The following is a 54074-nucleotide window of genomic DNA, read 5'->3' on the forward strand; positions in this document are numbered from 1 at the left end:
TCTTCGCAGTCAAATGTTGATGGAATCAATGAGCTGACACCTGACTTCGAAGTACGCGCGATATTTCTCGTCAGGGATTTTCGTTCCTGGGTCTTCTCAAGAATTAGCAAGACTGGAGACGGTGTTCTTCGTTGTATGTGGAATTGGTATCGCGGCAATAAGAAGATTGAGAAGAAATTGGTTGATAGCGGTGTAAGCTTTATGTTGGTTGGGTACGAAGAGTTTGCGCTGTACCCAGAGAAAGTCCTTAAGAAGGTATGTGATCATTTGGGTGTTGGCTTTGATGAGAAAATGCTATGCCCCGCAAAGCATAATGAAAGCCATGCTTTGGTTGGTAATCGTGTGAGGCTGAGGGCGGGGGAGTTGGAAAGGGTTAAGTATGATGGTAGTTGGCTTGCCAGTTCCTCCGTCTTTGATTCGGTTCCTTTTATTAATTTCTTCCTAAAAAAACTGAACACCCGTTGGGTGTATTCTAACGATGTTCTGGTGCGGCGATAGGTATGTTTTGAGAGAGTTCAGGCTTGCTTCTCGCATACCTTTCCAGTTTTTGTATTCCCTCGCGCACGGCCAACAGCATCCATGTGATGAAGATGTTCCAGGCCCTGGTGCTTTCCGGGCATGAGGTGTTGCTGTTTGCGCCGGACAAGACGTACGGGCGTGAGACCGGCAGTACCGTTAAAGGGCAGAAGCTGGTGAAGCGTTTACTGAATGGAGTGTCGAGGCGCAACCGGGAGCGCCTAAGCGAGAGTATAGTACGCGCGTTTTTCCATGTCTCCTAAGTGGCTTTACATCGCCAGTGGGCCCATCGCTTCGGAGGCGGCCAACGCGGTGCACGTCGCTCATATGTGCGACGCGCTGAAGGGCCGTGGTCTAGCGGTGACCATTGGCCCGCCCGCTTCGTCGTTGCGATGTGCGTCGGATTCGGCCCTGAGTCTCTATGGGGTGGGGCGCGCGATCCCGATATACTCCCTGTGGAGGCCGAAGATCCGAGGCGGCGGTCTGGTCTACCGTCTGGTGCTGCGCTGGCTTTTGCATATCGTTGCAGCGGACATCGTATATGGGCGTTCGCTGCAGGGGTGTTGCATTGCTGCGGAAACCGGAAGGCCGACGGTCTTTGAGATCCACAAGCCGGAGTGGGAAATCAACGAGCGCAATTACCGGGAGTTCCAGCGGCTTGTCGCGGGCGAGGGGTTTCGCGCCATCGTCTGTATTTCCGCTGCCCTGGAGGCCCACCTCCTGGCGGTCTTCCCGGAGCTGAAGGGGTGGACCATCGTGGCCCATGACGCGGCGCCGACCTTGGAGCGGCCGGAGGCCCCCGGCCAGGTGGAAGCGTTCGTTGTCGGCTACTTCGGCAGCCTCCACCCGGGGAAGGGGATCGAGACCCTGCTGGACGTCGCGCCTCGGTGCCCCTGGGCGAGCTTCCGCATCGTGGGTGGTGACGCCACCTCTATTCAGCGCTGGCGGGAAAGCCGCGACGTTCCGGCCAATGTCCACTTCCTCGGACATCGAGCCCACCACGACCTGCCGGCAATGATGGCCGAATGCCATGTACTGGTGGCCCCCTATCTGGAGAAGGTTTCGGTGCAAGGCGGCGGCGGGGATGTGGCGCGCTGGATGTCGCCGCTCAAGCTGTTCGAATACATGGCCATGGCGCGGCCTATCGTCTCGGCGGATCTGCCGGTGCTGCGCGAGGTGCTGCGCGAGGACGAGAACGCGCTGCTTGCCGCGCCGGGGGATGCGGCGGATTGGGCCCGGGCGCTGGAACGGCTTCGGGATGATCCGGAGCTGGCGCGGCATCTGGGAGAGCAGGCCCGCGCGGACTATGAGCGGCACCACACCTGGGATGCCCGCGCCGGCCACATCCTCGCCGAGCTGCGGCGCCTTGAGGTGATCGACCCGTGAAGATCTTTTTCTACATCCACTCCCTCACCGGCGGCGGCGCCGAGCGCGTCACCGCCTCCCTGGTGCGCCACCTGGCCGATCAGGGCCACGAGGTCGGCGTGATCACCATGACCTCGGAGGAGCGCGACTTCTACCCGCTCGATCCCCGGGTGCGTCGCGTTACCCTTGATCTCGCGGGGGTCAATCGGGGGCTCGGCAAGCTTACCGCCAACTACCGCCGCTGGCGGGCGCTGCGCCGCGCTCTGAAGGCGGAGCAGCCCGATGTGGTGGTGGCGATGATGAACACCTCCATTGTACTCGCCATTCTCGCGGCGATCGGTCTGCCTGTACGGGTCTACGGGTCTGAGCGCAACTACCCTGGTCGCCAACGCATTGGCAGCGCTTGGGCGCTGCTGCGTCGGCTCGTCTATCGGTTTGCCGCCGGCCATGTCGCCCAGACCCGCGAGGCGGCCGCTTGGTTGGTGCGTCATGCCGGGGCCCGTAATGTACACGTGATCCCAAATCCGGTGGTCTGGCCAATCGCCAGCTTCCCCCCCGAGGTGGCTCCGGAGAGCGTGATTTCGCCGGAACGCAAGGTCATCCTGGCCGTGGGCAGCAAGCCGGTGCAAAAGGGCTTCGATCTGCTTGTGCGCGCCCTCGCCGGTCTTGCAGCGGATCGACCAGAGTGGGATCTGGTGATCCTCGGCGTCGACCCGGAATCGGATGCAGTCTGCGGTGGCGATGCATCGATCCAGCGGTTGGCCGAAGGGGAGGGAGTTGCGGGGCGGTTCCACCTTCCGGGCCGGGTCGGTAACGTCGCCGATTGGTATAAGCGGGCGAATATCTTCGTGCTCAGTTCACGCTATGAGGGCTTCCCCAATGTGTTGCTGGAGGCGATGGCGTCAGGCTGCCCGAGTATCGCATTTGATTGTGATACTGGGCCGCGGGATGTGATCGAGGATGGCGCGAACGGCCTTTTGGTCCCAGCAGAGGATTTTGAGGGGCTGCGGGCTGCGATGGCGTGCTTGACGGCGGACGAAGGTTTGCGCCAGAGGTTTGGTGAACAGGCTGTCGCGGTACGGGAAAAGTTTGCAGAGAAGAAAGTGATGGCACTATGGCAAGATCTTTTTTGAAAAAATAGAGAAACAAACAACATCCAGAAAAGCAAGGGACTATTGGAGTGCGGTCATCCAGGTGCATTTCGGTTGCGCTCGGCACTCGTGTTTTGTGGAAACATTAGTGTTCCTCGTGACTTTGTTATAAAACAAATTTAATTATCATTTAATTGTTTTCGAAGCGATGTGTTTGGGGTGAGGGGAGAGCCTATGAATTCCGGTGAAACGTTGTTTGAAGTCGCAGCCTGTCTTGGTCAAGTAGTTGAGCGATCTAGCAAGATACTTGACTTCGGGTGTGGTAACGGGAGCCGTGTAAAGGCATTGCGAACACGTGGGTATGATGCCCTTGGCGTTGACATCAAGTTCAAAGACGGGCCGCACACCAATGAACTCCAAAAGCAAGGCTATATAAAGTGTATCGAGGAAGACCCCTATCGATTGCCATTTCCTGACGCCTATTTTGACTTCGTTTTTAGTGAGCAGGTGTTCGAGCACCTCAAAAATCCTGATGAAGTAGTGGCGGAATTGGCTAGAGTGATGAAACCAGGTGGGCTGGGTCTACACCGGTTCCCAGCTCGCTTGCGACCGTTGGAAAGTCACGTGCAGGTGCCTTTGTCATCTGTCTTCCGTCCCTCATGGTGGATGCTTTTTTGGACTTGGGCGGGGTTCCGTAAATCGTCACAAAAGTTCCAGCCTGTTCATGAAGTGGCGTTAAAGAATCGGGGGTATTTAGACGGGAACACTAACTACCTCTCAGGGCGAGAAATTTCTTCTCTTTTCGTTCGTCGATTCAGTGCATTCGGTTATGCAGGGAAGTGCTGGTTGAACAGTTCTCCGAACAAAAGGGGCAGGAGCTTGGGGCGGGTTTCCAATAAGCTTCCTTTCCTGGCTTGGGTCTACCAGACTTTCTGGACAAGGGTTGTATACCATTTCAAGTAACTGTAGTGCCTTGAATGGCTATTGCTCGTCTAGTTTCAGAGCCAGCAGTAAGCGATGGCAATAGAGAATTCAGGAGGATGTGTTGGCTTTCTTGGTTTATCGGTGTTCCTAGGGCGAGTCGTAGCGCGGATCAGTTGTGGGGGAGGGGGGTAGTGAGAAAAAGAAATAGTCGTTCGGCCTGTTCGGGGAAAGAGGATAAACTAGCATTATATCTCCCCTCCTTGCGTGGTGGCGGGGCAGAACGCGTGATGGTGACCTTGGCCAACTCCTTCGCGGAGCGTGGCTACGAGGTGGATCTAGTGCTTGCTAGTGCCGAGGGCCCTTACCTCGATGAGGTGGAGGACGGTGTTCGCGTCGTGGACCTCGGTTGTCCGCGGGTGCGCAGGAGCCTCCCCGGTCTGGTTCGTTACCTTAAGCGCGAGCGGCCTCGTGCCATGTTGTCGGCCATGGGGCACGCGAATGCCATTGCTCTGGTCGCCCGAATGATTGCAAGAGTTCCTACTAGGTTGATCGTTAGTGAACGCACTCATTTCTCGGTTTCACTAGAACAGGCGGGCGGATTCTGGGCGCGGTTGACTGGTCACCTTGGACGCCGGATTTACCGGAGAGCCGATGGCATTATTGCAGTCTCGGAAGGGGTGTCGGACGACTTGGCAGTTCGCGCCGGGCTACCGCGGGAAAGGATCGAGGTTGTGTTCAATCCCGCTGTTGGTCGGTGGCTTGAGGCATTGGCAGCCGAGCCGGCTAATGAATTTTGGTCCTCGACTAACGGAGGGCCTTTAGTCGTGGCTATGGGTCGGTTGACCGAGGCAAAGGATTTTACGACATTAATTCGTGCCTTCGCTTTGTTGCGCGAGCAACTGAGTGCGAGGTTGGTCATATTGGGTGAGGGGCCGTTGCGGGGTGAACTGGAGAAGGAGGCGGAAAACCTTGGAGTATCTTCGAATGTCTATCTCCCGGGGTTTGTCGATAATCCCTTCCCGGTTATCACTCGCGCAGACCTGTTCGTGCTCTCGTCGGCTTGGGAAGGTCTGCCCAATGGATTAATCCAGGCAATGGCATGTGGTACGCCGGTGGTGTCGACGGATTGCCCCTCTGGTCCCGACGAGATCCTCGAAGGCGGGCGCTGGGGTCATCTGGTTCCTGTGGGTGATGAGACAGCGCTTGCCGAGGCGATGGTGGCGACGCTCGATGAATGTACCCCGCCGGATGTTGTGGCGAGGGCCGCCGAGTTCAGTGTGGATAGGGCGGCCGATGGGTACCTCGCGGTCATGCTCAGCAATAAGGAGTGATGGGTGAGCGTCAGTCAATTGACCCTGAAAGGCGTAAGGGAGTGCCCGCGAGTTACCGTGATTGGTAGTCCGAGAACTCCGGTCATCTGGGGGCCGTGTATCCATTCCAGGACACTCGGGTGCCAGCAGCCGGTTTTCTCGATATAGGCCCGATCGTAGAGGTGCGATTGGCGAGGGGTGAGTCGGTGAGGCTCGACCCAGTGGGGCTGGTTGAAAAGGGGACGCGGCCGCATTTGCTTATTAATAGAAGGCTCTTGAAGGATGTTCAGCGCGCACCCTGGATGGCCCTTCCGGATAAGAAAGGCGATTGCCAGTCGCGACATTATCTATGCGCGCCATACCGCCGAGTGGTTTGGCCGGATGTGGCGCTTGAAGTGAAAGCCCGAAATGATGCTTGGTACGCACGCGTGTTGCGTTGCCTGCCGGGGAAGCTTCTAGATATTCCATGGGTCCGTGCAGCGCGCCGTTATTATTCTTCGGATGAAGCGCCGGACGAGTACGATTGCCAGCGCCATACGTACAGGATACAGGATGCGTGGCGAATTGCGGAAAGATGTGTTGTCACATTCTAACAACTGGCTTATCCGTGAACCGTAGGTTTCAACGAGTCGACGTCTGAGCGGGCCCTTAAGAACTGGAAACGGGCGGAAACTGCGGGTACTAATAGCCTGAACGAGATTATGGCCTTGCTCGATAGCGTTCACGATTTTAAGGAGACATATGAGTTCCAGCCGGGCACAAAGATGGGCGGGCCCTTATGGGTGGATGTGGTGAACGGGATACACGGGTCGATATACGGGAAATCGTATGTCGGGGATCGGGAGCTCCTTCGTGGCTGAAAAAGTGCTTCACGTCATTACCGGCTTGAATATCGGTGGTGCAGAGCGGGCTCTTTATAATATTCTTGCGGGTGGGTTGGTGGAAAGATTTGACTCCGCCGTTCTAGCGCTTGGTGATACAGGAGCTTTTGAGGAACGTCTCCGGGGGCTTGGGATCCCCGTTCATGCGCTTGGGATGCGGCCGGGAATGCCGAACCCTTTAAGCCTGCTTCATTTGCGAAGGGTTGTGCGAAAGATCCAGCCGGACCTGATTCAGGGTTGGATGTATCACGGTAACCTCGCCGCTAGCGCAGCAACGGCCGTGACATCAGGCAGTTCGCCCGTGGTCTGGAATGTTCGCCATAGCCTCTACGACCTAGATGACGAAAAGCGTTCCACGCAATGGGTGATAAGGGCCGGGAGGTGCTTATCATCCAGGCCGGAGGCCGTCATCTATAATAGCCGCTTGGCTAGGGAGCAGCATGAGGCGTTCGGTTTTGCTTCTGCGCGTGGGCGTGTGATTCCCAACGGGTTTGAGGTATCGGCCCTAGGGCCGGATGCCGATCTACGTGCGCGGATGCGTCAGGCCATCGGTATTTCGTACGGGGCTATTGTGGTCGGCCACGTGGCACGTTTCCATCCCATGAAGGACCATGTGGGGTTCCTTCGCGCTAGTGTGGCTGTGGCTCGTGCGGTACCAAGGGTCCACTTTCTCCTCGCGGGGCGGGAGGTTTACGCGGACAATCCGGAGTTAACCGGGATCGTGCCTGCAGAGCTTATGGGTCGGTTCCATTTTCTGGGGGGGCGCGATGACGTTCCGGATCTGATGCGGGTGATGGACGTTTTTTGTACCAGCAGTGCATGGGGCGAGGCCTTCCCGAATGTAATCGGAGAGGCAATGGCCAGTGAGGTGCCCTGTGTGGTGACCGACGTGGGGGACAGTGCGGAGATCGTTGGGGACACGGGAATGGTTGTTCAGCCGCGGAACGAAAAAAGTCTCGAAAAAGCTCTGCGTGCCATGCTTGAAAAGCCGGATGAGGAACGGCGGGCGATGGGAAAAGCGGCTCGCAGCCGTGTAGTTGATCAGTATGCGTTATCCGCGATAGTAGATGCCTATAGCGGTGTTTATGAGGGACTGCTTGGTGGTTGTAAGTGATAGCCCCTGAAGTTCTTGGGTGGTTGAGCCTGGCTTCGGCAGGTTTTGGCAGCTTTTTTCTGGCTCTTAAAAATAGTTGGGTTTGGGATGTCGTATTGGTTGCATTCGGGGTCCGCGCCTTGGCGGCGTTGTTCCATTTTTATGTGGCACCACTCCCGGATGGTACAGCAGACGCGATTTCCTTTGAGGCACAAGCGTGGGAGTGGGCACGGGCTGGCTTATGGTCAGCTCTCTCTGCATTTCCCGGTATCGATTCCTACTTCTATGCATGGTGCGCTGCTCTCATCTATGCGCTTACGGATCGAAGCCTGCTGCTTCTCCAGTCCATCAATGTGTTCGCCGGTGTCCTCGGGGTTCTCGTGACCTGGATGGTTGCCAGGGAACTCTGGGGAGAGCGAGCTGCAAGGAAGGTCGCCTGGGTCATGGCTCTGTTCCCCATGGTCGTCCAGTACGGGGCGCTGCCCATGCGGGAGGTCTGGTTCGTCCTCTTCTTCATGGTTGGGGCACTGGGGGCGATCCGGTGGGCGCGCGGTGGCGGAGCTACAGCCATGGGTCTGACGGTTGGCGGGTTCGTCGCAGCGACCTTCTTCCATGGGGGCGCCATTGTCGGGCTTCTTGGGTTCTTCGGTGTCCTGGGGGCAGGAGCCTTTCGCCGTTGGTGGGCGGGGGTTGCTCGAGGTCGGCTTCGGGTGGTCGCCAGCCTGGCGATTCTAGGGGTTCTCGGCTTGGCAGTTGCCTACGTCGTGACCGGGGTATCCATTCACAAGCTGGGGACCGCGGAGCAGATGGTCAGCACTGAGCGCTGGATGTTCTACTTCGAGAGTCGTGTGGTAGGAGGGGCGCGTTACCCGGAGTGGACGCAACCACAAGGTGCAACCGACTTTATCTGGGCCGTGCCATTGCGTGCGGCCTACCTGCTTTTTGCGCCCTTCCCCTGGGACTTGCGGGAACCGGCCCTTGTTATCGGTCTGATCGATGCGCTGTTCTATCTGGCGCTCGTCGTTCTTGTGTGGCGAGGGAGGCGAGCAATCTGGAATGATCCCGGGGGGCGGATGCTGTTCCTGATTCTGGTCCCGCTTATCTTTGCCTATGGGGTCGGTACTGGGAACTTCGGAACCGGCCTGCGCCATCGGGCGAAGTTCGCCGGCGCCCTCATTGCGCTTGCCGCGCCCCACCTTCCCCGACTTATCTGGTGGCGGCGTAGCGTTCCTTCCAGCCGCTCGGCCGCCGTTCCCCGGGAGCTGGCTGCTCGATGAGCGCACGCCTGCTCTTTGTTGTTAATGCCCATGAGTTTACCGCAGCACATCGCCTGCCATTGTTGCGCGGGGCGCAGGCGGCCGGCTTCAAGGTGGAGGTGGTGGCGCCAGGCGGTTCCCCGGCAGCGGAACGACTGGAGGGGGAGGGCTTCGTCACTCATCCTGTGCGGCTGAGTCGGCAAGGGCTGCGGGTCTGGGAGGAGTGGGGCGCTCTGCGAGAATTGACCCGGCTCTATCGCCGGCTGGCGCCGGATCTGGTCCACCACGCAACCATCAAACCGGTCCTTTACGGCACTCTGGCCGCCCGCCGTGCTGGGCGGCCAGCGGTGGTGAATGCCATTACCGGTCTGGGCTACGTCTATACCGGCACGGACTGGCGGTCCCGCCTTCTGCGCCACGGTGTGGATGCGCTCTACCGCCGCGCCCTGCACTATTCCCCCCAACGGATCATCTTCCAGAACCGCGATGATTGGGCAGTCCTCCAGGATATTGGGGCCGTGGACCCGGAACAGGCGGTCCTCATCCCCGGCTCTGGAGTGGACGTCGCTACGTTTACTCCCGCACCCGAGGCCGAGGGGCCGCCGGTGGTGGTGCTGCCGGCTCGACTCATTCGGGACAAGGGTGTGGACGAGTTCGTGGCTGCCGCACGGGCCCTCCATGCCCATGGTGTGGAGGCCCGCTTTGCCCTGGTGGGTGGGCTGGATACCGGCAACCCCGCCGGCATTACCGAGGCGGAGGTCCGCGGCTGGGTGGAGGAGGGCATCGTGGAGTGGTGGGGCCAGGTGGATGACATGCGCACCGTCTATGAGGCTGCGCATGTGGTCGTTCTACCCTCTTATCGGGAGGGGCTACCCAAGGTCGCCCTGGAGGCCGGTGCCACCGGCCGTCCGGTGATCACCACCGATGCTCCCGGCTGCCGGGATGCGGTGGTCGACGGCGAGACCGGCTACCTGGTGCCGGTGCGCGACAGCGTGGCTCTCGCCGAGCGTATCGGTGATTTGCTGGCCGACCCGGCCCTGCGCCAGCGCATGGGCAGCGCCGGACGCGAGCGAGTGGTTCACGAGTTCTCCACCGAGAAGGTCGTCGCGGATACCTTGGCGGTGTATCGGCAGCTTCTTAGTTCGTGAGGAGCTTGGCAGACGGTTTTTGCCAGGGACGGTAGAATGGCGCCATGTGGTTGCCGCCGATCAAGGGGGCCATTCGGGGTACGTGGCAGCATAGCCCAACTAGGGTTTACGGGCAGGAAGACATGAGCCGGACAATCTTTTTGGAACTCAACGAGATCAACTTCGACTACGTTGAGCACTACATCCAGCAGGGGCGGCTGCCCGGCTTCAAGGCGCTCATGGAGGAGCACGGCGTCATCGAGACGGAGGCGGAGCAGCGCTACGAGGAGCTGGAGCCCTGGATCCAGTGGGTGACGGTCCACAGCGGTCGCGCCTACCGCGACCATGAGATCTTCCGGCTGGGGGATATCGTCGGCCGGCCGGTGCCGCAGTTCTTCGAGGAGCTGGAGTCCAAGGGCCATACCGTCGGCGCCATCTCCCCCATGAATGCGGAGAACCGGCTCCAGAACGCCCCGTACTTCGTGCCGGACCCCTGGACGCCCACCGAGGCCTCCGGCTCGCCCTTCGTCCGGCGGCTGGCGCGGGCCGTCTCCGAGGCGGTGAACGCCAATGCCCACGGCAGGGTGGGGGCGGGGACGCTGGCCACCGTCCTGGCCGGGCTGGCCCGCTTCGCCAGCCCTCGCCACTATGGGCGCTACGCCTCCCTCATCGCCCGCGGCCTGCGCCACCACTGGCCGCGCGCCATGCTGCTGGACCTGCTGCTCTTTGACGTCCACAACGCGCTCTTCCGCAAGCACCGGCCGGATCTCTCCGTGCTCTTCCTCAATGCCGGGGCGCACATCCAGCACCACTACTTCTTCAATTCCCCGGCCTGCGAGGCCGACCGGCGCAACCCGGACTGGTACGTGGAGCCGGAGGCCGACCCGGTCTACGAGATCTACGAGCTCTACGACATGATGCTCCGGGATGTGCGCCAGCGCTTCCCCGAGAGCCGGCTCATCGTGGCCACCGGGCTGCGGCAGGTGCCATATCCGGAGGTTACCTACTACTACCGCTTCACCGACCACGCGGACTTCCTCCAGCGCGCCGGGATCCCCGGCGTGACCGGGGTGGAGCCGCGCATGTCCCGGGACTTCCTGGTCCACTTCGACAGCGCCGAGTCCGCCGCCGAGGCGGAGCGACTGCTGCGCGCGGCCACCGACGACGAGGAGCGCCCGCTCTTCGAGGAGGCCGACAACCGCGGCACGGACATGTTCGTGACCCTGACCTACCCCCACGAGATCACCCCCGGCACCACCGCCCACATCAATGGCCGCACCATCGAGGACCTGGCCGCCCACACCGCCCTGGTCGCCATCAAGAACGGCCACCACCACACCACCGGCTACGTCATCGACACCGCCGAGACCGCCGCCTCCACCCGCGACCGCACCATCCCGCTGCCGGAGCTGCACGACCGGATCGTCGGGGCTGTGTAAGTAGGGGGCTCCCCGTCGTTCCGGATGGCGCGAAAGCGCCAGTCCGGAACCTCGAGAACAGGCCGCGAAGGGGTTTCAGTCCTGGAGGCAGGGTTTGCGAGGTTCCCGCGTTCGCGGGAACGACGGTGGGTGGTTCTTGGACGGTAGCTCCGTAATAAGGGGTCAAGTCTTTCGTGATAGTTCAGTGGCGGTAATCGTTTGGAGTAGGGTGGTGCGTCCGTCTCTCTGGGAGGTCGAATGACGCAATCGCCCCATCTGCTGGCCGCCGTATCCGCCCACGGCCTGGGCCATCTCGCCCAGATCGCCTCGGTCATCAATGCGCTGCGCAGGCACCGGCCGGAGGTCGCCGTGACGGTGCGCAGTGGCCATCCCCGGGAGGTGGTGGCCGACTGGCTGGAGGGGCCCTTTGCCCATCAGCCGGTGAGCGATGATTTTGGGCTGGTGATGCACGATGCCGTGACCGTGGATGCCGAGGCGAGTCTGGCGCGGTATCGCGCCCTCCATGCGGACTGGGAGGCGCAGGTGGAGGCGGTGGCCGCGGACCTGGCGGCAGCCGCGCCGGATCTCGTGCTCGCCGATATCCCCTATCTCACGCTAGCCGCCGCGCACCGGCTTGGCCTCCCCTCCGTGGCAATGTGCTCGCTGAACTGGCGGGACATCCTGGCGCCCCTGGCGCCGGAAGATTCGGACATGCGCGCCATCCTGGCGACCATGGAGGCGGCCTATAACGGTGCCCGCGCCTTCCTGCAGCCGGCGCCGGCCATGCCCATGCCGAGTATCACCAACGGGCTGGCCATCGGTCCGGTGGGGCGGGTGGGCCGGGGGCGCTCGGCGGAGCTGCGCCAGTGGCTGGGCGCCGAGGATGGGGAGCCGGTGGTGCTGGTGGCCATGGGCGGGATCCAGCCGTCGCCCCTGCCGGTAGCGCCGGACTGCGGTCGGCCCATCCACTGGCTGCGGCCGCCGCGAGCAGGGGAGGCGCCCGCCCCGCGCCAACACGATCCGGCCACGCTGGGCTGGCCCTTTCCCGACTTGCTGGCCTCGGTGGATGCGGTGGTCACCAAGCCGGGGTACGGCACCTTCGTGGAGGCGGCGGCCGCCGGCTGCCCGGTGGTCACGTTGGACCGCGCGGGCTGGGCGGAGGCGCCGGCGCTGCTCGCCTTCCTGCGCGAGCGTGGGGGCGGGGAGGTGGTCCCGGCCGATGCGGGGCCGGCGGCCATCTGCCGGGCCCTGGACGCCGTCCTGGAGCGCGACCGCCCTGAGCCCCAGGCGCTCACCGGCAATGAGGAGGCGGCGGAGCAGTTGTGGATGGAGCTTAGGAGGGGGTCGAGAGAGGGGGAGGGCGGCCAGGTTTCGTCCGTGGGGGAGCCGGAGCGGATGGACCAGGAGCATTATTCAAACTAGAGTAGTTAGAGGTATTACCTCTGACTACGGAGTCCGCTATGGCTACCCCCACCTCCATCAAGCTCGATGAGGAACTCAAGGGTCGAGTACAGGAGCTGGCAGACGCCCGCCGGCGCTCGGCGCACTGGCTGATGCGCGAGGCCATCGAGCAGTACGTCGAGCGCGAGGAAAGGCGCGAGGCCTTCAAACAGGATGCAGTGAGAGCCTGGGAGGAATATCAGGCGACCGGCCAGTATGTTCACACTGACGCGGTGGAACACTGGCTGACCGGTTGGGGCACGGAACACGAGACGCCGCCCCCGAAATGCGACAAGTGATCTTCTCCCCGGGAGCGCTCCGGGACCTGGAACGATTGCGCGAGTTCCTCCACTCCAGGGATCCGGAAGCCGCGGCGCGGGCAGCGGGGGCGATCCTCCGGGGTATCGGGGCACTCAAGGAGCAGCCTGCTATCGGACGCCCTGTTGATGACCTGCCCGAGGAGTACCGGGACTGGTTCATCGAATTCGGTACTAGTGGCTACGTCGCTCGATATCGCCTCGACGGGGAGTTCGTCGTGATCCTGGCCATTCGCCATCAGAAAGAGGCCGGGTTCTGAAAAGGGTCGGGTCTCAGGCTCGCCAGATCGCGGCTGCCGCCGTCGTCGTGGATGCCAAGGATGAGCAGGCTCGAAGCTTCTACGAGGTCTACGAGTTCCGGCGCTTTCCCCAACAGCCTGGCCGGCTCTTTCTGCCCATGAAGCGGGTGGCCCGTCTCTTCGAGTAGGGGGCGAGGAGGGTCGGGTAATCCTCCATCAGTCCCACTCTTCTCGCAGGACCGCAAGTGTCTCAGTGGGCGTGTCACCCCAGAGCCCCGCCCCCGAGCCGCGTAAACCGAGCAGGCCGCCCCGGGTGGACGGGATCCGGCACTGCTCTGGGGAGGCGAGGACGGCGTAGGGCTTGCCCCGTTTCATGATGACCAAGGGCTCACCGCCGTGGGCGCGGTCCAGTAGCTCCGGCAAGTGTCGGCGGGCGGCTTCGGAACCGATGTTTTTCATGGCGTTCCTCCCTTGAATGTACTTACTGTACAGGGGGATTGGTTGGGACAATAAGGGAATGGGGCCCGAGGAGGAAGAAGGCAATACCTCGTTCTCAACCGCCCCGAGCCCCTGGCGCTCACCGGCAACAAGGAGGTGGCGAAGTGGTTTCAGACGGAGCTCAGGAGCGGGCCGAGAGAGGGCGAGCACGACCGGGGTTTCGGACCCATTGATTTCCTCTGGTTTGTATTCATTCTGGCACTGTCTGAACCCACAGACTGAGAACACGTATGCCGGGTCAACAATGAGAGGCCGCAATGACAGGAGCAACGGATGAAGATGCGGCCCCGGAGGGGGTCAGCGAGGTAACCGAGCGGGCCACGCGGATCAATACCAGCCGCGAGGCGTTCGAGAGCATGCTGGAGGCACTGGACCGGCCCCCACGCCCGTTGTCCCGTCTACGGCAGGCAGCGCGGCGGTACAAGGAAGCGGATGAGGTCGTGATCGAGAAGCGGGGGGATGCCCTGATCCTCCGGCCGAAGCCGCGTTCCTGGGGCGACTATTTCAAGGGCTCGGCGCAGACGCTCCCGGAGGATTTCCCGGACTCCCTCGAGGATGAGGTGCCGCAGGACCGCTAGGCGCTGTAGTGCGGTACATGCTCGATACGAACATCCGAGTTCCCGTATTGCAGGTCGAGAACTGGATGCCGGCGCATTAGGAGATGGGGGCAAGGTTTTAGGCGTCCTGGCTCGGATCAGGGGCGGCAGGCGGGAGCAGGTCTTCGATCCGCTGAAGGGCGGGCAGGGGGCCGTAGGCGGTTTCGAACTCCGCCCGGGTAGCGGCGCAGGCCGTCGGCAGTTGCGCTGTCATCTCGGCCCGGAGTTCGTCCACTAGCCGCGGGCGCAGGCCGCTGGCCCGGGCGAGGGCGTGCCAGTGTTCCGCCGTGACCTGCTCCGGCTCCCACTCCCCGCCGATGCTCATGGCCAGGCGGGTATCGATGCCGTCAATGGCACGGGTGCAGACGAGGTCGTAGAAGGGGGCCAGGCGCCACCGATTGCTCCCGGGCACCACCTGCATCAGGGCCAGGTTCTTGGCGTGGCCATCGGCATTACCGGCCAGGGTATTGAAGATCTGCCATCGCAGCAGGTTCCGGAGATCGGTAATCGGATCCTCGCTCACTTCGCGGACGAGGCCGGCGCATTCCGGGAAACCGGGGCCACCCTCGGCCTCGTACTTGCCACGAAAGCGTTCCGGCCCGAGTGCCTGCAGGAGGTCCTCCTGGTGGAGGCGCCGGAGGGTGCCGTCTTGCCAGGTTCGGTCGAACCGCTGGATGACCAGGAAGGCCTCCTCTTCGCTCTGCTCCAGATGGGTTTCCGGGGTGGGCACGCCCACCCGCTGCGCCAGCCGGTTCATGAAGGCCTCGTAGAGGGGGACATTGGCGAATTCGTCCACCCGGAATTTGAGGATGTGGCTGGAGGCGGCGGTGCCCGTGGGCAGGGCGTAGTGGCCGTCGGCGCCGCGAAAGATGGGGCATTTGTCCTGTGCGCCGGCCAGGGACAGTCGGGGTTGTGGGCCGCCGTGACGGGGAGCGTAGGCCGCGCGGCCGTGCTGGAGGACCAGTTGGTGCAGCTCCGTGCTCGACAAGGGGGCGTATGCTCCCGCTGTCGCGGGATCGGCCTCCACCGGCAGGAGAGAGAGGGCGCCCGCGCAATCCCCGCCGAATTCCCGAAGGAGCAGGAAGTCGTTGTCGGAGAGTCGGCGACTGCGGACCAGCCGCTCTCGCGCGCCGCCCTCCGGTAGCAGATTGGCGAAGAAGGCGTGGGCGGAGCGGCCCTCGGGCGGGAAGGGTTCGGCTTGCAGGGGCAGGCGGACCGACAACCGGAAGCCGTCCTCGAGCCATGCCGCGTCGTACTGGAATCCCATCCGGCCGTCGGCATTGCACCAGAGGTAGCCTAGTAGTCGCTCGCCGTACCAGACATTGAGTGCGTCGGGGTCAATCACGCTCGTCCTCCGCCGCCTGATCGAGGAGCTGCTGCACCCGATCCGCCATGCCGCGGGGGACGACGACGACCTCAAGGCCCAGCAGGCGGAGGGTCTCCAGGGTCTTGCCCAGCTGGGCGGTGGCCTTGCCGCGCTCCAGCTCCGAGAGAAATCGGATCCCGGTGCCCCCGACGTCGGCCGTTTCCTCCAGTGTCAGGCGGCGTCCCTTGCGGTGGGCGCGCATGACGCGACCCAGCTCTTCGGGGCTGCGGACGATACCGTAGTGGCGGGGAGCTTTTTTACCTATCGGGATCATTTCGGAGCCCATCTACTCTACGCGGACAATTTTTCCTTATCGGGATAATTATAGCCGGAAGGGCCATCAAGACAACTCAATTATCCCGAAAGGGAAAATTCGAGAGATAAAATGGGGCGCAAGTATTGGGAGAAAGGCCTTTACGCTTTACGTATCCTGTACGATAGTGGATTCATGATAAGGACGTTTGCCGACAAGACGACAGCGGCGCTGTTCGACGATCGGCCTGTGCGATCCGTTGCGCCTCCGCTGCGGCGGAAGGCTCGCCGGAAGCTCCTGCAACTGGACGCTGTGGACCGTGTTGAGGAGTTGCGTGTACCGCCGGGTAATCATCTCGAGAAACTGAGCGGGCAAAGGTCGGGTCAGTGGAGCATTCGAGTGGATGCCCAGTGGCGTTTGTGCTTCCGCTTCTGCGATTATCACTAGGGGGTGGCCATGACTATCGAACGGGACGAATTGTCCAGCCTGGTGCTCGAGGAGGATGCCGGTGCGGAACGCGAGGATCCGATCACGCCGGGGGAGATCCTGCGGGAGGACTTCATGGACCCGCTGGGCCTGTCGGCGGCCGCGCTGGCTCGGGCCCTCGGTGTTCCGGCCAATCGGATCACGGCCCTGCTCAAGGGGGAGCGTGGTGTTACCGCGGATACCGCGCTGCGGCTGTCCCGCTATTTTGGCACCACGCCGGAATTCTGGATGCGGCTGCAGTCCGAGTACGAGTTGCGGCGGGCGCGGCAGACCATCGCAGGGGAGATCGAGCGGACCGTCTCGCCAAGGGTCGCGTAGGGCTTTGGCGGGACGGTGGCAGGGTCAGCGAGGTTCCCGCATGCGCGGGAACGACGGTGTCTCGCTAAAGGGGTCGGGTCTTAAAAGAGCATTGAATCGGGGCCGTAGCAAAGCTCGAGACCCTCAATCAGTGAGCCTGCTCGAGACGATTCGGGCGAAGAGGCGGAAGTCATCCAGGTGGCGGGCGCAGATGGAGTGGACGATATTCCAGTCGATGCGTTCGTAGTTGTGGACAGCAATGTTACGAAAGCCGACGGCCTTCTTGAGCCCGAGTGCCAGGGGTTCCTCGATGATCCCGGCCTCGGCCAGTCGGTCGAAGGTCTCACCCATGGTATTGGGGGGTGGTAACTCCAGGGAGGCCAGCAAATGAGCGCCGATGTCGACGCACTGCTGCACGGCGCGCGAGAGGTTCAGGGCAAGGATGTCCTGAGTGTCGGCATCCTGTTGTAGCTCGCCCGGCGTCTCCGGGCAACGCTGCGCCACGCGTTGAACGCAGTAGCGCAGGCTCTCCAGCTTCTGCTCGACTACCCGTCGATCCAAGCCTGCCTCCGTTCCGCCAGGATCCGGTCGCGGTAGGGGAGAAAGTCGGCCTTATCAAAGAGGTGCCTCGTCACCAGGCTAGCGTAGGCCTCATCGCTCCCCGTCAGGCGCCGACCATTGCTCACGATCTCGCCGAGGAGCGGCTCACCCGCCAGGGTGAGGTCCACCAGATCCACCGGGCGACCCGTGGCCGCGGCCAGCTCTTCGATGAGCGCGATCCGTGCCTCGGTGGAGAGGGGGCTACCGGCGCTGACGGCCAGGTCGAGGTCGCTGTCGGCCCGTGCGGATCCGCTCGCCACCGAGCCGAATACGATGGCGAGTTCCAGTTCCGGATGGCGTTCCAGAACGCCTCGTACGGCCTCAATGTCGGTTCCGGGCATCATGGGCCGATTCTAGCAGAGTGCGCGCGGCTCAGTGCTGCCCGCCCTTCCAGCGCTGCAGGTAGCTCTTGAGCAGGTCCAGGACCTCGGTGGGGGTGTTCTCCGGGTCCATCTGCTGCAGGCCCTCGGCGAAGAATTCCGGGGCGTCGTCGGGGAGCCACTGGCCCAGGTCGTGGAAGGCGGACTCCATGGCGGCGGGGTCGTGGGAGCGGGTGGCGCAGATGCTGCGGTTGAGCAGGAGCACGCGCCAGGGCCGGGCGGGGTTGGCGCGGTCCAGGTCCTGCTTGATGGCCGGCGAGGCGGCGTGGGCGATCTCGCCCATGGCGTTGGCCAGCTCGCGCAGGCGGTCCGGGTCGGCGGTGCGGTTGGCCACCGAGGCGAGGACGTTGACGATGCCGTCGATCTGGTTGAGCTCGCCGCCGTGGCGGGCCACCCACAGGGCGATGGCGACGTTGAGGCCGTTGAGCCGCTCGGCGGCGGCCTCCAGCCCCAGGCGCCGGGCCCACTCGGACTGGTCGTGGAGCAGGGAGAGGCCGTAGTCCCCGAGCTGGGTGATGTCGTCGGGATCGGCGCCGGTAGTGTTGCTGCTCATGCCGCCGGTGGTCACCGGCTCGCCGGCCTTGCGGCCGCCGCCGGCGGTGGCGATGGTGTCGAAGATGGAGTCGGACTCCGGCGGCTCGCCGCCCACGCCCTCCACCTTGCGCAGGATCTCCACGTACTGGCCCAGCGCCTCGGAGAGCAGCTCCGGGCTGACCTCGTCCGGGCCCACGCCGGGGCCGCGCTCGGTCCACGCCTCGATGATGATGTGGTTGGCGTCCTCGATGGCGCCGGCCAGGGTCTCGACGTCCGATGAACCGAGCTGCATGGGGCCTCCGTATTCCTGGGTGATTAAGTAGGGTAATCCGGAAGACGCGGTTGACGCCAGAGTCATCAAGGATCGAGTGCCGTCGTGGGCGGACAGTGTCGGCCCTTGTGCGCTATTCTCGGCTAGTATCGACAAAGACCAGCGATCGGGCGAGGAATATCCGGTGCATCCGCTCATTCGGGAAAAGCGTGGGGCCATTGAGGCGGTGTGCCGCCAGTTTGGCGTGCGAAGGCTCGAGGTCTTCGGCTCGGCGGCGCGGGGCAGTGATTTCGATGCCGAGCGTTCGGATGTCGACTTCCTCGTGGAGTTCGCCCCCGATAGCGAAGCAGAGACCTCGTTGAGCGCCTACCTGGCCCTTCGCGAGCAGTTGAGTGACATCCTGCAGCGGCCCGTGGATCTCGTGACCAGCGAGAGCGTTGAAAATCCCTTCGTCCGGGCGGAGATCGAACGAAGCCGCGAGCCGGTCCATGCACCGTGATCCACGCGCCTATCTCTGGGATGCCCGTGAGGCCGCATTGCGAGTTGCGGAATTTACCGAGGGGGCAAGTGAGGAGCGCTATCTCGGTGATGCGCTGTTGCGCTCGGCCGTTGAACGGCAGTTGGAGATCGTTGGAGAGGCGCTGGGCCAGCTGGAAAAGCACTTCCCCGGAGTGGCTGAATCCATTCCTGACCTGCGGGCGGCTGTAAACCTCCGCAACATCCTGATTCATGGTTACGCTAAGCTGAACCACCGGATCGTGTGGCGGACTGTCCACGAGGATCTCCCGCGCATGGCAGGCGAGTTGTCGCGTCTCCTGGAGAACTGGGAAGGGTAGGGACGCAGGCTTGTCTCCTGTCCAAGCTGTACCCGGGCAATAAGCAGTTGGCATTCGCTGGAGCAGTCGCACGGGAGCGTCCACCATTATTGGGGACAACTCCGCCCGATATGCGATATTCTGGGAGGTATGAGCCTGAACTACGACCTCCACTGCCATTCCACCGCCTCGGACGGGACGCTGCGCCCGGCGGAGCTCGCCACGCTGGCCGCCGAGCGGGGGGTGGATGTGCTCGCGCTCACCGACCACGACGCCACCGAGGGGCTGGAAGAGGCGGCGGCGACGGCCGAGGAGTACGGCATCGGCTTCGTGCCCGGGGTGGAGATCTCGGTGACCTGGGAGCGCCAGACGGTGCACATCGTCGGCCTCGGCATCGATCCGGACAATGCCGTCCTCCAGGCCGGGCTGGCCCGGCTGCGGGAGTTCCGGGTCTGGCGCGGGGCGGAGATCGGCCGCCGGCTGGAGGCCGCCGGGGTGGAGGGCGCCTACGAGGGGGCGGTGGCGCGCAGCGGCGGGGATACCCTGAGCCGCACCCACTTCGCCCACTTCCTCATCGATAACGGCTACGCCAAGGACGTGAAGGACGTCTTCAAGCGCTACATGAAGTCGGGCAAACCCGGCCATGTAGCCGGCCAGTGGGCGGAGCTCGGCGAGGCCGTGGCCTGGATCCATGCCGCCGGGGGCGAGGCGGTCATCGCCCACCCGGCGCGCTACGATCTCACCGCCCGGCGCATGCGCCGGCTCTTCGGCCAGTTCCAGGAGGCCGGCGGCGAGGCCATCGAGGTGGTCTCGGGCAGCCACGGTCGCGGCGAGGCGGTGGCCATGGCGGCGTGGGCGCGGGAGTTCGGCTTCCGCGCCTCCCGCGGGTCGGATTATCACGGCCCGGAGCGCACCTGGGCGGAGCTGGGCCGGGTGGCCGAGCTGCCCGAGGGCTGCGAGCCGGTCTGGTCCACCTGGGGCGAGCGCTACCTTCCCCGCACCTGCGAGGAGGTAACATGAGCCAGTACTTCCAGATCCATCCGGAGACGCCGCAGCAGCGGCTCATCCACCAGTCGGTGGAGATCCTGAAGAAGGGCGGGGTCATCGCCTATCCCACCGATTCCGCCTACGCCCTGGGCTGCCGGCTGGACGACAAGCAGGCCATGGACCGGATCCGCCAGATCCGGAATCTGGACGAGCGCCACCACTTCACCCTGGTCTGCCGCGATCTCTCCGAGATCGGCGTCTACGCCCGGGTGAACAATACCGCCTTCCGCCTGCTCAAGGCCCACACGCCGGGACCGTACACCTTCATCCTGGCCGCCACGCGGGAGGTGCCGCGTCGGCTGCTGCATCCCAAGCGCAAGACCATCGGTCTGCGCGTGCCGGACAACAACATCGCCCAGGCGCTGGTGGCCGGCATGGGCGAGCCCCTGGTCAGCACCACCCTGCAGCTCCCCGGTGACGACCTGCCCCTGGCCGATCCGGAGGAGATCCGGGAGCGGCTGGAACGGCAGGTGGATCTCGTCATCGACGGGGGCCACGGGCTGGTGGAGCCCACCACGGTGGTGGACTTCGTCGAGGAGGTGCCGGAGGTGGTCCGGCGCGGGGCGGGAGATCCGAGCGCCTTCGAGGGACAGGGGTAGCCGGTGCTCGACCAGCTCAGCGTTGTCCAGACCATTGCGGTGGTCGCCCTGCCGCTCCTGTTTGCCATCGTGGTCCACGAGGTCGCCCACGGCTGGGCGGCCCTGGCTCTCGGTGACCGCACCGCCGAGATGCTCGGCCGCCTCTCCCTGAACCCCGTCCGCCATATCGACCCCTTCGGCACCGTGATCCTGCCCCTGGGGCTGGTGATCACGGCCAGCCTCGCCGGGGCGCCGCCCTTCGTCTTCGGCTGGGCCAAGCCGGTGCCGGTCACCTGGGAGAACCTGGCCCGGCCGCGCCGGGACATGGCGCTGGTGGCCCTGGCCGGGCCGAGTTCCAATCTGATCATGGCCCTGCTCTGGGGCCTGGTGGCCAAGGCCGGCTACGCCCTGGGCCCCGGCATCGGCGATTTCCTGGTGCTGATGGGGATGAGCGGGGTGGTGGTGAACCTGGTCATCGGCCTGCTGAATCTCGTCCCCATCCCGCCGCTGGACGGCAGCCGGCTGGTGAGCGCGGTGCTGCCGGCCTCGGCGGTCGCCACCTACAACCGGGCGGAATCCTGGGGGGTGGTGGTATTGTTGCTGCTGCTCATCTTCGGTTTCCTGGACCCCATCCTCGGGCCGGCCGTCACCGGCCTGCGCCACGGTATTCATCAGTTCATCGGACTCTAGTCTTCGGATCCCAAGCCAAGGTAACGACGTGAGCCCCAATTCCACTCAGAATCCCCGCGTCCTTTCGGGCATGCGGCCTACCGGCCGTCTGCACCTGGGCCACTACCACGGCGTGCTCAAGAACTGGGTGCGGCTGCAGCACGAGTATGACTGCTACTTCTTCGTGGCCGACTGGCACGCGCTGACCACGGAGTACGAGAATCCCCGCGGCATCGCGGAGGCGAGCTGGGAGATGACCATCGACTGGCTGGCCGCCGGCGTGAATCCCAATGCCGCCACGCTCTTCGTGCAGTCCCGGGTCATCGAGCATGCCGAGCTGCATCTGCTGCTCTCCATGATCACGCCGCTGGGCTGGCTGGAGCGGGTGCCGAGCTTCAAGGATCAGCAGGAGCAGCTGCGGGAGAAGGACCTGGCCACCTACGGCTTCCTGGGCTATCCGCTGCTGCAGAGCGCGGACATCCTCATCTATCGCGCCGGCCTGGTGCCGGTGGGCGAGGACCAGGTGGCCCACGTGGAGCTCACCCGCGAGGTGGCGCGGCGCTTCAACCACCTCTATGGCCGCGAGCCCGACTTCGAGGAGCGCGCCGAGGCGGCGGTGAAGAAGATGGGCAAGAAAAACGCCAAGCTCTACCACCAGCTGCGCAAGCGCCACCAGGAGGAGGGCGATACCGAGGCGGTTGAGACCGCCCGCGCCCTGCTGGAGACGCAGCAGAACATCACCCTGGCCGACCGCGAGCGGCTCTTCGGCTACCTGGAGGGCGGGACCAAGATCATCCTGCCGGAGCCGGAGCCGCTGCTCACCGAGGCGCCGCGCATGCCGGGGCTGGACGGGCGCAAGATGTCCAAGTCCTACGGCAACTTCATAGGCCTGCGCGAGGAGCCGGCAGAGGTGGAGAAGAAGCTGCGCACCATGCCCACCGACCCGGCCCGGGTGCGGCGCAACGACCCCGGCGATCCGGAGAACTGCCCGGTCTGGCCGCTGCACCAGATCTACTCCGAGGAGTCCACCCGGGAGTGGGTGCAGGAGGGCTGTCGCTCCGCCGGCATCGGCTGCGTGGAGTGCAAGCAGCCGGTTATCGACGGCGTCCTGGCCGAGCTGGCCCCCCTGCGTGAGCGGGCCCAGGGCTTCGAGGAGGACCCCGAGCTGGTGCGCAAGATCATCCACGACGGCTGCGAGGCCGCCCGGGATACCGCGCGGGACACCATGGAGGAGGTCCGCCACGCCATGGGGCTGACCTGGCGCCAGTGATGGGTCCGGAGGAGGCAGCGGAGGCCGCGCCGGAGACTGCACCGGATACGGAGGCCGGCGCCCAGCAGGAACTCCCCCTGGCGATGGTGGAGGGGGAGCCGGTTACCGAGCTGCCCCAGGACCTCTACATCCCGCCGGATGCCCTGGAGGTCTTCCTGGATACCTTCGAGGGGCCGCTGGACCTGCTCCTCTACCTCATCCGGCGCCAGAACCTGGATATCCTGAACATCCCCATCCTGACCATCACGCGCCAGTACATGGAGTACGTGGAGCTGATGAAGGCGCTGCGGCTGGAGCTGGCCGCCGAGTACCTGGTCATGGCCGCCATGCTTGCCGAGATCAAGTCGCGCATGCTGCTGCCGCGGCCGGCCGCCAGCGACGAGGAGGAGGGCGAGGACCCCCGCGCGGAGCTGGTGCGCCGGCTGCAGGAGTACGAGCGCTACAAGCAGGCCGCCGAGGATCTGGACGCCCTGCCGCGCATGGAGCGCGACGTGGTCGCCGCCACCGCCGAGGTGGCCGCCGTGCAGGCGGAGAAGCCCCAGCCGCAGGTGGGGCTGGACGAACTCCTGGAGGCCTTCCGGGCGGTCCTCCAGCGCGCCGATCTCCACGCGACCCACCACGTGGAGCGCGAGGCGCTCTCCGTGCGCGAGCGCATGTCCGGCGTCCTGGCGAGCCTCTCCGAGTCCGGCCATACCGCCTTCATCGCCCTGTTCGACCCGGAAGAGGGCCGCGCCGGGGTGGTGGTGACCTTCCTGGCGGTGCTGGAGCTGCTCAAGGAGGGGCTGGTGGAGGCCATCCAGCACGACATCAATGCGCCCATCCACCTGCGCGCCAGCGGTGCCGGTGCCCTGGCCGGCGAGGCGGAGGAAGCCGACGGGGAGGCCTGAGCCATGGACGCGGAGATCGAACGACTCAAGCCCGAGGTGGAGGCCCTGCTCTTTGCCAGCGAGCGGCCCCTCACGGTGGCGCGGCTGCAGCAGCTGCTGGCCGACCGACCCGCGGAAGAGGGCGACGAGGGGCCCGCGAGCCAGGCGCTGGAGGCCGCGCTCCGGGCCCTGGCCGCCGACTACGAGGGCCGCGGCGTCGAGCTGGTGGAGCTGGCCGGGGGCTGGCGCTTCCGCACCCGACCGGAGCTGGGGCCCCGGGTGAGCCGGCTGTGGGAGGAGAAGCCGCCGCGCTACTCCCGCGCACTGCTGGAGACCCTGGCCATCATTGCCTATCGCCAGCCGGTAACCCGGGGCGAGGTGGAGGAGGTGCGGGGCGTGACCGTCTCCAGCTCCATCATGAAGACCCTGCAGGAGCGCGAGTGGGTCCGCACCGTGGGGCATCGGGAGGTGCCCGGCCGGCCGGCGCTCTACGCCACCACGCGCGCCTTCCTGGAACACTTCAATCTCAACGGCCTCGAGGACCTGCCCCCGCTGGCCGAGCTGCGCTCCCTGGACGAGATCGGGGCGGAGCTGGACAGCGGCAGCGAGGCCAGCGCCCCCGATCCCTTCGAGGGCGACGAAGAGCAACCACCCCGAGGAGGGGACGAATGAGCGAAAAGCTCCAGAAGGTCCTGGCCCGCGCCGGGTACGGCTCCCGCCGGGAGCTGGAGCAGTGGATCACGGACGGGCGCGTGCGCCTCAACGGCCAGACCGCGACCCTGGGCGATCGCGCCGGGCCCGAGGACCGGATCCAGGTGGACGGCCGAGCCGTGCACCTGGCCGAGGCGCCCCGGATCCGGGTGCTGGCCTACTACAAGCCGGAGGGCGAGGTGGTCAGCCGTCGCGACCCCGAGGGCCGACCCTCGGTCTTCGACCGCCTGCCGCGCCTGCCCGGCGGGCGCTGGGTGGCCGTGGGCCGGCTGGACCTCAACAGCCAGGGCCTGCTGCTCTTCACCAACGAGGGGGAGCTGGCCTCCGCGCTGATGCACCCCTCCAGCGAGATCGAGCGCGAGTACGCCGTCCGGATCTTCGGCGCCGTGCCGCCGGCCACGCTCGAGGAACTCACCCGCGGGGTGGAGCTGGAGGACGGCCCGGCCCACTTCGACAGCGTCACCGACGCCGGTGGCGAGGGCCGAAACCACTGGTACCGCGTGGTCCTGCGCGAGGGCCGCAACCGCGAGGTCCGCCGCCTCTGGGAGGCGGTGGGCCACCCCGTGAGCCGTCTGCTGCGGGTGCGCTACGGCCCGGTCCAGCTCCCTCGCTGGCTCCAGCGCGGCCGCTGGGAGGAGCTGACCCCCGAAGCGGTGGCGGAACTCCTCATCGCCGCCGGCCTGGAAGACCGCACCGACCGCGCCCACCCCCCGAAGAAGACCCGCGCCCGCGGCAAGGCCAGCACCGGCGGGCGGCGCAAGAAGGGTGGGCGGTACCGCTGAACGATGTTCAAGGGCAGGGAGGCCGATGAGCATGATTATCCTGAACGAGGCACAGTCTCGCCATCTCGCCGGTTCGTTTCGAGCCTACGGGCTGGGGCAGCTGGCCGCCTTCGGCTATAGTGGAATTCAGGCCGAAGCCTGGTGGACGGTCGCGCTTTCTGCCTCGTTCCTTCTGATCTTCGAGATGGCTGCGTTGATCGCGCTTAAAGACGTGGAGAATCTCCAATGAATGCCGTTGCCTACTTCATGCTAGGGATTACGGGTGTACTCGCACTCCTGGGGCTGGCTGTGGCCTGGAGTAGCCACAAGGCCCATCAGCGCGAACGTCGTCGGTAGATTCAGGGATCCATTACGGCGAGCGCCGATCAACTTTCGTGAGTAACTTCCGCACCGTCTTCGACACCCTGCTGGCCGCCCACGGGCCCCAGGACTGGTGGCCGGCGGAGGAGGGCGCCTTCGAGGTGATGGTGGGGGCCGTCCTCACCCAGAATGCGGCGTGGACCAACGTCGAGCGCGCCATCGCCAATCTTCGGGAAGCAGGCGCCCTCGACCCCGAGGCGATCCTGGCCGCCGATCACGACGACCTGGGCGGCTGGATCCGGCCCTCGGGCTACTTCAACGTCAAGGCGGACCGGCTGCGGGCGCTCTGCCGCTGGTATCTCGACGCCGGCGGTTATCACGCCCTGGCCCGATGGCCCACCGAGGATCTGCGCACCGGCCTGCTCTCCGTGAAGGGGGTGGGGCGGGAGACCGCCGACGACATCCTCCTCTACGCCTTCCATCGACCCGTCTTCGTCATCGACGCCTACACCCGCCGGATCTTCGCCCGCCTGGGGCTGGTGACCGGCGAGGAGGGCTACGAGGCCCTGCGCGAGACCTTCGAGGCCGCCCTGGCGGAACAGCCGGAGCCGGTGGCGCTGTTCAACGAATACCACGCCCTCATCGTCGCCCACGGCAAGGACATCTGCCGGCCCCGGCCGCGCTGCTCGGAATGTGTCCTGGTTCAACGCTGTTCGCATGCGGAGCCGGTCCCGGAGATGGCGGAGAATGCTTGAAGGGCACGCCATATTGTATATGCTGGAAATATACAGAGAATGATCGACTGGACGCAGGTTACTGGCTTTCAGTGGGACGACGGCAATAGTCGCAAGAATGTTGATAAGCATGGTGTCACTCAGGGAGAGGCGGAGGCCATCTTCTTCCAGGCGCCACTGCTGGTTGCTCCTGACCCACGCAATAGCCAGCAAGAGGCCCGGTATCACGCCCTGGGCAGGACGTTGGAAGGTCGCCGGCTCCATGTCCCTTTCACCCTGCGTGGCGAAGGGGCGCTCATCCGGGTCATCTCGGCGCGCGACATGCATCGGAAAGAGAGGGCGCACTATGAACAGCACCGCTAAGCTGCCGGGAGACAATGCTTCCGAGGAAGAGGAGAGGGCCTTCTGGGAAGAGAACGATTCCAGTGAGGTGATCGATTGGGGTCAGGCAGAGTCGGTCACACTGCCCAATCTCAAGCCCTCCACGCGGACCATCTCCTTGCGCCTGCCAGAAGGACTGCTCGATCGGATCAAGGTGGAGGCTCATAGGCGCGATATTCCGTATCAATCCCTGATCAAGGCCTGGCTGGCCGAGGCTGTCGAGCATTCGGGTGAGTACGGGGGGCGCTAGGTCGGCGTTCTCGACCCAAGCAACCTGCAACGGATATAGCCATGCGCCTGTCCGATGAACACAAGGCCCGGATCCGGGAGCTGGTCCACGAAACGGCCGGCGAACGCGCTGAAGTTCGTGTCTTCGGTTCCCGCCTTCGGGACGATGTCCGCGGCGGCGACCTGGATCTTCTGGTCACCGTGGATGAGCGCGTGGCGAATCCGGCCCTCTTGAGGGCTCGACTGGAAGCGCGGATCAGTCGGGCCATGGACGGGCGTTCCGTGGATGTGGTGCTCCAGGCACCGAATCTCCAGGAAGGCGCTATTCACCGCGTTGCAGCGGAAGAGGGGATTGCACTGTGATTCTGGTAACGAGCTAGGAAGCCTTCATGCCCGCCCCCGAGACCCCGAACCTGGCCGCCGACTGCATCATCGAGGTCACCGACCGCGAGGGGCCGGCCATCGTCCTCATCGAACGGCGCAACGAGCCGGCCGGCTGGGCGCTGCCCGGCGGCTTCGTGGACGTGGGGGAGACGGTGGAGGCCGCGGCGGTGCGCGAGGCGGCCGAGGAGACGGGGCTCGCGGTCACCCTGGAGGGGCTGCTGGGGCTCTACTCGGCTCCGGACCGCGACCCGCGGGGCCATACCGTAAGCGCCGTCTACATCGCCCGCGCCACCGGCGAGCCGGAGGGGCGCGATGACGCCCGTGCTGCCGCGGTGGTGGATCCGCGCCACCCGCCGCGGCCGCTGGCCTTCGACCACGACCGGATCCTCGCCGACTACTGCAGTATTCGATTACCTTCTTGAATATCGACTGCGGTGGCTCCATAGTAGGTCATCGACCGCTGGCGGGACCCGTCCCACCGACCCCACACCTTTCGTCTTCAAGGAGCGCACCCATGGCCACCGTCGAACTCACCAAGGACAACTTCGAGCAGACCATCGAGGACAACGACATCGTCCTGGTGGACTTCTGGGCCTCCTGGTGCGGCCCCTGCAAGAACTTCGCGCCCATCTACGAAGAGGCCTCGGAGAACCACTCCGACATCGTCTTCGGCAAGGTGAACACCGAGGAGGAGCAGGAGCTGGCCGCGAGCTTCCAGATCCGCTCCATCCCGACCCTGATGCTCTTCCGCCAGAAGGTGGTGCTCTTCTCCCAGGCCGGGGCCCTGCAGGGCTCCCAGCTGGAGGAGCTGATCCAGAAGGCGCGCGAGGTGGACATGGAGCAGGTCCACAAGGAAGTCGCCGAGCAGCAGGCGCAGCAGGCCGACGAGCAACAGTAAGCCGGGAGCCAGCGGGGGCTGCCGCTGGCGGCAGAGCGCCCCGCATGGCACAGTAGGGACCCGTCCCCGCAGGGGAGCGGGTCCTTTTTGTGTGGAGTTCGTGCATGTCCATCGTCGACGACTATATCTGCCGCGAAGGCGATACCGTCCGGGTTGGTGCCGAGGCGGCAAGCCGGTTCGCCAAGGAGGTAGCCGGCGATTTCAATCCCATTCACGACCCCGACAACCGGCGATTCTGCGTGCCCGGCGATCTCCTCTTCGCCCTGGTGGTGGGCCACTACGGCCTCTCCCCGCGGATGGAGTTTCGCTTCAACGGGATGGTCGGCGCCGATACCCCGCTGGCGCTGCCGGAGGCGGACGGCGAGATGACCATCGCCGATACCGATGGCCGGGAGTACCTCACCGTCGCCCGGGCGCCGGAGCCGCTGGCCGATCCGGCCGTCGCGGAGGCGCTGGTGCGCGGCTACGTCGCCTTCTCCGGGCAGAATTTCCCCTGGATCCTGCAGCCGCTCATGGCGGAGCAGGGAGTGATGTTCAACCCCGACCGCCCGCTCATCATCTATGACAGCATGGCCTTCGAGCTGCTGGAGGGGGAGGGCGGCCCCGATCTGGACGTGGAGCTGGCTGACAGCAGCATGGAGGTCGATGGCAAGCGCGGTGATGTCCATCTCGCCTTCCGGCTCACCAGTGGTGGCCGGACGGTGGGCCACGGCTCCAAGCGGCTGGTGGTCAGCGGCCTGCGCCCCTACGACGAGACGCGCATGGCCGAGATCATCGAGACGTTTGATGTCCGCAAGGCCGCCTACTTCGAAGAGGCCGGGGCCGTCTGAAGTGCGTCTCCGTCGTTCCGGATGGCGCATCGCGCTGGTCCGGAACCTCGAGAACAGGCCTGTTACGGCTGTACGGGCGCACGGGCCCATCCCGATCCAGAATAGGGCAGGTTCGAGTCCCACGAGGAGGCACCATGGCCCGCTTTCGCGGCGAGCAGTACCACCACGGCGAAGGGGAGCGGCTCGGCATCCTGCTGACCAATCTCGGCACGCCTGACGCCCCCACTCCCTCGGCCCTGCGCCGGTATCTGGGCGAATTCCTCTGGGATCGGCGCGTGGTGGAGATCCCGCGGGCCGTCTGGTGGCTCATCCTCCACGGCATCATCCTGCGCACGCGGCCGAAGAAATCCGCCGCGGCCTACGCCGGCGTGTGGGGCGACGAGGGTTCGCCGCTCCTCGCCCACGGCCGCCGCCAGGCAAAGGCGCTGGAGACCGAACTGAACCAGCGGCTGCCGGGGCCGGTGAGCGTCTCCCTGGCCATGCGCTACGGCCAGCCCTCCATCCAGGCCGGGCTGGAGGAGCTGCACGCCGCCGGCGCCCGCCGGATCCTGGTGCTGCCGCTCTATCCCCAGTACGCCTCCGCCACCACCGGCTCCACCTTCGACAAGGTGACCGAGGTGCTGCGCCAGTGGCGCTGGGTGCCGGAGGTCCGTTTCGTCCACCAGTACCACGACGATCCGGGCTACATCGCCGCCCTGGCCAGCTCCATCCGCGAGCACTGGGCCGAGCACGGCCGACCCCGGCGGCTGCTCATGTCCTTCCACGGCATCCCCGAGCGCGGGCGCGATGCCGGTGACCCCTACTTCTGCCACTGCCACAAGACCGGCCGGCTGCTCGCCGAGGCGCTGGAGCTGGGCTCGGAGGAGTGGCAGGTGGCCTTCCAGTCCCGCTTCGGCAAGGCCAAGTGGATCGAGCCCTATACCGACGCGACCCTCACCGCCTGGGGCCGGGAAGGGCTGGAGCACGCCGACGTGGTCTGCCCCGGCTTCCCCGCCGACTGCCTGGAGACCCTGGAGGAGATCGGCGAGGAGAACCGCGAGTACTTCGAGGAAGCCGGTGGCGGGCAGTACCACTACATCCCGGCCCTCAACGACCGGGCCGACCACATCCAGGCCCTGGCCGCCCTGGCCACCCGCCACGTCGCCGGCTGGCCCGAGGCCGAGCGTGCCCCGGATCCCGAGGCGGCCGAGTCCAGCCGTCGCCGCGCCCTGGAACTGGGGGCGGCGGATTAGTCAGGGGCAACCACGATGAGTGAGTACGACGACGATCCCGATGCCGCCATCCGCCGGGTGCTGGAGTCCGAGGAGGAGGTCCAGGACGCCATCCGGCAGTGCCGGGAAGAGGCGGAGGCGACGGTGGCCGAGGCCCGGGAGCGGGCCCAGCGGATCGGCGAGCGCGCCGATGACCGGATCCGGCGGCTCCACGAGTCCATGGCCGAATCGGGAGCCGAGGCGGCCAGCGAGGAGCCGACGGAGGAGGACTCTGCCGAGGTGGCGGCCCGGGAGCACCTCGCCGCCGCCGTCCGCGCCCTGGCCGATGACCTCCTGGACGGGGAGGGGTCTTGACCGAGCCGGCGCTGGCCTACGTCATTGCCCGGGTCCGCGGCCGCCAGCGGACCTTTCCCGATGTGCAGGGCTGGCGCGCCCTGGAGGCGACCGGTGACGCCGATGCCCTGCTGGAGGCGGCCCGTTCCGGGCCCCTGCGCCCCTGGGTGGCGGGGCTGGACCGCACCGCCACGGCCACCGGCTACGAGCGCCGCCTGCGCGAGCGCTGGCTGGAGCACGCGGAGGAGGTCACCGGCTGGCTCCCCCGGCGCTGGCAGGCGGCGGCGCACTGGTTCGGCCATCTGCCCCGATTGCCGGTTCTGGTCCACCTCCTGCGCGACGGGGCGGCTCCCGCCTGGACCCTGGAGGATCCCGTCCTCTCCCCGGTGGCCCTGGGCGGGGATGCCGAGGGGCGCCGCGCTGCCCTGGCGCAGACCGCGCTGGCGCCGCTGGCGACCAGCGAGGTCGATGAAATCGGCCGCGACTGGGCCGCGATCTGGCGCACCCACTGGGCGGAGCCCGACCATCTCGAACCGGCCCAGCGGGCCCTGACCGCCGCCCGCGGGGCCGCCGATCCGGCCTCTGCCACCCGGACCCTGCGCGGGGCCCTGCGCCGGGCCGGCACCAGCCCGGCGGCGGCCTTCCTCCACCTGGGACTGGCCGCCGTTCACCTCCAGCGCCTGCGCGGCCTGCTGGCAAGCCGCGCCCTGCGGGGGCCGGCATGAGGGGGCCGGCATGAGTCTGCGGACCCGCCAGGCGCGCTGGTTCGAGCTCCTCACCCAGCGCGCGGAGCTCCCCCGGGCGGTGGACTGCCTGGCCCACACCGGCGCCGTGGAGCTGGAGACCCGCTCCGAGGGGGAGGCCGAGCCGGCCGTGGCCGGCCTGGAAGAGGGGCTGGAGGAGTACCGCCAGCTCCAGGCCCGCTACGGCGACTACTTTCCCCCCGCCGAAGAGCGCCGCCCCGACGAGCATCCCGGCGTCCCGGAGGAGGTCTTTCGGGATGCCCTGGATCGCGTGCGTGCCTGGGCGAATGACGCGGATGCCGCGGTCCAGCGGCTGGAGGCCATCGCCGCCGAGGAGGCGGAGCTGGCCCGGGTGGCCGACTTCCTGGGCGGCCTGGGCGATGCCGATCTCCCCCTGGGCGCGCTGGCCAGGGAAGGGGAGTCGGTGGTCAGCACCGTCTTCCTCCTCCCGGCCGCGCTGGAGGAGGGGATGGAGAGCCTCCCCCCGGGGGTGATGACCCGCCGGGTTCCGGGGAGCGAGGCCACCTACCTGCTGGCCGTGGGCCCCGCCGACGAGGTCGATACCCTGTATCGCCGGATCACCCGGGAGCGCGGCCAGCGTCTGAGATTGCCGCGGGAGCCGGGGGATACGCCGGCGGAGGCCCGGCAGACGGTGGCCCATCGCCGGGCCGAACTGGCCTCGGAGGCGGCCGACCTGCGCCGCCGACTGGACCGCCTGGCACGCCAGCACGGCCTCGCCGGCGCCGTGGGCGAGATCGAGCGGCTGCTCTGGTTCATCCGGACCGTGGATGCGGTACCGGTCTCCGAGAACTTCGCCTGGCTCACCGGCTGGACCAGCGAGGAGGCCGCCGACCTCCAGGCCGCCCTGGCCGAGGCCGGAGTGGAGGGGGTGGTCCGGCTCACCGACCCGCCCCCCGGTGTTCAGCCGCCCCAGGTCTTCCACAACCCGGCCTGGGCGCGCCCCTTCGAGATCTTCGCCCGCCTGCTGGGTACGCCGGACCGCAACGAGGCGGATCCCAGCCGCCTGCTCGCCGTCCTGGTGCCGCTGCTGTTCGGCTACATGTTCGGCGATCTCGGCCAGGGGGCGGTCCTGGCCGCCCTGGGCTTCGGGCTGCGTCGGCGCTACCCCGCCGCCGGGATCCTCATTCCGGCCGGTGTGGCCTCCATGGCCTTCGGCGCCCTCTACGGGAGCGTCTTCGCCCTGGAGATCCTGCCGCCGCTGTGGCTGCGTCCCATGGACGAGCCCCTGACCATCCTGCTGGTGCCGCTGGTGGGCGGGATCGTCATCCTCCTGCTGGGACTGCTGCTCAACGGCGTCGAGGCCTTCTGGGCCGGCCGCGTGGGGCTCTGGTGGCGCCAGGAGGCCGGTGTCCTGGTGGGCTACCTCGGCCTCATGGCGGGGCTGCTCCATCCCGCCGGCTTCGCGGTGGCCGGAGCCGGCCTGGTGTGGTACCTCTGGGGCGCCTGGTCCCGGGGCGGCGGGGAGGGCCGGTTGGCTACCCTGGGCGCCGACGCGGGGCGGCTGCTGGAGAGCGCCTTCCAGCTCGTCATCAACACCCTCTCCTTCGCCCGCGTGGGGGCCTTCGCCCTGGCCCACTCGGGGCTGGCGCTGGCGGTGGAGTCCCTGGCCCACGGGGCGGGGTTCATCGGGGCCGCGATCATCCTGGTGGCGGGGAATGTCGTCATCCTCGCCCTGGAGGGGCTGGTGGTCTCCATCCAGATCACGCGCCTGATGCTCTTTGAATTCTTCGTGCGCTTCCTCCACGGCGGGGGGCGGCCCTTCCGGCCCCTGGCCGCTTCCCGCTCCAGCGGGGGAGGCGACTCAACCAAGACCGACCCGGAAAGGAGCTCGACATGATTCAGGCACAACGACGCGCGGCGGGACTCACCCTCCTGGCACTGCTGGCCGCCGTGGCCGGTACCGTTCTGGTCTTCGCCGCGCCGCAGGCGCTGGCCGCGGCCGCCGGGGGGGAGAACGCCATCGACCCCGGGGTCCGCCAGTGGGGCTACATCGCCGCCGCCCTGGCCACCGGCCTCTCGTCCCTGGCCGCCGGCTATGCAGTGGCGGCGGTGGGTTCGGCGGCGGTGGGGGCCATCGCCGAGAATCCCGATCTGCTGGGCCGGCTGCTGGTCTTCGTGGGCCTGGCGGAGGGGATCGCCATCTACGGCCTCATCGTCTCCATCCTGATCCTCAACCAGCTCGGCTAGGGCCTTGGCGGGACGGGACTGGTCGACCGACCTGGGCCGGCGGCCGCCGGCCTATCTGGGGGATGCCACCACCGCTGCCGGTTTCCGGCTGGCGGGGCTGGATGCCCACGCCCCGGAGGCCGACCAGCTCCTGCCCACCTTCCGCGAATTGCTGACCATCACGGACCTCCTCCTGCTGGGGGCCACGGCGGCCCGCAGCCTGCCACCGTCGGAGGTCAATGCAGCAGTGGCCTCGGGTCGGCCGCTGGTGGTGGTGGTGCCGGATATCCACGGGGAGACCCCCATGCGCGACCTCAAACAGCGCCTGCGTCGGGAACTGGGAGTGGATCTGTGAACGCGAGTACCGTCGACGAGAAGAGCGACCCGCCGACCTCCATCCTGGAGGCCCAGGCCGAATCGCTGCTGCAGCGCCTGGCGGAACACCGTGCGGCCCGCTGCGCCGAGATCCGGCAGGAGGCGGCGGCCGAGGCCCGGGCCATCGTCCAGGAGGCCTTCGCCGATGCCCGCCGGCGCATGGGGGAGGCGGTGGCCACCGAGCGCGCCCGAGCCCGGCGCCAGGAGGCCGCCTGCCGCGCCCGGGAGCAGAGCCGGGCGCGCCAGCGCCGCCAGGCCGTGGCGCGGGATCTGCTGGCCGAGGGCTGGCAGGCACTGCAGACGGAGCTGGAGCGCCGCTGGCAGGATCCCGGGGCCCGGCAGGCCTGGGTGGACCGGCTGGTGGCGGCCGCCTGTTCCCGGCTGCCCAGGGGGGAGTGGTGGCTGACCCATGCGCCGGGCTGGCCCGCGGAGGAGGCCGAGGCGGCCCGGCAGCAGATGGAGGCCCGGGGTGCCGGCGAGGTCCGCATCGAGGAAGCCCCGGCCCTGCGCGCCGGGTTGCGGATCTGCGTCGATGGGGCCTGCCTGGATGCCAGCGTGGGCCCCTCCGACCGGGGCCTCCTTGCCCGACCCCAGCGCCTGGAAGGGGAGCTTCTGGCCCATCTGGAGCGGCTGACCGCGGAGCCGGAGGGAACGACATGAGCCGGGCGGAGCTCACCTGGATCAGTGGGCCGGTACTGCGCGCCCGGCCCCAGGGGTCCTTCCGGATCCAGGAGGCGGTTCGCGTGGGCGAGGCCGGCCTCCTGGGGGAGGTCATCCGACTGGCCCGCGGGGAGATCGTGGTCCAGGTCTACGAGGAGACAGCGGGCCTGCGCCCCGGCGTCATCGTGGAGGGAACCGGCCAGCCCCTGGCGGTGCAGCTGGGGCCGTCGCTGCTGGGCCGGATCTTCGATGGCCTGCTGCGCCCCCTGACCATCGAGGAGGGGCGGCACGTGCGCCCCGGGCTGCGCAGCGGTGAACCGGAATCCTTCCCCTTCCAGCCGGATGTGGCCGTGGGGGATGCCCTCGACGCGGGAAGTCCCTTCGGCACGGTCCGTCCCAGCGGGAGCCGGGAGCAGCGCTGCCTGGCGCCTCCGACGGCTGGCGGGGAGGTCACCTGGGTCGCGCCGGCCGGGGAGTACCGCGAGGATGCCCCGCTCCTGCGCCTGCGCGACGCGCAGGGCGAGGAGCACGAGGCGGCCATGCGCCACACCTGGCCGGTGCGCCACCCCCGGCCGGTGGCCCGACGGCAGACCGCCGAGGCCCCCATGGTCACCGGCCAGCGCATCATCGACATCCTCTTCCCGGTGGCCCGGGGCGGCCGGGCGGCCCTGCCCGGCGGCTTCGGCACCGGCAAGACCATGCTCCAGGAGAGCCTGGCCAAGTTCGCCGACGCGGATGTCATCGTCTATGTCGGCTGCGGCGAGCGGGGCAACGAGATGGCCGGCGTGCTGGAGGAGTTCCCCCAGCTCGACGACCCCCTCCACGGCCGGCCGCTCATGGAGCGTACGGTGATCATCGCCAATACCTCCAACATGCCGGTGGCGGCCCGGGAGGCGAGCATCTATACCGGGGTCACCGTGGCGGAGTACTTCCGGGATCAGGGGCTGGACGTGGCGCTCATGGCCGATTCCACCTCGCGCTGGGCGGAGGCCCTGCGGGAGGTCTCCGGCCGCCTGGGCGAGCTGCCGGGGGAGGGCGGCTACCCCGCCTACCTCTCCAGCCGCCTGGCCGACTTCTACGAGCGCGCCGGGACGGTGGTGACCCGGGGCGGCGACGGCGGGTCGCTCACCCTCATCGGGGCGGTGAGCCCGCCCTCCGGCGACTTCTCGGAGCCGGTGACCACCCATACCAAGCGCTACACCCGCTGCTTCTGGGCCCTGGACCGGGAGCGGGCCCAGGCGCGCTTCTATCCGGCCATCAATCCACTGACCTCCTACTCCGAGGATGCCACCGACCTGGATGGCTGGTGGGAGCGCCAGGGCCACGCGGAGTGGCTGAGCCAGCGCCGGCAGTTCCTCTCGCTGCTGGAGGAGCAGCAGCGGCTGGAGCGCATGGCACGCATCGTCGGCAAGGACGCCCTGCCGCCGGCGCAGCGGATCACCCTGCTCTCGGCGGAGCTGGTCAACGAGGGCTTCCTGCGCCAGTCGGCGCTGTCGCCCACCGACCGCCACTGCTCCCCGGCGCGCCAGATCGCCATGCAGCGCGCCTTCGTGCGTTTCATCGACCGGGCGCGGGCGGCGGTGGACAGCGGCGTCCCGGTGGACGCCATCGCCGGTCTGGAGCTGACCCGCCGGCTGCGGCGGCTGGGCGAGGAGTACGGCGAGGAGCATCTGAAGGAGCTGGAGGCGCTGCCGGGCGCTATCGATGCCGCCCTGGCCAACCTGGAGCAGGAAGCAGGAGAGGAGGGGGATTATGCGCGCTGAGGCCTACGTAAACGGGACCCTGACGCGCATCGAGGGGCCGCTGCTCTTCCTGCGCCGCAACATGGACGTCGGCCTGGACGAGGCGGTCACCGTCTATGGCGCCGACGGCGAGCCGAGGCTGGGCCGGATCGCCGCCCTGGACGAGGATGTCATGACCGTGGAGGTGCTGGAGGAGACCGGCGGCCTGGCCCTGGCGGATACCCGGGTGCGCCTCACCGGCGCGCCGGTGGACTTCGGCGTCGGCCCCGACCTGCTCGGCCGGATCTTCGACGGTCTGGGCCGGGTGGCCGATGACGGCCCGCCGGTGGCCGCCCGCCAGCGGCGGCCGGTGGACGGCGACCCGCTCAATCCCGCCGCCCGGGACGTGCCTCGGGACTTCATCGAGACCGGGATCACCACCATCGACCTCCTCAACAGCCTGGTGCGGGGGCAGAAACTGCCCTTCTTCTCCGGCGGCGGCCTGCCCCACGACCGCCTGGCGGTGCGCATCGCCGAGGGGGCGCGGCTGCGCGGCGACGAGCCCTTCGCCGTGGTCTTCTGCGGCATCGGCATCCCCTCGCACACCGCCGCCGCCTTCCGTCGCGCCATGGAGGAGGGGGGCGCCCGGGAGCGGACGGTGATGTTCCTCAATCAGGCCTCCGACTCCTCCACCCAGCGGCTGCTGACGCCGCGCTTCGCGCTCACCGCCGCCGAGTACCTCGCCTTCGAGGAGGGCTGGCACGTCCTGGTGGTGATGACCGACATGACCAACTACTGCGAGGCGCTGCGCGAGGTATCCGCCAGCCACGGCGAGATCCCCAGCCGCAAGGGCTACCCCGGCTACATGTACTCCGATCTCGCCGCCCTCTACGAGCGCGCCGGGGCGCTGCGCGGGCAGGAGGGCTCCCTCACCCAGCTGCCCATCCTGACCATGCCGTCGGACGACATCACCCACCCCATCCCGGATCTCACCGGCTACATCACCGAGGGGCAGATGGTCCTCGACCGCGAGCTGGACCGCCGGGGCCTGGAGCCGCCGGTGAAGGTCCTGCCCAGCCTGTCACGACTGATGAAGGACGGCACCGGCACCGGCTACACCGATCCCGACCATGGCGACCTGGCCAGCCAGCTCTACGCCGCCTACGCCCGGGTCCACCAGATCCGGGTGCTGGCCAGCGTGGTGGGGGAGGAGAGCCTGCCGGCCACCGACCGGACCTATCTGCGCTTCGGCGAGCGCTTCGAGGCCGAGCTGGTGAACCAGCCGGAGCGGCGGACCCTGGAGGAGTCCATGGCGGTGGGCTGGCGGCTGCTGGCCATGCTCCCCCATGCGGAGCTCCATCGCCTCTCCGATGCCCAGATCCGGGACCATCTCGGCGATGGCGACGAGGGTGGTGGCGAGGAGGAGAACGATGGCGGAACGTGATTTCAGCCCGACCCCCTCGACCCTGCTGGACCTGCGCGAGGAGCGGCAGGTCGTTCAGGACGGCTACCACTTCCTGGACGAGAAGCGCCTCTCCCTGGCCGCGCGGATCATGGAGGAGCTTCAGGCCCAGCGGCAGGCGCTGGCCGAGTGGGAGGAGGCGCGGGAGGCGGCCGCGGCGGCACTGGCGGCCGCCGTGGGCCGCCACGGCCTGGAGGACCTGGGGGTGCAGCCACCCCGGGAACCGGCGGGGAAGCTGGAGGTAGCCGGCTCCGGCTTCCTGGGTGTCCTGCTCCAGCGCACCGCCGTGCGCTACCGGCCGGGCGAGGGAGCGCCGGCCCTGGACCCCTCCGCCGAGGCCGACGCCTGCGCCGACGCCTTCGCCCGGCTGACCGAGGCGGCGGCCCGGCGCGCCACCCACGAGGCCAACCTGGCCCGCCTGCTGGACGAGTACCGGGTCACCGCCCGCCGGGCCCGCGCCCTGGAGGATGTCGTCCTGCCGGAGCTGGACCGCGACGTCGCCTGGATCGGCACCGCCATCGAGGAGCAGGAGCAGGAGGAGGCGGTGCGCGCTCGGCTCCACGCCCCGGACTGAGCCGAAGACGACCCTCCGGGATCGAGAAAGCCCGCCGGGGCACGGGGCCGCGGCGGGCTTTCTGCGTCTCGGGGCTGGATCCCGGCGTGGGGCCTAGTAGGTGATGTAGCCGCCGAGTACGAAGGCGTTGATGGTGTCTTCGCCGCCGTGCTTGTTTTCTTCGATGGCGTTCTCCGCCTTGGTCTGCTCGAAGCCGGCCTTGATGTTGGCGTTGTGGCCGTCGATGAGGTAGGTGATGCCTACGCGGGTGGCGTCGTAGCTGCCCCGGTCCTGGTCGGCGTCGGAGCCCCAGGACTCGTGGGCCACCCAGGGCTGCCAGTCGCCCACGGTGTAGCCGGCCTGGGCGTAGTAGCCGGAGCCCTGGACGCGGTCGACCGTAGCGGAGTAGGGGCGATCGTCTTCCCCGTCCATGACGGCACCATCCGAATTCACAAAGTGCTCATTGCCGCCCCCAAGGTCGAGGTCCATCCAGCCGGCCTCGGCGGAGAGCGCCCCGGGGCCCATGGGCTGCTCCAGGAAGAGGTCGGCGGTCATGAGTTCGTAGTCGTGCCACTCGGCAGGACTGTTTCCGTCGATGGCAGCTTCAGCAACCTCGTCCTGGGCGTCCATGGCCAGGCCGATCCCGAAGGTCTCCTTGCCGCCGTGGTAGGTGGTGAGGTTGTAGTAGCCCGGCTCCGGATCGCCGAAGTTCATCTGCACCCGGGCGGTGTAGCGCTCGCTGTCGTTGTTGGTGCTCGCGCCGTCGTAGGTGCCCACGTAGTACTTCAGATGGGTGCTGTCGGAGAGGGAGCCGCTGCCGAACAGGGTCAGGCCCATGTCGCGCACGCCGACATCGCCGCCGAGCCCGGAATCGGTCTCCGGGAGGACCTGGTTGGTGAAGGCGCCCACGGCGCGGGCGCCCCAGGTGAGGTCCTTGTAGACCAGGCCGGTGCGGTCGATGGCCATGAGGCCGCCGGAGCTGGTGGTGGACTGGCGCAGGCTCGGCGCCATGTTCTCGCCGGCGATGACCTGGGCCCAGTCGTCGAGCTTGTACTTGATGAAGGCGTCGATGACCCGGGCGTCGCCCCCGGCCCCGGGGCCCTCGGCGAACTCGGTCTGCATGAACAGCGAGACCTTCTCGTGGACGGTTGCGCCCAGGCGCAGACGGCCGCGGCGGATCTTGTAGTCGCGGCTGTCGGCCACGGCGTCGCTGTCGTACTGGATCATCTGCGACTGCAGCCGGAAGCCGAGGTCCAGGCTGGCGTCGTCGTTGATCTCCACCTTGGCGCCGGCGAGGGCGCTGGCCGGCAGGCTCGCGGCCACGAGGCCGGCGATGAGGGTATGGCGCATGGTCTTCCTCCCCTTGTTGGAATGGTGCGCTGTCGGAAAGCGCCCCGGGCCGCCTGTCGGGTGCAAGCGGTCCCGGGGATGTCCCGGGGAGGCAAACAAGGGTCGTGCCAGGTGGGAGGGCCCGCCGTGGCGGTCTCTCCAAGGCGAAGAGGCGGCCGGCGTTACGTTTCGTAAGCCCGCTTGTTACGCAGCGTAACGTTCAGCCCGTGCAGGGTCAGTCCTCGCGGGGGAGACGGGCCACGGCCAGGGAGGTGGCCCCGGCCACGGCGGCTGGCAGCACCAGGAAGTTCAGCACCGGGATGGCCGTCGCAACCGCCGCCGCGGCGCCGAAGCCGAGTACGGTCCAGCGCCGTTGACCCAGTACCGGCCGCTGGTCGGGGAAGCGCAGGCCGCGATTGCCCAGCGGGGCGTCCAGGTACTCCTGGGAGAGCGTCCAGGCGCCGAAGAGGAACCAGGCCACCGGGGCGAGGACATTCACCACCGGGATCACGAAGAGCAGGAGCAGCGGCACGGCCCGCACGGCGAAGTAGCCGAGCTTGCGCACCTCCGCCCCCACATCGGCCACGGCGCCGGTGGCCAGCGCGGTGATGCCACCCTCACCATCCTCCGGGGTAGTGCCGGTGAGGTGATGCTCCACCGCCGCCGCCAGCGGCCCCACGAAGGGGGCGGCCACCAGCGCCGCTACCAGGGTGAAGGCGTAGAAGACCACCAGCAGCGCGGCGACGACGAAGAGGGGCCAGAGCAGCCACGCCAGCCAGTCCAGCCAGCCCGGCGTGGCCGTCTGCACCCAGGCCACCAGCTCCGCGAAGCCGGCCGCCCCCGCCGCGATGCCGCCGGCGAAGACCAGGATGTTCAGCAGCAGCGGGATCACCATCCACTTGCGCACCCCGGGCTGCACCATGAGCCGGAAGCCGCGGAGAAAGTGGGCCACGCCGGAAAGGGGGTTGTCCGCTAGCATGGGTCTATCGGGATCAGGAGTCATTCGTCTTCGGGGCTGTTCAAACGGCTGGCAGTCAGGGACAGCCATCGTACAATGAGGGAGAAGCGAAGGCATCACCGTCGATCAACCGGGGGAGTCGCTCATGCGACTGGAGGAGATCAGGCAAAGGCGAGCGGACATTGCGGATCTGGGTCGGCGATACGGTGCGGGCCGGATCCGGGTCTTCGGGTCCGTGGCTCGAGGGGAGGAGCGACCCGACAGCGATATCGACTTCCTGGTGGATCTGAAGCCCGGCTACGACATGTTCCGGCAGCGACTTCCCCTGGCGGAGGAGTTGGGAGAGATGCTCCACCACCCCGTCGACGTGTTGCCGGAGCATGAACTCAATCCACATCTGCGCGAGCAGATCCTGCGGGAGGCAGTGGACCTGTGAACCGCTGGAAGGCACACGCCCACCATATCCTGGATACGGCCGAGCGACTTCGCCGGATTCAAGCAAGGGGGCGAGTGTCAGAGGACGAGATCCTCTATGATGCGGCCCTCCGTAATCTGCAGACCCTCTCCGAAGCGACCCAGTTCCTGCCGGAGGAGGGGCAGGCTCTCTGCCCCGATATTCCGTGGAAGGAGATCAAGGGGTTCCGCAACATCCTCGTGCATAACTACCTCGGTGAGATCGATCCCCTCACGGTGGAGTCGGTTATCACCGAGCATCTTCCCGCCCTTGAGGCGTGTGTGAAGAGCATTCTCGCCTCTACAGGGGATGATGACCTGCAATCCTGACGTAGCGCTGCACTCCCCCTCCCTCCAATCACGGCTCAAAGTCGCCCGTCGCTGGCCTCGGCCGGGAGCAGGTGCTTGATGTCGTAGAGGACGCCCTCCGGCTTGAGCAGGGCGCGCAGGCCCTCGGCGCCCATGGCGGCGAATTCCCGGTGGCCCACGGAGAGGATCACGGCGTCGTAGGCGCCGGCTTCCGGCGCCTCGATGGGGTCGATGCCGTACTCGTGTCGCGCTTCGGCCGGTTCCACCCAGGGGTCGTGGATATCCACACGGGCGTGGTAGGTGGCCAGCTCGTTGATGATGTCCACCACCCGGGTGTTGCGCAGGTCGGGGCAGTTCTCCTTGAAGGCCAGGCCCAGGACGAGGATGCGGGCGTCCACCACCTGCAGTCGGCGCCGGGTCATGAGCTTGACCACCTGCTCTGCCACGAAGCTCCCCATGCCGTCGTTGATCCGCCGGCCGGCAAGGATGACGTCGGGGTGGTAGCCGATGGACTGCGCCTTGTGGGTGAGGTAGTAGGGGTCCACGCCGATGCAGTGGCCGCCCACCAGGCCGGGTCGGAAGGGGAGGAAGTTCCACTTGGTCCCCGCAGCCTCCAGCACCTCCAGGGTGTCGATCCCCAGCCGGTTGAAGATCAGCGCCAGCTCGTTGACCAGCGCGATATTGAGATCCCGCTGGGTGTTCTCGATGACCTTGGCGGCCTCCGCCACGGCGATGGAGCTGGCCTTGTGGGTACCCGCCGTAATGACCCGGCCGTAGAGGCCATCCACGAAGTCGGCGGTCTCCGGCGTGGAGCCGGAGGTGACCTTGAGGATGGAGGTGACTCGGTGTTCCTTGTCCCCGGGGTTGATGCGCTCGGGGCTGTAGCCGGCAAAGAAGTCCCGGTTGTAGGTAAGGCCGGAGACTGCTTCGAGGACCGGGACGCAGTCCTCCTCCGTGGCCCCCGGGTAGACCGTGGATTCGTAGATGACCACGTCGCCCTTCTTCAGCACCTCGCCCACGGTTCGGCTGGCGGCCAGTAGCGGGCCGAGATCCGGGCGCTTGTAGCGGTCGATGGGCGTGGGGACGGTGACGATGTAGACGTTGCAGTCCGCCAGGTGCTGGGGGTAGGCGGTGAAGGTGAGCCGATCCGCCGCCGCCAGCTCCGCCGGCTCCACCTCGCGGGTGCTGTCCTCGCCCGCGCGCAGGGCGGTGATGCGCTCCTCGTTGATATCGAAGCCGAGGGTGGGATAGGAGCGGCCGAAGGCCACCGCCAGCGGCAGCCCCACGTAGCCCATCCCGATGATTCCAATATGTGCCTCTTCCAGCTGCATGGGGCCTCTCCGTTGGTTGTCGGGGGTACACACCCCCGTTGATGCCTGGACGAGGCCACTATAGCGGAATGTTTTTCTATCGAAATGTCTGACTGGGCGAAGATCGAGCAGAAATCATCTATTTGCACAATTTAATTACATCATGAAGGCGCTTCAGGAAGTAGTATAGCCCCACGTAGCAGTTGTGCGGTGCTCTCAGAGCTACTGCGAGCCCCGGAGAGAGGGTGTGACGTGGCAACAATAAGAATATTCCGGCACTATCTCAGGCTCCCGTTTCTGGTTCTCGGTCTGGTGGAAATCGGCGCATTCCTGGTCGCTTTTTATGCAGGCGTCTATTTGCGCTTTTCGGACCAGCCGGCCGCCATCGACGAGAGCGTCGGCCCGCTCCTTCCGCGGGGCATCGTCTTTTCCTCGGTCCTGCTGGTGGCCCTGATAGCCATGGGCCTCTATCAGGCCCGGCTGCGTGAGGGGCGGAGCGGGATCATCCTGCGCGAGATCGCGGGCTTTGCCCTGGGTGGTGCCGGGCTGGCCTTCATCTTCTATATCTTCCCCACGGTCTTCACCGGGCGCGGTGCGCTGGCCCTGGCGCTCCTGCTGGCCTTCCTCGCCTCGGTGGTCCTGCGCCTCTTCTTCTACCGGATGGTGGACGTCGACACGCTCAAGCGCCGGGTCCTGGTGCTCGGCGCCGGGGAGCGGGCCGCCTCCGTTACCCGCTATCGCCGCCGTGTGGACCAGCGGGGCTTCACTATCGTCGGCTTCGTCCACGTCCGGGGGGAGCGGGATGCCGTGGACCCGGGGCGGGTGATCCACCTGGCCGGGCGACTGAAGGACTTTGCCCGGGAGCAGGAGGTGGAGGAGATCGTGGTCGCCATCGATGATCGTCGCCGCAGCTTCCCCATGGATGAACTCCTGGACTGCCGCATGAGCGGCATCGAGGTCATCGAACTCCTGACCTTCTACGAGCGCGAGTTCGGCAAGGTGCGGCTGGATCTCATCCATCCCAGCTGGCTGGTCTTTACCGACGGTTATGCCCAGGGGGCCTTCCGGACCTACATCAAGCGCAGCTTCGATGTGGCCGCCGCGCTCCTCCTGCTCATCCCGGCGCTCCCGATCATGCTGCTAACGGCCCTGGCTATCCTCCTCGAGGACGGCTGGCGCCAGCCGGTCTTCTATCTCCAGACCCGGACCGGTGAGCACGGCCGTCCCTTCCGCGTCATCAAGTTCCGCAGCATGGTCGTGGATGCCGAGAAGGAGGGGGCGGCGCAGTGGGCGACGCAGAACGACGTCCGGGTCACCCGGGTCGGCGCCTTCATCCGCAAGACCCGCATCGACGAGCTGCCGCAGATCATCAACGTCCTCAAGGGCGACATGAGCTTCGTCGGCCCCCGGCCGGAGCGGCCCGAGTTCAACCATCAGCTGGCCGAGGCCATCCCCTACTACGAAGAGCGTCACCGGGTGAAGCCGGGCATTACCGGCTGGGCACAGCTCTGCTACCCCTACGGCGCCTCGGAGGAGGATGCCCGGGAGAAGCTCCAGTACGACCTCTACTACGTGAAGAACCACAGCCTCTTTCTGGACTTCGTGATCCTCATCCAGACGGTGGAAGTGGTCCTCTTCGGGAAGGGGGCGCGATGAGCGGGATTCGTCCAGTTGGCCCTCTCGGTCTGAGGGCGTTTTCGACAGACAGGGTGGTGGCCGGTAGGCAGCCCACACCGCTCGGCCGAATAATTCCATCGCCGCGCTGCGGGCGCATACAGGGCCGGGGACCATCCCCGGAGGAAGGAAGGAAGTCCATGAATACGCGAAGCCGAGGCATCGTCATCGTGAAGGAAGGTCCCGGGGGGCTGTTGCTGGCGGTCCTGGCCCTGCTGCTAGTGGTCCTTCAGGGCTGTGGCGGCGGGGCCGTCCAGCGCGAGGGAGAGGGGGCGGGCCCGGTGGCTCCCGACGGGATGGAGGGGTACCGCCTGGTGGAGTCCTACCGCATCGGTGTGGATGACACCCTCCAGGTCAGCGTCTGGCGACACGAGGACCTCTCGGTGAGCGTACCTGTCCGGCCGGATGGCCGGATCTCGGTCCCCCTGGGGGGCGAGATCGAGGCCGCGGGCCGGACCCCGCCGGAGGTGGCCCGGAGCATCGAAGGGGCGCTGTCCGAGTTCGTCCGGGACCCCCAGGTCGCCGTTATCGTCACCGAGCTCAACAGCCACGAGTACCTCTCCCGGGTCCGGGTGACGGGGGCGGTGCCATCGCCGCTTTCGATCCCGTACCGGCCCGGGATGACCGTCCTGGACCTGGTCCTGGAAGCGGGGGGTGTTACCGAGTTCGCTGCCCCCTCCCGGTCCCGGGTCTATCGGCGCACCGGTACGAAGACGGAGACCATGTCCGTGCGCCTCGATCGGATCCTCGAGGACGGGGACCTGGACAGCAACATCGAGCTGCGGCCCGGGGACGTGGTGACCGTCCCCGAGCGGGTCTTCTGAGGAGGGCACGCGATGGCTTTCTCGATGGAAGAGCAGACCCGGATCCTGGTGCGGGAGGTCTATCACCGGCGGGTCATGATCGTGACCCTGTTCATCATCGTCTCCCTCCTGGCGGTCAGCGTCGGGCTGGTCATGCCCAAGCGCTATTCCACCAGTACCGACATCCTGGTGGATGACCGCAACATCCTGCAGCCGCTCATGGAGGGGACGGCCGTTCCCACCGGTGTCTCCGACCGGGCGAGCCTGGCCCGGGAGCTGATCTTCGGCCAGCGGATCCTGAACCAGGTCCTGGAACGGGCCGGCCTGCGCGAGCCCGACATGACCCCCCGCGAGGAGGAACAGGCGCTGGAGGACCTCAAGTCGGCCACCCGCGTGACCAGCCACGGCAACAACCTCATCCGGATCACCTACCAGGACAGCGACCCGGACCGGGCGCAGAGGGTGGCCCGACTCTTCGCCGGGCTTTTCATCCAGGGCAGCCATGAGGCGAAGCTCCGGGAGAGCCGGGAGGCCTTCAACTTCATCGACGAGCAGGTGGAGGAGTACCACCAGAAGCTGGTGGAGGCGGAGCGCAAGCTCAAGGAGTTCCGCTCCCGCAATCTGGGCGCCCGCGCCGGCTCGGAGCGCTCCATCAACGAGCGAATCAATGAGCTGACCTCCCGCATCGAGCGCACGGAGATGGAGCTCAAGGAGGCGCGGGTCCAGGAGGAGTCCCTCCAGCGACAGCTCTCCGGCCAGGCGGCCATCACGGTGAGCCTTACTCGGGAGGGCCAGTTCCGCGGCCAGCTGGCCGAACTCCAGCAGAAGCTGGATGACCTCCTCCTGCGCTACACCGACTCCCACCCCGACGTACGCCGGGTGAAGTCCCAGATCGAGACCCTCAAGCAGGCGGTGGAAGATGAACGCCAGCGCCGGCAGCTCGCCGAGCAGAACGGGGAACAGGAGGACTTCGTCGACGAGAACATCTCCCTGAACCCCCTCTACCAGCAGCTGCGCAGTCAGCTTTCGGAGATCCGGACCCGGATCGACACCCTGGAGACCCGCCTGGCCGAGAGCGAGGAGCAGCTGAACCGGGAGATCGAACGGGGACAGCAGGTCCACGAGAGCGAGGCGGTCCTCTCCGAGCTCACCCGGGATTACGAGGTGAACAAGGAGATCTACCAGGACCTCCTGCGCCGGCGGGAGAACGCCCGCGTCTCCATGAGCATGGACGAGCAGAACCAGGGCCTGGCCCTGCGGATCGAGGAGCCGGCCCGGCTGCCCAACCAGCCGGACGGGCTCCGCCTGATGCACGTGGCCGCGGGTGGGCTCTTCGCGGGCCTTGCCCTGCCGCTGGGGCTGGTGGTGCTGCTGGTCCGCTTCGACCCGCGGCTGCGCTCCGCCGAAGAGCTGTCACGCACGCTGGAGGTGCCCGTCATGGGCGTCATCCCCCACCTGGCGAATCCCGTGGACCGGCGTCAAGGGCGGCGGATCACCCTGTGGCTCGTGGCCGCCACCCTGCTCTGGGCGGGTCTCTTCGGGGCCGCTGGCTGGGGCCGTATCACCGGAGTCGTGTAATGACCAGCAAACTGGAGAATGCCCTGCAACGGGCCCGTGACGAGGGGCACGGCGGGAAGGGCCCGGAGGCCGAGTTCGGCCCGGGGCACGGAAACCGCGCCCTGCGCCGCCGCGAGGACCACCGCCGCGCCATCGCCAGCATGGACGAGGGGCCGCTGCACACGGCGGAGTTCCTGGACGAGCGGCGGATCATCCATCCCGGCATGAATCAGCCCGAGGTGGCCAACCGCTTCCGCGAGCTGCGGACCCGGCTGTTCGAACTGCGGCCCACCGGCAACTTCTCGCTCCTGGTCACCTCCGTGGTGCCCAGTGGCGGTGCGACCTTCACCGGCCTCAACCTGGCGGCCGCCATTGCCCTGGACCAGTCCCGGACCTCCCTGATGATCGACGCCAATCTCGGCGAGCCGCGGCTGCAGGAGATCCTGGACCTGCGACCCGAGCTGGGGCTGGCCGACTATCTCGAGGACGACACCCTGGACATCGCCCGGATCCTCTACACCAGCGGGATCCCGCGGCTGCGGGTCATCCCCATGGGGCGCCGACGCGAGGGGGCGGCGGAGTTCTTTACCACGGTTCGCATGCATCGGTTCATGGAGGATGTCCAGAGCCGCTATCCGGACCGCTACGTCGTGGTGGATGCCCCGGCCCTCTCGGAATCGGCGGACGCCCGGATCCTCGCCGATCTCTGCGATTACGTCCTCCTGGTGGTGCCCTACGGTCGGGTTACCCGGCCCCAGATGGAGCACGCCGTGGCCAGCATCGGCCAGGACCGTCTGGCCGGCGTCGTGATGAATGATGAACCGACCTGGGACTGAGCGGTGTCGCCTCGGGCCGGTGGTCGTGGCCGGGATGCTCCTCTGGCCGCCCGCCGTGACCGCCCTGGATACCGCCTGGGAGCTGGGAGTGAGCCAGGAACACAGCGACAACATCCAGCGCAACCCCGAGGGGCAGGAGGTCGCCGACGTGGTGCGAACCGGCAGCCTCGGTGCGCAGTTGCAGGCGGATCGCTCCTACCTCGAGGGCCAGGCGGAGGTGCGGGTCGACTACCTCCATTACCGCGAGGGGACCTTCAACGACGAGGTCCGGGGGCAGGGCAGCGCCGACCTGACCTGGCACATCGCTCCCGAGCGACTGAGCTGGCAGCTCCAGGAGCGGCTCGCGGTTGTCGAGGAGCGCTCCACCGAGCCGTTGTCCCCGGGCAACCGCCAGCAGGTCAATGTCTTCTCCACTGGACCGGATTACCGCCTGCGGCTGGGGGGCAGCCGTTTCCTGGACGCGGGTGCCCGCTATACCGACCTTCGGTATTCCCGGAGCGACAACGACAGTCAGCGGGTCGGGGTCCAGTTCCAGGTGGGTTATCGCCCGAGCCCGGTCCTGGAGAACCGGCTCATCCTGGACATGACCCGGACCCATTTCCCGCAGCGGGCCTCGACCCGGGACTACGACCGCCAGGACCTCTACGGCCGAATCTCCCTGCGGGGAGCCACCACCCGCACCGTCGCCGACCTGGGAGTGACGAGTATTCAGCGGGCGGCCGGCGATGACATCGGCGGGGCCCTGGCCCGGCTGGCCTGGGAACGGGACCTGACGGCGGTCACGGAGCTGCGCGTGAACCTGGCGGGTGAATACAGCAACACGGCCAGCGATCTGCTGGGCCGGCCCGAGGAGCCCGCGCGCGATCCGGCCGCCGTGGAGTCCGCCGCAGATGTCTTCTTCGCTCGCCGTGGGGATATCGGCATCCGCCACGAGACGCCCCGGGGCTCCCTGGCGCTGGACCTGCTAGTGGAGGACCGGGAGTACGAGGAGGCCCCGCTCGATCAACTGCGCACGCAGGCAAGCCTCATCCTGGGCGTGGTTGCCGGCCCCCGCAGCCGACTGGAGCTTTTCGGCTACCACGCCGCCTATGACTACGACGCAACGGAGCGCCGGGATGTCGATCGGGAGGGCGGATTGCGCCTGCGGTACCGGTTGCGCCGCTCCCTGGAGGTCCGGCTGGAGGGGGCCCGGGCGGAACGGATGACCAACGGTGATACCGGCGAATACCAGGAGAACCGCGTTCTCCTGGAACTGAGCTATCGAGGGTAGGGACAACCATGTATCTCGAGCACTTCGGCCTGGACGACGAGCCCTTCCGCCTGGATCCCGAGGGGGAGTACCTCTACCTCTCCGAGAACCACCGCCGGGCGAGGACCTTCATGGAGTACTCGCTCTTCCGGGAGGGGGGCTTCGTGGTGGTAACCGGCGACATCGGTACCGGCAAGACCACCCTGGTGGAGCACTTCCTTGCCGGTCTGCCGGAGGATGTGGCGATCGCCCGTCTCGCCCGCACGCGGCTGGAGCCGGCCGAGCTGTTGCAGACCCTCATGAGCCGCTTCGGCATGGAGCCCTTCGAGGGCAGCCGGGTCGCCTTCATCGACGCCATCACCGATCACCTGGAGGGCCTCTATCGGCGGGGGCGCACCGCCCTGCTGGTGGTGGACGAGGCCCAGGCCCTGGGGCGGGATGCCCTGGAGGAGCTGCGCCTGCTCACCGAGTTCGGCGGTGGCCGCGGTCGGCGGCTGCACGTCCTCCTGGTGGGGCAGCCGGAACTGGGGGATCTCCTGGACGGCCCGGGGATGGACCAGTTCCTCCAGCGAGTCCGGCTGCGGATGCATCTGCGTCCCCTGACCGGCGACGAGATGGTCGAGTACATCAATCACCGCCTGGCCGTCGCGGGGGCCACCGAGGCGCTGTTCGACGATGTGGCCTGCGAGCGGATCCTGGAATACAGCGGCGGCGTGCCGCGGCTGGTCAACGTCCTCTGCGATACCGCCCTGATGCTGGCCTACGGTGAGGGACGCCGCTATCCCGGCATCGATTCGGTGGACGAGGCCATTGCCGAACTCGGCTGGCGGCCCTTCACCGATCGTCCCCGGGGCCTGGCCCCGGTGGGGGGAACCGAGGGCGCCATCCGCGACGTCGCCGGTCAGCTGGAGGACGGCCTCGGGGACCTGCGGGAAGAGCTGGCCGCCACCCGGGCCCAGCTGGCGGAGCTTACGGAGGTCGTCCGCGCCCTGGCGCATCCCGGTTCCGGACCGCCGCCGGAACTCGACCAGCTGGTGGAGCAGGGCGAGGTGGAGAAGCCGGAGCAGACGGGCGAGGGTGCCAGCGGCCACGGCTGGTTCGCCCTGAGCCGGCGGCGGGAGAGTTCATGATGGCGGATATTGCCGGCATTGCCCTGCTCCAGCGCCATCTGGCCCCGCCACGGGCCGAGGAGCTGGCACGCATGGCCGCGGTCCTCGGCGGTGCCGAGGAGAGCCTGGTCGCCGGGGCCACCGGCACGGCGGCACTGGGGTCCCCCGTCTACCGCCTGGAGCGCGGCGGCTGGCTGGTAGTCGCCGGCGCAGCCGGCAGACCGGTTCCGGACGAGGAGGGGCTGCTCTCCCCGGAACCCGGGCCGACCCTGGCGCGGCTGGCGGGCCCCTTTGCCCTGGCGGCGTGGGACGGGAGTCGCGGGCGCCTGATCCTGGCCAGCGACCGCCAGGGCGGAGAGACCCTGTACTATGCCCTGGCCCGGGGGCGGGTCTGCTTTGCCACGCGGGTGGGGGCATTGCAGGAGGTGCTGGGGGAGGTGGCCGGGATGGATCCCGTCGGCATGGACCAGCTCTTCACGCTGGGGGCCCCCGTGGCGCCACGGACCGTCTTCGAGGGGATCGAACGCGTGCCGCCGGGATGCTGGGTGGAGATCGATGCCCGCCACCCGGTCCTCCATCGGTTCGCCTCGCCCGCCTTCCGCCCCGAAGAGGACCCCCCGGCCGAAGGCGCCGGAGGGGGGCTCGAGTACTGCCTGGAAGCCGCCCTGGAGAGGTCCACCGGTGCCGAGTCCGCGTCGGTCGCCCTCGGCGCCGACCCGGAGACCGCCCTGGAAGAGCCGGCCGGCGCCGCGCTGCTCCGGCTGGCCGGCACCCCGGGGCCGGCACGGGTGGAATCGGGTGCATGGATGGAGGCGGGCGACCTGGAGGTCGCGGTCCGCGCGCTGGAAAGCCCCCTGGTCTCCCTGGCTCCGGTGCAGGAGGGGGGGCTGGGCCGACACCTGCGGTCCCAGGGCCGGGGGCGAGTGGTGACCACCGCCGGCGGCAGCCTCGTCTCGGGGGAAAGTCGTCTGGTGGCGGAGCTGGCCGTGCGGCGGGGGTGGGCGCGCCAGCCCGATTCCATTGGGCGGCCTCGGCTGCTGGACGCCCTCGATCCCGAGCGTCTGGCGGGCACCGGCCCCGAATGGCGTCGTGCCCTCTACGGCCAGGGGCTCGACAGCCCGGATGCCGTCACCTTCAGCCACCTCCCGCGCTGGGACCAGAACGCGCGGATCCGGGCGCTCTATCTGCCGGGTGTTCGAGAGGCGCTGCCCGAGGATCCGCTGGAGGAGCTGGAGCAGGGCCTCCCCGGGGACTTCGCGCTGTGGCCGGGTCTCCATCGCGCCCTCCATCTGGAGCTGACCCTCTGGCTGGGCGGGCGGCGGCCCGGCTCGGTCCTGGCCGCCATGGGCATAGTGGTCGAGAGCCCCTGGCTGGATCCCGACGTTGTGGCAGCGGCAGCGGCGCGACCGCATGCCCCGGTGCTGCGCCGGGCGCTGCATCGGGCGCGTCGAGGGACCGGTCCTTCCCGGACCGGGAGCGGGGTCGCACCGCTCCCCGGGGCCGGGGAGGCCACCCTGGGACGCTATCTGGATCCGGGGTTGGTGGAGGTGACCGGCCTGTTCGATCCCGATCGAGTCGGCCGGCTGGTAATGCGGTGGCGACGGGGCTGCCGGCTGACGCCCGCGGATCGCAGGGCGCTACTGGTGGTGGTGACCACCGGGATCTGGGCCCGGCACTGCCTGGAGCGGCCCTCCCTGCTCCCCACGGAGGCCAGGGCATGACGACCCGGAGTCGACGCGACCGCCTGGCCAGCTGGCTGGGGCGGACCGGCATGATGCGACCTCTGGCCCGGCTCTGGCACGCCGGCCACGACGGGGTGGTGATCCTTGCCTACCACCGCGTGGTGGATACCGGTCCGGAGGCGGATTTCCCCTGGGACATCGACCTGGTCAGCGCCTCGAGCACCGCCTTCGATCGCCAGATGGCCGAGATCCGGCGTCACTATCACCCGGTGGGGCTGGAGGAGGTCTGGCGGCGCTGGAGTCGGGGGCGCCGGCTGCCGCGGCGGGCGGTGGCGGTGACCTTCGATGACGGCTTCGCCGATAACGCTACCTGTGCACTGCCCATCCTGCGCCGCCACGGGATCCCGGCCACGGTCTTCGTCAGCAGCGGCTATGTCGGTTCGCGGACCCCCTTCTGGTTCGACGGCCTCGCCCACTGGGTGAACACCACGCAGGCCGAACGGATGACCATCGCCGGCGAAGTCTGGTCGCTGACCTGCATGGACAGTCGCCGGCGGGCCGGCTGGGCCGCCCTGGGCCATCTCAAGCAGCTCGAGGAGCCCCGGCGCCAGGAACAGCTGGAGGCCTGGCGGACCGAGATCGGGGAGGACGACGAGCTCGATGAAGGCTCGCGCCCCCTCTCCCGGGTCGAGCTCCAGGCGCTGGTGGAGGGCGGGATCTCCATCGGCTCCCACACGGTGAGCCATCCGGTCCTCTCGCGGTGTGATGACGCCACCCTGAGGCGGGAGCTGACCCAGTCCCGGCATGACCTGGAGGCCATGACGGGAAGCCCGGTGACCACCCTGAGTTACCCCGTGGGCGGGGCCGATGCCCACGGTCACCGGGTCCGGGAAGCGGCGCGGGAGGCCGGTTACCGCCTGGCCTGTGCCTACGTGCCCGGATTCAATCGGCGCCGCACGGCGGATCGATTTGCGCTGCGGCGTCAGCGGATCGAGCGCTACATCGACCATGATCGATTTCGCGCCATGCTGGCCTGTCCGGAGGTGTTCAAGTGAACCGCCCGACTTCCAGTGCCGTGGACGGCGCCTGGGTGCCCCGGCTGGCGCTGCTCCTGCAGACCGCGGTCTGGGCCCTGAGCCCCTTCCACTTCCTCATCGCCTACCTGGTGCTGCTGCTCATCCGTCCCCACGAGTTCCTGCCCGGGGTCCAGGGGCTGCCGCTGATGCCGGTGGTGATGATGGGGGCGGTGGCCGCCTGGATCCTGGCGCGGGAGAAGGATTTCGGCGCACCGGCCTTTGTCCTGCTGGTGGGGCTGGTCCTGGCCATGGTCGCCAGCCGGGTCGCCTTGGGCTGGCTCGGCGGGATCCCGGCAGTAATATCCGAGTTCTTGCCCATCCTCCTGATCTTCCTGCTGGTGGCCACGGTGGTCAGTACGCTGTCGCGCCAGCGGGTCTTCCTGGTGCTGCTCTTCGGTGCCTCCGTCTACATGTCGCTGCACGGGATCCAGCAGCACCTGACCGGGACCGGCTGGACCGGGGCCGAGCTGCTGGCCGGGCGCATCCGCTATATCGGCTTCTTCCACGACCCCAATGACCTGGGCCTCTTCCTGGTCATGACCCTGCCCATGGCCTTCTTCCTCTTCGGGCGCAGCCGCAGCCCGGCGGTGCGGCTGCCCCTGGTGCTGGGAGTCGCCGTCGTCTTCTACGCCATCTATCTCACCGGATCCCGCGGGACGCTCCTGGCTACCCTGGCGGTCCTCGGGGTCTACTTCGCCCGCCGCTACGGCTGGACGGTGAGCGCCCTGCTCGCGGCACTGGTGCTACCCGTCCTCCTGCTGCTCCTGCCGAGCCGTTTCACGGACCTGGATCCGGGAGAGTCCTCGGCCCACGGCCGGGTGGAGGCCTGGTACAACGGCATGCAGATGTTTCAGAGCAATCCGCTCACCGGGGTGGGCTGGGGGCGGTTCACGGAGTTCAATCCGCTGACGGCGCACAACTCCCTCGTCCTGGTGCTGGCGGAGACCGGCCTGCTGGGACTGACCTTCTGGCTGGCCTTCTTCGGCGGCGTGGTCTGGCTGCTGTTCCGGGTGCTTGGCCACTGGCAGCAGTACGGGGACGCCGTGGCGGACCCCGCGGGTCGCGAATGGGCGGATCTCGCCCGGGCGCTGCTCATCGCCTTCGTGGGGATCGGGGTCTCCGCCTTCTTCCTCAGTCGCAGTTACAACATCATCCTCTATCTGCTGGCCGCGGTGGCCGTCGGTGCCTTCCTGGGGTATCGGCGCAACAGGGGGCTGGAGGCGCCCGGTCCGGGGCGGGTGCTGGAGCGGGCGGCCCTGGGTGCGCTGGTCCTGGCGGCCGCCTTCTTTGTCGTCATCAAGGGTCTGCTGGGGGCGGCGTCATGAGGGCGCCGGTCTCTCTGCTCCGGAATACGGCCTGGGCGACGGCGGGCCGGTATGTGGAGTACTTCCTCGGCATGGTGATGTCGGTGATGATTGCCCGGGCGCTGGGGCCGTCGGATTACGGCATCTATGCCTTCGCCATCTGGCTGAGCCACCTCTCCCTGTTGCTCATCAATGGCGGCCAGCCCACCGCGCTGATCAAGTTCCTGGCGGAACTGCGGGGCCGGGGAGACGAGGGGGCGGAGGGGGCGCTGTTCCGCCGGGTCAATCGGTTCCACCACTGGACCACGGGCCTCTTCCTGGCGCTGGGCAGCGGTATCATCGCGCTGGCGGGCGATTCCATCCTCCCCGGCGACGCACCGGGCGTACTGCTCTGGCTGGTCCTTCTGGCAACGGTCTTCAAGGCCTCCT

Annotated in this window: 63 protein-coding genes and 1 pseudogene (2 of these 64 cut by a window edge); 55 read left to right on the forward strand and 9 right to left on the reverse strand. The window is 67.3% G+C overall.

Annotated features, from left to right (window positions below; all coding sequences use genetic code 11):
- The 12 genes from BM272_RS01280 to BM272_RS01340 all read left to right on the forward strand — a co-directional run.
- Positions 1-498 carry the 3' portion of a sulfotransferase gene (locus BM272_RS01280; RefSeq protein WP_093426942.1) on the forward strand. 333 nt of this gene lie to the left of the window's left edge, so the window shows 498 of its 831 coding nt (coding positions 334-831); the start codon falls outside the window, past its left edge; it ends in the stop codon at positions 496-498.
- Between the two features lie 270 nt (positions 499-768).
- Positions 769-1902, forward strand: a complete 1134-nt coding sequence (locus BM272_RS01290) for a glycosyltransferase family 4 protein (RefSeq protein ID WP_143613090.1) — start codon at positions 769-771, stop codon at positions 1900-1902.
- Positions 1899-3014: a glycosyltransferase family 4 protein gene (locus BM272_RS01295; RefSeq protein WP_093426944.1), complete on the forward strand. Its 1116-nt coding sequence runs from the start codon at positions 1899-1901 to the stop codon at positions 3012-3014. Before BM272_RS01290 ends, BM272_RS01295 begins: the two co-directional genes overlap by 4 nt.
- Before the next feature lie 192 nt (positions 3015-3206).
- On the forward strand, positions 3207-3935 hold the full coding sequence (locus tag BM272_RS01300; RefSeq protein ID WP_093426945.1) for a class I SAM-dependent methyltransferase: 729 nt from the start codon (positions 3207-3209) through the stop codon (positions 3933-3935).
- A 152-nt stretch (positions 3936-4087) separates the two neighbouring features.
- A complete protein-coding gene (locus BM272_RS01305) occupies positions 4088-5227 on the forward strand; it encodes a glycosyltransferase (RefSeq protein WP_275886922.1) in 1140 nt (379 codons plus the stop codon).
- 831 nt (positions 5228-6058) lie between these two features.
- A complete protein-coding gene (locus BM272_RS01310) occupies positions 6059-7201 on the forward strand; it encodes a glycosyltransferase (RefSeq protein ID WP_159432984.1) in 1143 nt (380 codons plus the stop codon).
- A gap of 23 nt (positions 7202-7224) precedes the next feature.
- The gene (locus BM272_RS01315; protein ID WP_143613092.1) at positions 7225-8457 is read left to right on the forward strand and encodes an ArnT family glycosyltransferase; all 1233 of its coding nucleotides are present in this window, start codon (positions 7225-7227) and stop codon (positions 8455-8457) included.
- Positions 8454-9584 carry a glycosyltransferase family 4 protein gene (locus BM272_RS01320; RefSeq protein ID WP_093426949.1) on the forward strand — a complete coding sequence of 377 codons (1131 nt, stop codon included), beginning with the start codon at positions 8454-8456 and terminating at the stop codon, positions 9582-9584. The genes BM272_RS01315 and BM272_RS01320 overlap by 4 nt, the downstream gene beginning before the upstream one ends.
- 122 nt (positions 9585-9706) lie before the next feature.
- Positions 9707-11002, forward strand: a complete 1296-nt coding sequence (locus BM272_RS01325; protein WP_093426950.1) for a hypothetical protein — start codon at positions 9707-9709, stop codon at positions 11000-11002.
- A 237-nt stretch (positions 11003-11239) separates the two neighbouring features.
- The gene (locus BM272_RS01330; RefSeq protein WP_093426951.1) at positions 11240-12403 is read left to right on the forward strand and encodes a glycosyltransferase family protein; all 1164 of its coding nucleotides are present in this window, start codon (positions 11240-11242) and stop codon (positions 12401-12403) included.
- Between the two features lie 38 nt (positions 12404-12441).
- Positions 12442-12720: a CopG family ribbon-helix-helix protein gene (locus BM272_RS01335; RefSeq protein ID WP_093426952.1), complete on the forward strand. Its 279-nt coding sequence runs from the start codon at positions 12442-12444 to the stop codon at positions 12718-12720.
- On the forward strand, positions 12708-12998 hold the full coding sequence (locus BM272_RS01340) for a type II toxin-antitoxin system RelE/ParE family toxin (protein WP_093426953.1): 291 nt from the start codon (positions 12708-12710) through the stop codon (positions 12996-12998). The genes BM272_RS01335 and BM272_RS01340 overlap by 13 nt, the downstream gene beginning before the upstream one ends.
- 195 nt (positions 12999-13193) lie before the next feature.
- Here the strand turns inward: BM272_RS01340 and BM272_RS01345 are convergent, their stop codons facing one another.
- Complete coding sequence (locus BM272_RS01345; protein ID WP_093426954.1) at positions 13194-13436, reverse strand: type II toxin-antitoxin system Phd/YefM family antitoxin; 243 nt, start codon at positions 13434-13436, stop codon at positions 13194-13196.
- A gap of 296 nt (positions 13437-13732) precedes the next feature.
- Between BM272_RS01345 and BM272_RS14150 the strand changes: the two are divergent.
- Positions 13733-13891, forward strand: a pseudogene (locus tag BM272_RS14150) (type II toxin -antitoxin system TacA 1-like antitoxin); the annotation flags it as partial.
- Positions 13865-14053: an antitoxin gene (locus BM272_RS13940; protein ID WP_240307999.1), complete on the forward strand. Its 189-nt coding sequence runs from the start codon at positions 13865-13867 to the stop codon at positions 14051-14053. The pseudogene BM272_RS14150 and the gene BM272_RS13940, both read left to right, overlap by 27 nt.
- A 97-nt stretch (positions 14054-14150) precedes the next feature.
- On the opposite strand, the gene BM272_RS01355 is transcribed toward BM272_RS13940, so the two are convergent.
- Positions 14151-15416, reverse strand: a complete 1266-nt coding sequence (locus BM272_RS01355) for a type II toxin-antitoxin system HipA family toxin (RefSeq protein ID WP_159432985.1) — start codon at positions 15414-15416, stop codon at positions 14151-14153.
- Positions 15409-15723 (reverse strand): helix-turn-helix domain-containing protein, encoded by a 315-nt coding sequence (locus BM272_RS01360; protein WP_240307969.1) that lies wholly within the window; start codon positions 15721-15723, stop codon positions 15409-15411. Before BM272_RS01360 ends, BM272_RS01355 begins: the two co-directional genes overlap by 8 nt.
- 162 nt (positions 15724-15885) lie before the next feature.
- Between BM272_RS01360 and BM272_RS01365 the strand changes: the two genes are divergently transcribed.
- Complete coding sequence (locus BM272_RS01365) at positions 15886-16137, forward strand: type II toxin-antitoxin system RelE/ParE family toxin (protein WP_093427427.1); 252 nt, start codon at positions 15886-15888, stop codon at positions 16135-16137.
- 9 nt (positions 16138-16146) lie between these two features.
- A complete protein-coding gene (locus BM272_RS01370) occupies positions 16147-16494 on the forward strand; it encodes a HigA family addiction module antitoxin (protein WP_093426957.1) in 348 nt (115 codons plus the stop codon).
- A gap of 123 nt (positions 16495-16617) precedes the next feature.
- Here the strand turns inward: BM272_RS01370 and hepT are convergent, their stop codons facing one another.
- From hepT to BM272_RS01385, 3 genes are read right to left on the reverse strand one after another with little or no spacing between them, the layout of a single operon-like run.
- Entirely contained in the window at positions 16618-17034 is a 417-nt protein-coding gene (hepT, locus tag BM272_RS01375; RefSeq protein ID WP_093426958.1) for a type VII toxin-antitoxin system HepT family RNase toxin, read from the reverse strand.
- A complete protein-coding gene (gene mntA, locus BM272_RS01380; RefSeq protein ID WP_093426959.1) occupies positions 17019-17417 on the reverse strand; it encodes a type VII toxin-antitoxin system MntA family adenylyltransferase antitoxin in 399 nt (132 codons plus the stop codon). Before mntA ends, hepT begins: the two co-directional genes overlap by 16 nt.
- A 28-nt stretch (positions 17418-17445) precedes the next feature.
- A complete protein-coding gene (locus tag BM272_RS01385) occupies positions 17446-18279 on the reverse strand; it encodes a hypothetical protein (protein WP_093426960.1) in 834 nt (277 codons plus the stop codon).
- A 163-nt stretch (positions 18280-18442) separates the two neighbouring features.
- Between BM272_RS01385 and BM272_RS01390 the strand changes: the two genes are divergently transcribed.
- From BM272_RS01390 to BM272_RS01520, 27 genes are all read left to right on the forward strand, one after another.
- Positions 18443-18757 carry a nucleotidyltransferase family protein gene (locus BM272_RS01390; RefSeq protein ID WP_093426961.1) on the forward strand — a complete coding sequence of 105 codons (315 nt, stop codon included), beginning with the start codon at positions 18443-18445 and terminating at the stop codon, positions 18755-18757.
- Positions 18747-19094, forward strand: coding sequence for a HepT-like ribonuclease domain-containing protein (locus BM272_RS01395; RefSeq protein WP_093426962.1), 348 nt, complete (start codon positions 18747-18749; stop codon positions 19092-19094). Before BM272_RS01390 ends, BM272_RS01395 begins: the two co-directional genes overlap by 11 nt.
- Before the next feature lie 129 nt (positions 19095-19223).
- The gene (locus BM272_RS01400; protein WP_093426963.1) at positions 19224-20093 is read left to right on the forward strand and encodes a PHP domain-containing protein; all 870 of its coding nucleotides are present in this window, start codon (positions 19224-19226) and stop codon (positions 20091-20093) included.
- Entirely contained in the window at positions 20090-20719 is a 630-nt protein-coding gene (locus tag BM272_RS01405) for an L-threonylcarbamoyladenylate synthase (protein ID WP_093426964.1), read from the forward strand. The genes BM272_RS01400 and BM272_RS01405 overlap by 4 nt, the downstream gene beginning before the upstream one ends.
- 3 nt (positions 20720-20722) lie before the next feature.
- On the forward strand, positions 20723-21388 hold the full coding sequence (locus BM272_RS01410) for a site-2 protease family protein (RefSeq protein WP_093426965.1): 666 nt from the start codon (positions 20723-20725) through the stop codon (positions 21386-21388).
- A gap of 28 nt (positions 21389-21416) precedes the next feature.
- On the forward strand, positions 21417-22637 hold the full coding sequence (locus tag BM272_RS01415; RefSeq protein ID WP_093426966.1) for a tryptophan--tRNA ligase: 1221 nt from the start codon (positions 21417-21419) through the stop codon (positions 22635-22637).
- Positions 22637-23524 carry a segregation and condensation protein A gene (locus BM272_RS01420; RefSeq protein WP_093426967.1) on the forward strand — a complete coding sequence of 296 codons (888 nt, stop codon included), beginning with the start codon at positions 22637-22639 and terminating at the stop codon, positions 23522-23524. Before BM272_RS01415 ends, BM272_RS01420 begins: the two co-directional genes overlap by 1 nt.
- Positions 23525-23527: 3 nt before the next feature.
- Entirely contained in the window at positions 23528-24175 is a 648-nt protein-coding gene (gene scpB, locus BM272_RS01425) for an SMC-Scp complex subunit ScpB (protein WP_093426968.1), read from the forward strand.
- Entirely contained in the window at positions 24172-24996 is an 825-nt protein-coding gene (rluB, locus tag BM272_RS01430; protein WP_093426969.1) for a 23S rRNA pseudouridine(2605) synthase RluB, read from the forward strand. The genes scpB and rluB overlap by 4 nt, the downstream gene beginning before the upstream one ends.
- Before the next feature lie 31 nt (positions 24997-25027).
- Entirely contained in the window at positions 25028-25225 is a 198-nt protein-coding gene (locus BM272_RS01435; protein ID WP_143613094.1) for a hypothetical protein, read from the forward strand.
- A gap of 145 nt (positions 25226-25370) precedes the next feature.
- Positions 25371-26051 (forward strand): endonuclease III domain-containing protein, encoded by a 681-nt coding sequence (locus BM272_RS01440; RefSeq protein WP_240307970.1) that lies wholly within the window; start codon positions 25371-25373, stop codon positions 26049-26051.
- Between the two features lie 39 nt (positions 26052-26090).
- Positions 26091-26393, forward strand: coding sequence for a BrnT family toxin (locus BM272_RS01445; RefSeq protein WP_093426971.1), 303 nt, complete (start codon positions 26091-26093; stop codon positions 26391-26393).
- Positions 26377-26661, forward strand: a complete 285-nt coding sequence (locus BM272_RS01450) for a BrnA antitoxin family protein (protein WP_093426972.1) — start codon at positions 26377-26379, stop codon at positions 26659-26661. Before BM272_RS01445 ends, BM272_RS01450 begins: the two co-directional genes overlap by 17 nt.
- Before the next feature lie 41 nt (positions 26662-26702).
- Positions 26703-27002, forward strand: a complete 300-nt coding sequence (locus tag BM272_RS01455; RefSeq protein ID WP_093426973.1) for a nucleotidyltransferase domain-containing protein — start codon at positions 26703-26705, stop codon at positions 27000-27002.
- 26 nt (positions 27003-27028) lie between these two features.
- Complete coding sequence (locus BM272_RS01460; RefSeq protein WP_093426974.1) at positions 27029-27445, forward strand: NUDIX domain-containing protein; 417 nt, start codon at positions 27029-27031, stop codon at positions 27443-27445.
- 92 nt (positions 27446-27537) lie between these two features.
- Positions 27538-27921, forward strand: coding sequence for a thioredoxin (gene trxA / locus BM272_RS01465; RefSeq protein WP_093426975.1), 384 nt, complete (start codon positions 27538-27540; stop codon positions 27919-27921).
- A 104-nt stretch (positions 27922-28025) separates the two neighbouring features.
- Positions 28026-28751 (forward strand): DUF3581 family protein, encoded by a 726-nt coding sequence (locus BM272_RS01470; RefSeq protein ID WP_205407722.1) that lies wholly within the window; start codon positions 28026-28028, stop codon positions 28749-28751.
- 134 nt (positions 28752-28885) lie between these two features.
- The gene (gene hemH / locus BM272_RS01475; protein ID WP_093426976.1) at positions 28886-29983 is read left to right on the forward strand and encodes a ferrochelatase; all 1098 of its coding nucleotides are present in this window, start codon (positions 28886-28888) and stop codon (positions 29981-29983) included.
- A gap of 15 nt (positions 29984-29998) precedes the next feature.
- Entirely contained in the window at positions 29999-30316 is a 318-nt protein-coding gene (locus BM272_RS01480; RefSeq protein ID WP_093426977.1) for a hypothetical protein, read from the forward strand.
- On the forward strand, positions 30313-31020 hold the full coding sequence (locus BM272_RS01485) for a hypothetical protein (protein WP_093426978.1): 708 nt from the start codon (positions 30313-30315) through the stop codon (positions 31018-31020). Before BM272_RS01480 ends, BM272_RS01485 begins: the two co-directional genes overlap by 4 nt.
- A gap of 10 nt (positions 31021-31030) precedes the next feature.
- Positions 31031-32896, forward strand: a complete 1866-nt coding sequence (locus BM272_RS01490) for a V-type ATP synthase subunit I (protein WP_093426979.1) — start codon at positions 31031-31033, stop codon at positions 32894-32896.
- Positions 32893-33246: an ATP synthase subunit C gene (locus tag BM272_RS01495; RefSeq protein WP_093426980.1), complete on the forward strand. Its 354-nt coding sequence runs from the start codon at positions 32893-32895 to the stop codon at positions 33244-33246. Before BM272_RS01490 ends, BM272_RS01495 begins: the two co-directional genes overlap by 4 nt.
- Positions 33247-33250: 4 nt before the next feature.
- Positions 33251-33580 (forward strand): V-type ATP synthase subunit F, encoded by a 330-nt coding sequence (locus BM272_RS01500; protein ID WP_093426981.1) that lies wholly within the window; start codon positions 33251-33253, stop codon positions 33578-33580.
- Positions 33577-34260 carry a V-type ATP synthase subunit E family protein gene (locus BM272_RS01505; protein WP_093426982.1) on the forward strand — a complete coding sequence of 228 codons (684 nt, stop codon included), beginning with the start codon at positions 33577-33579 and terminating at the stop codon, positions 34258-34260. The genes BM272_RS01500 and BM272_RS01505 overlap by 4 nt, the downstream gene beginning before the upstream one ends.
- On the forward strand, positions 34257-36023 hold the full coding sequence (locus BM272_RS01510; RefSeq protein ID WP_093426983.1) for a V-type ATP synthase subunit A: 1767 nt from the start codon (positions 34257-34259) through the stop codon (positions 36021-36023). The genes BM272_RS01505 and BM272_RS01510 overlap by 4 nt, the downstream gene beginning before the upstream one ends.
- Positions 36013-37425, forward strand: a complete 1413-nt coding sequence (locus BM272_RS01515) for a V-type ATP synthase subunit B (RefSeq protein ID WP_093426984.1) — start codon at positions 36013-36015, stop codon at positions 37423-37425. The genes BM272_RS01510 and BM272_RS01515 overlap by 11 nt, the downstream gene beginning before the upstream one ends.
- A complete protein-coding gene (locus BM272_RS01520) occupies positions 37412-38017 on the forward strand; it encodes a V-type ATP synthase subunit D (RefSeq protein WP_159432986.1) in 606 nt (201 codons plus the stop codon). The genes BM272_RS01515 and BM272_RS01520 overlap by 14 nt, the downstream gene beginning before the upstream one ends.
- Positions 38018-38110: 93 nt before the next feature.
- Here the strand turns inward: BM272_RS01520 and BM272_RS01525 are convergent, their stop codons facing one another.
- Entirely contained in the window at positions 38111-39346 is a 1236-nt protein-coding gene (locus BM272_RS01525; protein WP_093426986.1) for a porin, read from the reverse strand.
- 214 nt (positions 39347-39560) lie between these two features.
- Positions 39561-40304, reverse strand: coding sequence for a sulfate transporter CysZ (gene cysZ, locus BM272_RS01530; protein ID WP_093426987.1), 744 nt, complete (start codon positions 40302-40304; stop codon positions 39561-39563).
- A 124-nt stretch (positions 40305-40428) separates the two neighbouring features.
- Between cysZ and BM272_RS01535 the strand changes: the two genes are divergently transcribed.
- The gene (locus BM272_RS01535; RefSeq protein WP_093426988.1) at positions 40429-40719 is read left to right on the forward strand and encodes a nucleotidyltransferase family protein; all 291 of its coding nucleotides are present in this window, start codon (positions 40429-40431) and stop codon (positions 40717-40719) included.
- Positions 40716-41066: a HepT-like ribonuclease domain-containing protein gene (locus BM272_RS01540; RefSeq protein ID WP_093426989.1), complete on the forward strand. Its 351-nt coding sequence runs from the start codon at positions 40716-40718 to the stop codon at positions 41064-41066. Before BM272_RS01535 ends, BM272_RS01540 begins: the two co-directional genes overlap by 4 nt.
- Positions 41067-41101: 35 nt before the next feature.
- Here the strand turns inward: BM272_RS01540 and tviB are convergent, their stop codons facing one another.
- Positions 41102-42376 carry a Vi polysaccharide biosynthesis UDP-N-acetylglucosamine C-6 dehydrogenase TviB gene (tviB, locus tag BM272_RS01545; RefSeq protein WP_093426990.1) on the reverse strand — a complete coding sequence of 425 codons (1275 nt, stop codon included), beginning with the start codon at positions 42374-42376 and terminating at the stop codon, positions 41102-41104.
- 291 nt (positions 42377-42667) lie between these two features.
- Between tviB and BM272_RS01550 the strand changes: the two genes are divergently transcribed.
- The 10 genes from BM272_RS01550 to BM272_RS01595 all read left to right on the forward strand — a co-directional run.
- Positions 42668-44011: a TIGR03013 family XrtA/PEP-CTERM system glycosyltransferase gene (locus BM272_RS01550; protein ID WP_240307971.1), complete on the forward strand. Its 1344-nt coding sequence runs from the start codon at positions 42668-42670 to the stop codon at positions 44009-44011.
- 158 nt (positions 44012-44169) lie between these two features.
- The gene (locus tag BM272_RS01555; RefSeq protein WP_240307972.1) at positions 44170-44853 is read left to right on the forward strand and encodes an XrtA/PEP-CTERM system exopolysaccharide export protein; all 684 of its coding nucleotides are present in this window, start codon (positions 44170-44172) and stop codon (positions 44851-44853) included.
- 12 nt (positions 44854-44865) lie between these two features.
- Positions 44866-46410, forward strand: coding sequence for an XrtA system polysaccharide chain length determinant (locus BM272_RS01560; protein ID WP_093426992.1), 1545 nt, complete (start codon positions 44866-44868; stop codon positions 46408-46410).
- A complete protein-coding gene (locus BM272_RS01565) occupies positions 46410-47225 on the forward strand; it encodes a P-loop NTPase family protein (protein ID WP_093426993.1) in 816 nt (271 codons plus the stop codon). Before BM272_RS01560 ends, BM272_RS01565 begins: the two co-directional genes overlap by 1 nt.
- Before the next feature lie 25 nt (positions 47226-47250).
- A complete protein-coding gene (locus BM272_RS01570) occupies positions 47251-48495 on the forward strand; it encodes a porin family protein (protein WP_205407723.1) in 1245 nt (414 codons plus the stop codon).
- A gap of 8 nt (positions 48496-48503) precedes the next feature.
- Positions 48504-49604 (forward strand): ExeA family protein, encoded by a 1101-nt coding sequence (locus BM272_RS01575; protein WP_093426995.1) that lies wholly within the window; start codon positions 48504-48506, stop codon positions 49602-49604.
- Positions 49601-51304, forward strand: coding sequence for a class II glutamine amidotransferase domain-containing protein (locus BM272_RS01580; RefSeq protein WP_093426996.1), 1704 nt, complete (start codon positions 49601-49603; stop codon positions 51302-51304). Before BM272_RS01575 ends, BM272_RS01580 begins: the two co-directional genes overlap by 4 nt.
- Positions 51301-52320, forward strand: coding sequence for a polysaccharide deacetylase family protein (locus BM272_RS13745; RefSeq protein ID WP_159432987.1), 1020 nt, complete (start codon positions 51301-51303; stop codon positions 52318-52320). Before BM272_RS01580 ends, BM272_RS13745 begins: the two co-directional genes overlap by 4 nt.
- On the forward strand, positions 52317-53666 hold the full coding sequence (locus BM272_RS01590; RefSeq protein WP_093426997.1) for an O-antigen ligase family protein: 1350 nt from the start codon (positions 52317-52319) through the stop codon (positions 53664-53666). The genes BM272_RS13745 and BM272_RS01590 overlap by 4 nt, the downstream gene beginning before the upstream one ends.
- A protein-coding gene (locus BM272_RS01595; protein ID WP_159432988.1) for an oligosaccharide flippase family protein crosses the window boundary here: on the forward strand, positions 53663-54074 show its 5' portion. The gene runs 1142 nt beyond the window's last position; the window shows 412 of its 1554 coding nt (coding positions 1-412); it begins with the start codon at positions 53663-53665; the stop codon falls past the right edge of the window. Before BM272_RS01590 ends, BM272_RS01595 begins: the two co-directional genes overlap by 4 nt.

This window comes from Thiohalospira halophila DSM 15071, assembly GCF_900112605.1.
Taxonomy (GTDB): Bacteria; Pseudomonadota; Gammaproteobacteria; order Thiohalospirales; family Thiohalospiraceae; genus Thiohalospira; species Thiohalospira halophila.

What these genes read in the sequence shown, in the direction of transcription:
- mntA (WP_093426959.1), bottom strand. Translation starts at nt 17,417, where the DNA reads ATGATGCCCGGAACCGACATTGAGGCCGTACGAGGCGTTCTGGAACGC.
- BM272_RS01450 (WP_093426972.1), top strand. Translation starts at nt 26,377, where the DNA reads ATGAACAGCACCGCTAAGCTGCCGGGAGACAATGCTTCCGAGGAAGAG.
- scpB (WP_093426968.1), top strand. Translation starts at nt 23,528, where the DNA reads ATGGACGCGGAGATCGAACGACTCAAGCCCGAGGTGGAGGCCCTGCTC.
- BM272_RS01320 (WP_093426949.1), top strand. Translation starts at nt 8,454, where the DNA reads ATGAGCGCACGCCTGCTCTTTGTTGTTAATGCCCATGAGTTTACCGCA.
- BM272_RS01480 (WP_093426977.1), top strand. Translation starts at nt 29,999, where the DNA reads ATGAGTGAGTACGACGACGATCCCGATGCCGCCATCCGCCGGGTGCTG.
- BM272_RS01580 (WP_093426996.1), top strand. Translation starts at nt 49,601, where the DNA reads ATGATGGCGGATATTGCCGGCATTGCCCTGCTCCAGCGCCATCTGGCC.
- hemH (WP_093426976.1), top strand. Translation starts at nt 28,886, where the DNA reads ATGGCCCGCTTTCGCGGCGAGCAGTACCACCACGGCGAAGGGGAGCGG.
- BM272_RS01420 (WP_093426967.1), top strand. Translation starts at nt 22,637, where the DNA reads ATGGGTCCGGAGGAGGCAGCGGAGGCCGCGCCGGAGACTGCACCGGAT.
- BM272_RS01360 (WP_240307969.1), bottom strand. Translation starts at nt 15,723, where the DNA reads ATGGGCTCCGAAATGATCCCGATAGGTAAAAAAGCTCCCCGCCACTAC.
- BM272_RS01525 (WP_093426986.1), bottom strand. Translation starts at nt 39,346, where the DNA reads ATGCGCCATACCCTCATCGCCGGCCTCGTGGCCGCGAGCCTGCCGGCC.
- BM272_RS01470 (WP_205407722.1), top strand. Translation starts at nt 28,026, where the DNA reads ATGTCCATCGTCGACGACTATATCTGCCGCGAAGGCGATACCGTCCGG.
- BM272_RS01510 (WP_093426983.1), top strand. Translation starts at nt 34,257, where the DNA reads ATGAGCCGGGCGGAGCTCACCTGGATCAGTGGGCCGGTACTGCGCGCC.
- BM272_RS01515 (WP_093426984.1), top strand. Translation starts at nt 36,013, where the DNA reads ATGCGCGCTGAGGCCTACGTAAACGGGACCCTGACGCGCATCGAGGGG.
- BM272_RS01455 (WP_093426973.1), top strand. Translation starts at nt 26,703, where the DNA reads ATGCGCCTGTCCGATGAACACAAGGCCCGGATCCGGGAGCTGGTCCAC.
- BM272_RS01565 (WP_093426993.1), top strand. Translation starts at nt 46,410, where the DNA reads ATGACCAGCAAACTGGAGAATGCCCTGCAACGGGCCCGTGACGAGGGG.
- BM272_RS01555 (WP_240307972.1), top strand. Translation starts at nt 44,170, where the DNA reads ATGAATACGCGAAGCCGAGGCATCGTCATCGTGAAGGAAGGTCCCGGG.
- BM272_RS01535 (WP_093426988.1), top strand. Translation starts at nt 40,429, where the DNA reads ATGCGACTGGAGGAGATCAGGCAAAGGCGAGCGGACATTGCGGATCTG.
- BM272_RS01345 (WP_093426954.1), bottom strand. Translation starts at nt 13,436, where the DNA reads ATGAAAAACATCGGTTCCGAAGCCGCCCGCCGACACTTGCCGGAGCTA.
- BM272_RS01395 (WP_093426962.1), top strand. Translation starts at nt 18,747, where the DNA reads ATGCACCGTGATCCACGCGCCTATCTCTGGGATGCCCGTGAGGCCGCA.
- BM272_RS01290 (WP_143613090.1), top strand. Translation starts at nt 769, where the DNA reads ATGTCTCCTAAGTGGCTTTACATCGCCAGTGGGCCCATCGCTTCGGAG.
- BM272_RS01520 (WP_159432986.1), top strand. Translation starts at nt 37,412, where the DNA reads ATGGCGGAACGTGATTTCAGCCCGACCCCCTCGACCCTGCTGGACCTG.
- cysZ (WP_093426987.1), bottom strand. Translation starts at nt 40,304, where the DNA reads ATGCTAGCGGACAACCCCCTTTCCGGCGTGGCCCACTTTCTCCGCGGC.
- tviB (WP_093426990.1), bottom strand. Translation starts at nt 42,376, where the DNA reads ATGCAGCTGGAAGAGGCACATATTGGAATCATCGGGATGGGCTACGTG.
- BM272_RS01335 (WP_093426952.1), top strand. Translation starts at nt 12,442, where the DNA reads ATGGCTACCCCCACCTCCATCAAGCTCGATGAGGAACTCAAGGGTCGA.
- BM272_RS01575 (WP_093426995.1), top strand. Translation starts at nt 48,504, where the DNA reads ATGTATCTCGAGCACTTCGGCCTGGACGACGAGCCCTTCCGCCTGGAT.
- BM272_RS01365 (WP_093427427.1), top strand. Translation starts at nt 15,886, where the DNA reads ATGATAAGGACGTTTGCCGACAAGACGACAGCGGCGCTGTTCGACGAT.
- BM272_RS01300 (WP_093426945.1), top strand. Translation starts at nt 3,207, where the DNA reads ATGAATTCCGGTGAAACGTTGTTTGAAGTCGCAGCCTGTCTTGGTCAA.
- trxA (WP_093426975.1), top strand. Translation starts at nt 27,538, where the DNA reads ATGGCCACCGTCGAACTCACCAAGGACAACTTCGAGCAGACCATCGAG.
- BM272_RS01445 (WP_093426971.1), top strand. Translation starts at nt 26,091, where the DNA reads ATGATCGACTGGACGCAGGTTACTGGCTTTCAGTGGGACGACGGCAAT.
- BM272_RS01385 (WP_093426960.1), bottom strand. Translation starts at nt 18,279, where the DNA reads ATGCAGCTCGGTTCATCGGACGTCGAGACCCTGGCCGGCGCCATCGAG.
- BM272_RS01490 (WP_093426979.1), top strand. Translation starts at nt 31,031, where the DNA reads ATGAGTCTGCGGACCCGCCAGGCGCGCTGGTTCGAGCTCCTCACCCAG.
- BM272_RS01340 (WP_093426953.1), top strand. Translation starts at nt 12,708, where the DNA reads ATGCGACAAGTGATCTTCTCCCCGGGAGCGCTCCGGGACCTGGAACGA.
- BM272_RS01370 (WP_093426957.1), top strand. Translation starts at nt 16,147, where the DNA reads ATGACTATCGAACGGGACGAATTGTCCAGCCTGGTGCTCGAGGAGGAT.
- BM272_RS01330 (WP_093426951.1), top strand. Translation starts at nt 11,240, where the DNA reads ATGACGCAATCGCCCCATCTGCTGGCCGCCGTATCCGCCCACGGCCTG.
- BM272_RS01460 (WP_093426974.1), top strand. Translation starts at nt 27,029, where the DNA reads ATGCCCGCCCCCGAGACCCCGAACCTGGCCGCCGACTGCATCATCGAG.
- BM272_RS01560 (WP_093426992.1), top strand. Translation starts at nt 44,866, where the DNA reads ATGGCTTTCTCGATGGAAGAGCAGACCCGGATCCTGGTGCGGGAGGTC.
- rluB (WP_093426969.1), top strand. Translation starts at nt 24,172, where the DNA reads ATGAGCGAAAAGCTCCAGAAGGTCCTGGCCCGCGCCGGGTACGGCTCC.
- BM272_RS01435 (WP_143613094.1), top strand. Translation starts at nt 25,028, where the DNA reads ATGATTATCCTGAACGAGGCACAGTCTCGCCATCTCGCCGGTTCGTTT.
- BM272_RS01405 (WP_093426964.1), top strand. Translation starts at nt 20,090, where the DNA reads ATGAGCCAGTACTTCCAGATCCATCCGGAGACGCCGCAGCAGCGGCTC.
- BM272_RS13745 (WP_159432987.1), top strand. Translation starts at nt 51,301, where the DNA reads ATGACGACCCGGAGTCGACGCGACCGCCTGGCCAGCTGGCTGGGGCGG.
- BM272_RS01400 (WP_093426963.1), top strand. Translation starts at nt 19,224, where the DNA reads ATGAGCCTGAACTACGACCTCCACTGCCATTCCACCGCCTCGGACGGG.
- BM272_RS01325 (WP_093426950.1), top strand. Translation starts at nt 9,707, where the DNA reads ATGAGCCGGACAATCTTTTTGGAACTCAACGAGATCAACTTCGACTAC.
- BM272_RS01495 (WP_093426980.1), top strand. Translation starts at nt 32,893, where the DNA reads ATGATTCAGGCACAACGACGCGCGGCGGGACTCACCCTCCTGGCACTG.